This is a genomic window from Mesorhizobium sp. USDA 3734 (assembly GCF_056279665.1).
The window spans coordinates 3606236-3659547 of record NZ_JBWCCW010000001.1; the positions used below are offsets into that span (position 1 = coordinate 3606236).

General features: G+C 62.5%; 65 protein-coding genes, 2 tRNA genes and 1 pseudogene (2 of these 68 running past the window's edge). 31 read left to right on the top strand and 37 right to left on the bottom strand.

Annotation, left to right across the window (positions count from 1 at the left end):
• The 5 genes from ACZ89F_RS17665 to ACZ89F_RS17685 all read right to left on the bottom strand — a co-directional run.
• Window positions 1-107 carry the 5' portion of a YkgJ family cysteine cluster protein gene (locus tag ACZ89F_RS17665; RefSeq protein WP_476093173.1) on the bottom strand. 289 nt of this gene lie to the left of the window's left edge, so 107 of the gene's 396 nt are visible here — the first part of the coding sequence; its start codon is at window positions 105-107; the stop codon falls past the left edge of the window.
• Window positions 108-111: 4 nt separating this feature from the next.
• Window positions 112-279: a hypothetical protein gene (locus ACZ89F_RS17670; RefSeq protein ID WP_476093174.1), complete on the bottom strand. Its 168-nt coding sequence runs from the start codon at window positions 277-279 to the stop codon at window positions 112-114.
• Window position 280: 1 nt separating this feature from the next.
• Entirely contained in the window at window positions 281-688 is a 408-nt protein-coding gene (locus tag ACZ89F_RS17675; RefSeq protein ID WP_056593642.1) for a hypothetical protein, read from the bottom strand.
• Window positions 688-912 (bottom strand): hypothetical protein, encoded by a 225-nt coding sequence (locus tag ACZ89F_RS17680; protein ID WP_109663043.1) that lies wholly within the window; start codon window positions 910-912, stop codon window positions 688-690. Before ACZ89F_RS17680 ends, ACZ89F_RS17675 begins: the two co-directional genes overlap by 1 nt.
• Window positions 913-1259: 347 nt before the next feature.
• On the bottom strand, window positions 1260-1469 hold the full coding sequence (locus ACZ89F_RS17685; protein WP_010915421.1) for a cold-shock protein: 210 nt from the start codon (window positions 1467-1469) through the stop codon (window positions 1260-1262).
• Between the two features lie 14 nt (window positions 1470-1483).
• On the opposite strand from ACZ89F_RS17685, the gene ACZ89F_RS17690 reads away from it, so the two are divergent.
• Entirely contained in the window at window positions 1484-1816 is a 333-nt protein-coding gene (locus ACZ89F_RS17690; protein WP_476093175.1) for a hypothetical protein, read from the top strand.
• Window positions 1817-1896: 80 nt separating this feature from the next.
• Here the strand turns inward: ACZ89F_RS17690 and ACZ89F_RS17695 are convergent, their stop codons facing one another.
• The gene (locus ACZ89F_RS17695; protein ID WP_476093176.1) at window positions 1897-2550 is read right to left on the bottom strand and encodes a glutathione S-transferase family protein; all 654 of its coding nucleotides are present in this window, start codon (window positions 2548-2550) and stop codon (window positions 1897-1899) included.
• 90 nt (window positions 2551-2640) lie between these two features.
• Window positions 2641-4051: pseudogene (locus tag ACZ89F_RS17700) on the bottom strand (patatin-like phospholipase family protein).
• On the opposite strand from ACZ89F_RS17700, the gene ACZ89F_RS17705 reads away from it, so the two are divergent.
• A complete protein-coding gene (locus ACZ89F_RS17705) occupies window positions 3957-4184 on the top strand; it encodes a hypothetical protein (RefSeq protein ID WP_476097474.1) in 228 nt (75 codons plus the stop codon). The pseudogene ACZ89F_RS17700 and the gene ACZ89F_RS17705 sit on opposite strands and share 95 nt — an antisense overlap.
• A gap of 42 nt (window positions 4185-4226) precedes the next feature.
• Window positions 4227-4415, top strand: coding sequence for a CsbD family protein (locus tag ACZ89F_RS17710; RefSeq protein ID WP_476093177.1), 189 nt, complete (start codon window positions 4227-4229; stop codon window positions 4413-4415).
• Window positions 4416-4473: 58 nt separating this feature from the next.
• On the opposite strand, the gene ACZ89F_RS17715 is transcribed toward ACZ89F_RS17710, so the two are convergent.
• Window positions 4474-5607 carry a metallophosphoesterase gene (locus tag ACZ89F_RS17715; RefSeq protein ID WP_476093178.1) on the bottom strand — a complete coding sequence of 378 codons (1134 nt, stop codon included), beginning with the start codon at window positions 5605-5607 and terminating at the stop codon, window positions 4474-4476.
• 118 nt (window positions 5608-5725) lie between these two features.
• Here ACZ89F_RS17715 and ACZ89F_RS17720 point away from each other — a divergent pair, with 118 nt between their 5' ends.
• Entirely contained in the window at window positions 5726-6313 is a 588-nt protein-coding gene (locus ACZ89F_RS17720) for a hypothetical protein (RefSeq protein ID WP_476093179.1), read from the top strand.
• Between the two features lie 49 nt (window positions 6314-6362).
• On the opposite strand, the gene ACZ89F_RS17725 is transcribed toward ACZ89F_RS17720, so the two are convergent.
• A complete protein-coding gene (locus tag ACZ89F_RS17725; protein WP_476093180.1) occupies window positions 6363-7043 on the bottom strand; it encodes a TetR/AcrR family transcriptional regulator in 681 nt (226 codons plus the stop codon).
• A 95-nt stretch (window positions 7044-7138) separates the two neighbouring features.
• On the opposite strand from ACZ89F_RS17725, the gene ACZ89F_RS17730 reads away from it, so the two are divergent.
• The 3 genes from ACZ89F_RS17730 (at window position 7139) to ACZ89F_RS17740 (ending at window position 10783) form a co-directional block, all read left to right on the top strand.
• Window positions 7139-7921 carry an NIPSNAP family protein gene (locus tag ACZ89F_RS17730; protein WP_476093181.1) on the top strand — a complete coding sequence of 261 codons (783 nt, stop codon included), beginning with the start codon at window positions 7139-7141 and terminating at the stop codon, window positions 7919-7921.
• 467 nt (window positions 7922-8388) lie between these two features.
• Window positions 8389-9570: a nitric oxide-sensing protein NosP gene (gene nosP / locus ACZ89F_RS17735; protein ID WP_476093182.1), complete on the top strand. Its 1182-nt coding sequence runs from the start codon at window positions 8389-8391 to the stop codon at window positions 9568-9570.
• Window positions 9563-10783 (top strand): GGDEF domain-containing protein, encoded by a 1221-nt coding sequence (locus tag ACZ89F_RS17740; protein WP_476093183.1) that lies wholly within the window; start codon window positions 9563-9565, stop codon window positions 10781-10783. The genes nosP and ACZ89F_RS17740 overlap by 8 nt, the downstream gene beginning before the upstream one ends.
• Window positions 10784-10866: 83 nt before the next feature.
• Here ACZ89F_RS17740 and ACZ89F_RS17745 read toward each other — a convergent pair whose 3' ends face one another.
• Entirely contained in the window at window positions 10867-11679 is an 813-nt protein-coding gene (locus ACZ89F_RS17745) for an alpha/beta fold hydrolase (protein WP_476093184.1), read from the bottom strand.
• Between the two features lie 8 nt (window positions 11680-11687).
• On the bottom strand, window positions 11688-12626 hold the full coding sequence (gene choX / locus ACZ89F_RS17750) for a choline ABC transporter substrate-binding protein (protein ID WP_476093185.1): 939 nt from the start codon (window positions 12624-12626) through the stop codon (window positions 11688-11690).
• Window positions 12627-12709: 83 nt separating this feature from the next.
• Between choX and betI the strand changes: the two genes are divergently transcribed.
• From betI to ACZ89F_RS17775, 5 genes are all read left to right on the top strand, one after another.
• Entirely contained in the window at window positions 12710-13348 is a 639-nt protein-coding gene (gene betI / locus ACZ89F_RS17755) for a choline-binding transcriptional repressor BetI (RefSeq protein ID WP_476093186.1), read from the top strand.
• A 123-nt stretch (window positions 13349-13471) separates the two neighbouring features.
• Complete coding sequence (locus ACZ89F_RS17760) at window positions 13472-14230, top strand: SDR family NAD(P)-dependent oxidoreductase (RefSeq protein ID WP_476093187.1); 759 nt, start codon at window positions 13472-13474, stop codon at window positions 14228-14230.
• 256 nt (window positions 14231-14486) lie between these two features.
• Window positions 14487-15884, top strand: coding sequence for a class II fumarate hydratase (gene fumC / locus ACZ89F_RS17765; RefSeq protein ID WP_476093188.1), 1398 nt, complete (start codon window positions 14487-14489; stop codon window positions 15882-15884).
• A 238-nt stretch (window positions 15885-16122) separates the two neighbouring features.
• Window positions 16123-16542: a DoxX family protein gene (locus ACZ89F_RS17770; RefSeq protein ID WP_476093189.1), complete on the top strand. Its 420-nt coding sequence runs from the start codon at window positions 16123-16125 to the stop codon at window positions 16540-16542.
• Between the two features lie 149 nt (window positions 16543-16691).
• Window positions 16692-17096 carry a DoxX family protein gene (locus ACZ89F_RS17775; protein ID WP_476093190.1) on the top strand — a complete coding sequence of 135 codons (405 nt, stop codon included), beginning with the start codon at window positions 16692-16694 and terminating at the stop codon, window positions 17094-17096.
• A 307-nt stretch (window positions 17097-17403) separates the two neighbouring features.
• Here the strand turns inward: ACZ89F_RS17775 and ppx are convergent, their stop codons facing one another.
• Both ppx and ACZ89F_RS17785 read right to left on the bottom strand, forming a co-directional pair.
• The gene (gene ppx, locus ACZ89F_RS17780) at window positions 17404-18939 is read right to left on the bottom strand and encodes an exopolyphosphatase (protein ID WP_476093191.1); all 1536 of its coding nucleotides are present in this window, start codon (window positions 18937-18939) and stop codon (window positions 17404-17406) included.
• Window positions 18939-21140: an RNA degradosome polyphosphate kinase gene (locus ACZ89F_RS17785; RefSeq protein ID WP_476093192.1), complete on the bottom strand. Its 2202-nt coding sequence runs from the start codon at window positions 21138-21140 to the stop codon at window positions 18939-18941. Before ACZ89F_RS17785 ends, ppx begins: the two co-directional genes overlap by 1 nt.
• Before the next feature lie 145 nt (window positions 21141-21285).
• On the opposite strand from ACZ89F_RS17785, the gene ACZ89F_RS17790 reads away from it, so the two are divergent.
• Together ACZ89F_RS17790 and ACZ89F_RS17795 are read left to right on the top strand one after the other, a co-directional pair.
• Window positions 21286-21531, top strand: coding sequence for a zinc-finger domain-containing protein (locus tag ACZ89F_RS17790; RefSeq protein ID WP_109663012.1), 246 nt, complete (start codon window positions 21286-21288; stop codon window positions 21529-21531).
• A gap of 17 nt (window positions 21532-21548) precedes the next feature.
• Window positions 21549-22790 carry an FAD-dependent monooxygenase gene (locus tag ACZ89F_RS17795; protein ID WP_476093193.1) on the top strand — a complete coding sequence of 414 codons (1242 nt, stop codon included), beginning with the start codon at window positions 21549-21551 and terminating at the stop codon, window positions 22788-22790.
• 33 nt (window positions 22791-22823) lie between these two features.
• Here ACZ89F_RS17795 and ACZ89F_RS17800 read toward each other — a convergent pair whose 3' ends face one another.
• From ACZ89F_RS17800 to ACZ89F_RS17830, 7 genes are all read right to left on the bottom strand, one after another.
• Window positions 22824-23492: a TIGR02117 family protein gene (locus ACZ89F_RS17800; RefSeq protein ID WP_476093194.1), complete on the bottom strand. Its 669-nt coding sequence runs from the start codon at window positions 23490-23492 to the stop codon at window positions 22824-22826.
• 115 nt (window positions 23493-23607) lie between these two features.
• Window positions 23608-24357, bottom strand: a complete 750-nt coding sequence (locus ACZ89F_RS17805) for an amino acid ABC transporter ATP-binding protein (RefSeq protein WP_031260969.1) — start codon at window positions 24355-24357, stop codon at window positions 23608-23610.
• 78 nt (window positions 24358-24435) lie between these two features.
• Window positions 24436-25593 carry an amino acid ABC transporter permease gene (locus ACZ89F_RS17810; RefSeq protein WP_476093195.1) on the bottom strand — a complete coding sequence of 386 codons (1158 nt, stop codon included), beginning with the start codon at window positions 25591-25593 and terminating at the stop codon, window positions 24436-24438.
• Window positions 25594-25597: 4 nt separating this feature from the next.
• Window positions 25598-26785, bottom strand: a complete 1188-nt coding sequence (locus tag ACZ89F_RS17815; protein ID WP_476093196.1) for an amino acid ABC transporter permease — start codon at window positions 26783-26785, stop codon at window positions 25598-25600.
• A gap of 64 nt (window positions 26786-26849) precedes the next feature.
• Window positions 26850-27881 (bottom strand): amino acid ABC transporter substrate-binding protein, encoded by a 1032-nt coding sequence (locus tag ACZ89F_RS17820; protein ID WP_476093197.1) that lies wholly within the window; start codon window positions 27879-27881, stop codon window positions 26850-26852.
• Between the two features lie 441 nt (window positions 27882-28322).
• Window positions 28323-29162 (bottom strand): DUF2182 domain-containing protein, encoded by an 840-nt coding sequence (locus ACZ89F_RS17825; protein WP_476093198.1) that lies wholly within the window; start codon window positions 29160-29162, stop codon window positions 28323-28325.
• Between the two features lie 9 nt (window positions 29163-29171).
• A complete protein-coding gene (locus ACZ89F_RS17830) occupies window positions 29172-29807 on the bottom strand; it encodes a DUF1326 domain-containing protein (RefSeq protein ID WP_476093199.1) in 636 nt (211 codons plus the stop codon).
• Window positions 29808-30150: 343 nt separating this feature from the next.
• Between ACZ89F_RS17830 and ACZ89F_RS17835 the strand changes: the two genes are divergently transcribed.
• Window positions 30151-31335: a cystathionine beta-lyase gene (locus ACZ89F_RS17835; protein ID WP_476093200.1), complete on the top strand. Its 1185-nt coding sequence runs from the start codon at window positions 30151-30153 to the stop codon at window positions 31333-31335.
• Window positions 31336-31461: 126 nt separating this feature from the next.
• On the opposite strand, the gene ACZ89F_RS17840 is transcribed toward ACZ89F_RS17835, so the two are convergent.
• Complete coding sequence (locus ACZ89F_RS17840; RefSeq protein ID WP_476093201.1) at window positions 31462-31590, bottom strand: hypothetical protein; 129 nt, start codon at window positions 31588-31590, stop codon at window positions 31462-31464.
• On the opposite strand from ACZ89F_RS17840, the gene ACZ89F_RS17845 reads away from it, so the two are divergent.
• The 4 genes from ACZ89F_RS17845 (at window position 31589) to ACZ89F_RS17860 (ending at window position 34417) form a co-directional block, all read left to right on the top strand.
• Window positions 31589-32677: an HPP family protein gene (locus ACZ89F_RS17845; RefSeq protein ID WP_476093202.1), complete on the top strand. Its 1089-nt coding sequence runs from the start codon at window positions 31589-31591 to the stop codon at window positions 32675-32677. The genes ACZ89F_RS17840 and ACZ89F_RS17845 overlap by 2 nt on opposite strands.
• Window positions 32678-32781: 104 nt before the next feature.
• Window positions 32782-33456, top strand: a complete 675-nt coding sequence (locus tag ACZ89F_RS17850) for an RNA polymerase sigma factor (RefSeq protein WP_476093204.1) — start codon at window positions 32782-32784, stop codon at window positions 33454-33456.
• Window positions 33457-33572: 116 nt separating this feature from the next.
• Window positions 33573-34097, top strand: coding sequence for a DUF4142 domain-containing protein (locus tag ACZ89F_RS17855; RefSeq protein WP_476093205.1), 525 nt, complete (start codon window positions 33573-33575; stop codon window positions 34095-34097).
• Window positions 34098-34108: 11 nt separating this feature from the next.
• Window positions 34109-34417 (top strand): cupredoxin domain-containing protein, encoded by a 309-nt coding sequence (locus ACZ89F_RS17860; protein WP_476093206.1) that lies wholly within the window; start codon window positions 34109-34111, stop codon window positions 34415-34417.
• On the opposite strand, the gene ACZ89F_RS17865 is transcribed toward ACZ89F_RS17860, so the two are convergent.
• On the bottom strand, window positions 34363-35259 hold the full coding sequence (locus ACZ89F_RS17865) for a crotonase/enoyl-CoA hydratase family protein (protein WP_476093208.1): 897 nt from the start codon (window positions 35257-35259) through the stop codon (window positions 34363-34365). The two genes, ACZ89F_RS17860 and ACZ89F_RS17865, sit on opposite strands and share 55 nt — an antisense overlap.
• An 84-nt stretch (window positions 35260-35343) precedes the next feature.
• Here ACZ89F_RS17865 and ACZ89F_RS17870 point away from each other — a divergent pair, with 84 nt between their 5' ends.
• Window positions 35344-35931 carry a TetR/AcrR family transcriptional regulator gene (locus ACZ89F_RS17870; RefSeq protein ID WP_476097306.1) on the top strand — a complete coding sequence of 196 codons (588 nt, stop codon included), beginning with the start codon at window positions 35344-35346 and terminating at the stop codon, window positions 35929-35931.
• Here the strand turns inward: ACZ89F_RS17870 and ACZ89F_RS17875 are convergent.
• Together ACZ89F_RS17875 and ACZ89F_RS17880 are read right to left on the bottom strand one after the other, a co-directional pair.
• Window positions 35928-37154, bottom strand: a complete 1227-nt coding sequence (locus tag ACZ89F_RS17875; RefSeq protein WP_476097307.1) for an anion transporter — start codon at window positions 37152-37154, stop codon at window positions 35928-35930. The genes ACZ89F_RS17870 and ACZ89F_RS17875 overlap by 4 nt on opposite strands.
• Window positions 37155-37309: 155 nt before the next feature.
• Window positions 37310-38140: a glycosyltransferase family 4 protein gene (locus ACZ89F_RS17880; RefSeq protein WP_476093209.1), complete on the bottom strand. Its 831-nt coding sequence runs from the start codon at window positions 38138-38140 to the stop codon at window positions 37310-37312.
• 36 nt (window positions 38141-38176) lie between these two features.
• Between ACZ89F_RS17880 and ACZ89F_RS17885 the strand changes: the two genes are divergently transcribed.
• Window positions 38177-38410: a hypothetical protein gene (locus ACZ89F_RS17885; RefSeq protein WP_476093211.1), complete on the top strand. Its 234-nt coding sequence runs from the start codon at window positions 38177-38179 to the stop codon at window positions 38408-38410.
• A 467-nt stretch (window positions 38411-38877) separates the two neighbouring features.
• Window positions 38878-39627 carry a glycosyltransferase family 25 protein gene (locus tag ACZ89F_RS17890; RefSeq protein WP_476093212.1) on the top strand — a complete coding sequence of 250 codons (750 nt, stop codon included), beginning with the start codon at window positions 38878-38880 and terminating at the stop codon, window positions 39625-39627.
• A 130-nt stretch (window positions 39628-39757) separates the two neighbouring features.
• Here the strand turns inward: ACZ89F_RS17890 and ACZ89F_RS17895 are convergent, their stop codons facing one another.
• Window positions 39758-40546 carry a GGDEF domain-containing protein gene (locus ACZ89F_RS17895; RefSeq protein ID WP_476093213.1) on the bottom strand — a complete coding sequence of 263 codons (789 nt, stop codon included), beginning with the start codon at window positions 40544-40546 and terminating at the stop codon, window positions 39758-39760.
• Between the two features lie 383 nt (window positions 40547-40929).
• Window positions 40930-41151 carry a hypothetical protein gene (locus tag ACZ89F_RS17900; RefSeq protein ID WP_476093214.1) on the bottom strand — a complete coding sequence of 74 codons (222 nt, stop codon included), beginning with the start codon at window positions 41149-41151 and terminating at the stop codon, window positions 40930-40932.
• Window positions 41152-41416: 265 nt separating this feature from the next.
• Between ACZ89F_RS17900 and ACZ89F_RS17905 the strand changes: the two genes are divergently transcribed.
• Complete coding sequence (locus ACZ89F_RS17905; protein WP_476093215.1) at window positions 41417-41818, top strand: hypothetical protein; 402 nt, start codon at window positions 41417-41419, stop codon at window positions 41816-41818.
• A gap of 46 nt (window positions 41819-41864) precedes the next feature.
• On the opposite strand, the gene ACZ89F_RS17910 is transcribed toward ACZ89F_RS17905, so the two are convergent.
• Window positions 41865-41941, bottom strand: a tRNA-Arg gene (locus tag ACZ89F_RS17910).
• A 45-nt stretch (window positions 41942-41986) separates the two neighbouring features.
• Window positions 41987-42292 (bottom strand): ETC complex I subunit, encoded by a 306-nt coding sequence (locus tag ACZ89F_RS17915; protein ID WP_015318428.1) that lies wholly within the window; start codon window positions 42290-42292, stop codon window positions 41987-41989.
• A gap of 124 nt (window positions 42293-42416) precedes the next feature.
• Between ACZ89F_RS17915 and ACZ89F_RS17920 the strand changes: the two genes are divergently transcribed.
• Together ACZ89F_RS17920 and ACZ89F_RS17925 are read left to right on the top strand one after the other, a co-directional pair.
• Window positions 42417-42493: transfer RNA gene (locus tag ACZ89F_RS17920), tRNA-Pro, on the top strand.
• Between the two features lie 23 nt (window positions 42494-42516).
• Window positions 42517-42813 carry a hypothetical protein gene (locus ACZ89F_RS17925; protein ID WP_476093217.1) on the top strand — a complete coding sequence of 99 codons (297 nt, stop codon included), beginning with the start codon at window positions 42517-42519 and terminating at the stop codon, window positions 42811-42813.
• Between the two features lie 259 nt (window positions 42814-43072).
• Here ACZ89F_RS17925 and hdaA read toward each other — a convergent pair whose 3' ends face one another.
• The 3 genes from hdaA to ACZ89F_RS17940 are packed head-to-tail and all read right to left on the bottom strand — an operon-like array spanning window position 43073 to window position 45510.
• Window positions 43073-43777, bottom strand: coding sequence for a DnaA regulatory inactivator HdaA (hdaA, locus tag ACZ89F_RS17930; protein ID WP_476097308.1), 705 nt, complete (start codon window positions 43775-43777; stop codon window positions 43073-43075).
• A gap of 1 nt (window position 43778) precedes the next feature.
• Window positions 43779-44981: an AI-2E family transporter gene (locus ACZ89F_RS17935; protein ID WP_476093218.1), complete on the bottom strand. Its 1203-nt coding sequence runs from the start codon at window positions 44979-44981 to the stop codon at window positions 43779-43781.
• Window positions 44953-45510 carry a CDP-alcohol phosphatidyltransferase family protein gene (locus tag ACZ89F_RS17940; protein WP_476093220.1) on the bottom strand — a complete coding sequence of 186 codons (558 nt, stop codon included), beginning with the start codon at window positions 45508-45510 and terminating at the stop codon, window positions 44953-44955. The genes ACZ89F_RS17935 and ACZ89F_RS17940 overlap by 29 nt, the downstream gene beginning before the upstream one ends.
• A gap of 211 nt (window positions 45511-45721) precedes the next feature.
• Between ACZ89F_RS17940 and purM the strand changes: the two genes are divergently transcribed.
• Genes purM through ACZ89F_RS17970 form a run of 6 tightly spaced genes read left to right on the top strand, consistent with a single transcriptional unit; the run spans window position 45722 to window position 49035 of the window.
• The gene (gene purM / locus ACZ89F_RS17945; protein WP_476093222.1) at window positions 45722-46831 is read left to right on the top strand and encodes a phosphoribosylformylglycinamidine cyclo-ligase; all 1110 of its coding nucleotides are present in this window, start codon (window positions 45722-45724) and stop codon (window positions 46829-46831) included.
• On the top strand, window positions 46828-47541 hold the full coding sequence (gene purN / locus ACZ89F_RS17950) for a phosphoribosylglycinamide formyltransferase (protein ID WP_126068633.1): 714 nt from the start codon (window positions 46828-46830) through the stop codon (window positions 47539-47541). The genes purM and purN overlap by 4 nt, the downstream gene beginning before the upstream one ends.
• 55 nt (window positions 47542-47596) lie before the next feature.
• Window positions 47597-47866, top strand: coding sequence for a type II toxin-antitoxin system ParD family antitoxin (locus tag ACZ89F_RS17955; protein ID WP_476093224.1), 270 nt, complete (start codon window positions 47597-47599; stop codon window positions 47864-47866).
• Between the two features lie 6 nt (window positions 47867-47872).
• The gene (locus ACZ89F_RS17960; protein WP_476093225.1) at window positions 47873-48166 is read left to right on the top strand and encodes a type II toxin-antitoxin system RelE/ParE family toxin; all 294 of its coding nucleotides are present in this window, start codon (window positions 47873-47875) and stop codon (window positions 48164-48166) included.
• Between the two features lie 18 nt (window positions 48167-48184).
• Window positions 48185-48526, top strand: a complete 342-nt coding sequence (locus tag ACZ89F_RS17965) for a hypothetical protein (protein ID WP_476093226.1) — start codon at window positions 48185-48187, stop codon at window positions 48524-48526.
• A complete protein-coding gene (locus tag ACZ89F_RS17970) occupies window positions 48526-49035 on the top strand; it encodes a SixA phosphatase family protein (protein WP_476093227.1) in 510 nt (169 codons plus the stop codon). The genes ACZ89F_RS17965 and ACZ89F_RS17970 overlap by 1 nt, the downstream gene beginning before the upstream one ends.
• 51 nt (window positions 49036-49086) lie before the next feature.
• Here ACZ89F_RS17970 and ACZ89F_RS17975 read toward each other — a convergent pair whose 3' ends face one another.
• The 6 genes from ACZ89F_RS17975 to ACZ89F_RS18000 form a co-directional block, all read right to left on the bottom strand.
• Window positions 49087-49326, bottom strand: coding sequence for a DUF680 domain-containing protein (locus ACZ89F_RS17975; RefSeq protein ID WP_476093228.1), 240 nt, complete (start codon window positions 49324-49326; stop codon window positions 49087-49089).
• A 232-nt stretch (window positions 49327-49558) separates the two neighbouring features.
• Window positions 49559-49804, bottom strand: a complete 246-nt coding sequence (locus tag ACZ89F_RS17980) for a DUF680 domain-containing protein (RefSeq protein ID WP_476093230.1) — start codon at window positions 49802-49804, stop codon at window positions 49559-49561.
• A gap of 56 nt (window positions 49805-49860) precedes the next feature.
• Entirely contained in the window at window positions 49861-50067 is a 207-nt protein-coding gene (locus ACZ89F_RS17985) for a DUF680 domain-containing protein (RefSeq protein WP_476093232.1), read from the bottom strand.
• A gap of 42 nt (window positions 50068-50109) precedes the next feature.
• On the bottom strand, window positions 50110-50313 hold the full coding sequence (locus ACZ89F_RS17990; RefSeq protein ID WP_476093233.1) for a DUF680 domain-containing protein: 204 nt from the start codon (window positions 50311-50313) through the stop codon (window positions 50110-50112).
• Between the two features lie 393 nt (window positions 50314-50706).
• Complete coding sequence (dapB, locus tag ACZ89F_RS17995) at window positions 50707-51486, bottom strand: 4-hydroxy-tetrahydrodipicolinate reductase (protein WP_476093235.1); 780 nt, start codon at window positions 51484-51486, stop codon at window positions 50707-50709.
• A 15-nt stretch (window positions 51487-51501) separates the two neighbouring features.
• On the bottom strand, window positions 51502-53312 hold the 3' portion of the coding sequence (locus tag ACZ89F_RS18000; RefSeq protein WP_476093237.1) for an ATP-dependent helicase. 283 nt of this gene lie beyond the right edge of the window; 1811 of the gene's 2094 nt are visible here — the last part of the coding sequence; the start codon falls outside the window, past its right edge; the stop codon is at window positions 51502-51504.

A 53312-nucleotide genomic window follows, 5' to 3' on the forward strand; every position in this document is an offset into this window, starting at 1 on the left:
CAGTCGAAGGCAGGAGCGGTGCTGCGTTGCGACGCCAAAGGGCTTGCAGCGGGCACCACGGCAGACAGCCCCGGCGCGGCAGGATTGCGATCGGCGTCTTGCGGCAAGATGCTATTTCTTCTTGCCCGCCTTGCGCGACGACGCTTCGGCCGGCGACTTGAACAGATCGGTCGCGGTCTCGGCGGCCCCGTCGCCTTTCGGCGCGGCAACCGGCTTGGCCGGTTTTGCGGCGGCAGCCGGGGCTGCCGGCTGGTCCTTGGCGGAGAATTTTATGGCCATGTCAGTCCTCGTCGACGAAGCGCGATGATGGTGCGCGCGGATTGCGCAGGCGGCCGATCAGCGCCGAAACCGCCGTGATGTTCATTTCCTCGGGCGACCAGTTTCTGACTTCCGCGATGTGGTGGACTGCCAGCTCGCGATGCGTGCTGCCGCTGTAGGCGGCGTCCTGATGGGTCACGCGCTCATGGGTCTTGGCGTCTTCGCGGACATATTCGATCAGGTAGTTCGGGCATTCGGCGCGACCGCGCACACCGAGCCGCACCTGGGCATCGCCATGGGCGCGTTTGCAGCGCTCCAGCTTTTCCAGCACCCGGCGTACATATTCGACCGGCTTGTTGAGGCCTTCGACAACGTCGGCGATGGTCGAGTCGGCGGCGATCAATTTCGGAGGCACGCGCTTGGTAGCCATCAGCGTCTTCCGGCTCGCTTCGGCAAGGCGGCCAGCGCCGCGGCGGCGGCCAACTCGTCGGCCTCCTTCTCCAGGCGCTGTTCGCGCAGGCGCGCGGTCTTGGCTTCCCGCGCCTCGCTGACGGCATCGCGTTCGGAATTGATGCGGTTGAGCGACATCGACTGGGTTTGCGTCTTGCTGAACAAGGACACGGCCTGTTCGACTGTCTTCGAATGAGCGGTCAAAATCTTTCTCCTGTCAGGAGCCTGTGCCGATGGAGCGAAACCGGGTCTTCGGTCAGGACCACGCACAAAGCAATACGGCAGCGGATTCAAATTGCTGGAGCGTCCCTTAGCACGTCCAAGCCAGCGCGCAGCGCACTTTCGGCGGCAAGACGCGCAAAATGAAAAAAGGCCAGGCACCGCCTGACCTTCCGTAAGAGAACGCCGGGCATCCAGACGGATGCACAAGGCACGCTCCTCTCATGCGCATGATATGCCGTGGAAACTCAGGTCTCCGCGGCCATGCGCCCGAATTCGCCACTCACCGGTGCCAGTACATCCGTGGTCACCGGGAGAGCTGAATTCTTTTTTCAGGCCGCCTTCAACTGGTCGGCGGACATCTTGCCCGACTTGTTGTCGCGGACCATCTCGTAGCCGAGCTTCTGGCCCTCGACGATGTCGCGCATACCGGCGCGCTCTACGGCCGAGATGTGGACAAAAACGTCGGCCGAGCCGTCGTCAGGCTGAATAAAACCAAAACCTTTGGTGGCGTTGAACCATTTAACTGTGCCGGTGCTCATGACGAACCCTTTCCATGGCAAATATTCGTTCGACGCCATGCGGATGCACAACGTCGTTTGTCTCGATTTTTGATGTGGGAAGTTCGTCAAAGGCGCGCTCGAAAGCGCGGATAACAAAAGTCAGTCAAACAAATATCGACGAAATGCTTCTAGGCTTCTTTTGGCGCGCTGTCAAATCTGCATCCGCCACACCTGCGGAATTCTCCCAAAACACCTGTCCAAACATCTGGCATGACGGCAAACCGGACGCTAAACGGCACGCTGCCACCAACTCGAAAAAAAATTCGCGGCATCCGGGAACCATCCGCGCAAACGCGCATTTATTCCGTGTCATCAGCAATTCATGAGAGCAATCGAAAGAAAGGTTGATGGCAAAGACGCCCCCCGCACGATAAAAGGTGCGAGGGGCGTTTTCGTTTGGATCCACCTATTCGTCCGGGCTGGGTTCCGGCCACGTCTCCTTGGCCGCCTCGGCATACCAGTGCCGCATCGCCGGCGTTGCCAGCACGGCATCGACATAGGCTCGCGTATCCGGCGCAAGCGTGCCGCCATAGGTGTCGAAGCGGGTCACGACCGGTGCGTACATGGCGTCGGCCGCGGTGAAATGGCCGAACAGGAAGGGCCCGCCCTGGCCGTATTTTTCCCGGCACTCGCGCCACAGCGCCTCAATGCGCTCGCGTTGCGCCTCGCCTTCGGCATCGAGCGGCTTGTGGCCTTTTGGCCGACGCAAATTCATCGGCCAGCCGTAGCGAACTTCGCGGAAACCGGAATGCATCTCGGTCGCGGCCGAGCGCGCCAGTGCGCGGGCGTCGATATCGGCCGGCCAGAGTTTTTTGTCGGGAAACAGCTCAGCCAGATATTCAAGGATGGCAAGGGTTTCCCAGACGATCTTGCCATTGTGATTCAAGACGGGCACCTGGCCGGTCGGCGACACCTTCGCCAGATTGGCAAAGGTCTCTGGCGTGCGCAGCCTCACGAAACCCTCCGCGAACGGGATTTCCAGATGCCTCATCGCCACCCATGGCCGGAGCGACCATGAGGAAAAGCACTTGTTGCCGATGAAGAGTGTGAATTCAGCCAAGAAGGCCTCCCTGGAATTTTTCGCCACACTAGCCACAGCGCCTTGCGGCGGCAAAGCGTTTCGGCGGCGACGCGCTGATCCAGCCGCTGCTCAGTTTGCCTGCGCTGCGGCCATCTCTGTCGAAATACCGGCATGGGCGCGGATGGCGGCAACCGCCTTGCCGATAGCGGCATTGACGAGCAACGCCTGTTGGCCGGCGGCGATGGTGAGGTCGACCTGCTCGACCGGCAGCCTTAGCCGGGTCGGAATGACGTTGAGCTTGACCTGCATCGCCGGATCAAGGTCGGCGAAGGAGAGATGCTGGACCACCAGCTGGATGTCGCGGCAATTCCAGCCGCCAGCCGAACCGCGATAGGCGGCGACTGTCGAGGCCGGCAGCCCGCAGCGGTAGCGCACCAGTTCGTCTTGCCACTGTGAGACGGCAAGCGTCAGCGCGTCGACTTCGTCGCGCACCGACGAGGCCAGCGTGGTGCTGGTCACCGCGTCGAGCAGCTCACCAATCTTGGGCCCATGCAGGGATTTGCCCCACGACACATCGCTGTCGCTGCCGGCGTCGGCGATGATGAACAGCAACGTCCGCAGCCGGACCGCGGCGACCGGCGACAGCGGGCCGTAGGGCGTGCCGGCGGCGGAGCGCTCGATGGTAAAGCCGGTGACGCCGATATTGTCCGTCAGGCCACCGTCGAGCAGCTTCACATAGTCAAGCGGGTCGGCGTTCTGATAAGAATCGAGCGCGCTGGCATAGGCCCGGAGCCTGATCGAGGCGTTGCGGTCGGCCAATGCGCGCTCCAGCCAAGGCGGCCTGTGGTAGCCGCAATGCGGGCTGGTGGCTGAGACGACGATCGGCGCGAAGACGACAGGAACCGCGGCGGAAGCCGCAACGGCGTCGGCGAGCCGGACCTTCTCGAGGTCGCTGCACAGCGCCGCGAAGGTGTCGTAGCTGAACAGGAACGGTGTGCGGTTGTAGATGTCGGATGCGTTGATCCAGACAATGGGCCGGTCCGGCTTGCGGAAAGCCAGGAATGTCGCGCCATCGAAGATATGGTCGTTCAGCCATTTGGCAAAGCCGCTGCGGTCATTGACGCCGCCATTGTAGGCGCGCACGAGGTTGAGCGGCGACAGCGATTTCCTGAGATTGGCTTCCGCATCCTGGATCAGGAAGCGTTCGCGAAAATCCCGGTAGCCGTCCTTGCCCCTGTAGCCGAAATAGGCGGCGGTGACGGCGCCGCCGGAGGCGCCGGAAATCATCCTAACGTCGTCAACCAGTGTGCGCCGATGCGGCTGCTCGTCGATAACGATGTCGTCCAGCGCTCGCAACACGCCATAGGAAAAGGCAGCGGCCCCTTGTGCCGCCGCCGGAGAAGGCGAGGCCAACAACCGTCGAGCCATCGTCGCCGGGATCGGGAATGAAGGTCGGCGAAGGGGGACCCGCTTCAGATGTCAAAACGTTGATCGGCCCGACATCGTCGGCGACGCAGCCGGCCGCCAGCAGAGAGAGCACGACCGCAAAGGCAAGACGAAAACGCATCGAATATCCCGGCAGCCCTCAAATCCGGCCCGCCAGAACCTACCTGCATTGCTTTGCCTTAGGCAACGGGTCGCGCGACAGCGAATTGCGGGTATTCGGAACCTAACAGGTCCGGGCCCGTTCCTGTCGGCGGATGAATTCCCAGGAGATGCGAAAAATGGTGAACAAGGATCAGGTCGCGGGCGTGGCCAAGCAGATCAAGGGCTCGGTCAAGGAAGCCGCCGGCAAGGCGACGGGTAACAGGCAGACCCAGGCTGAAGGCACGGCAGACAAGATCGCCGGCAAGGTGCAGAAGGCCTATGGCGACGTGAAGGACAAGGTCAAGAAGGCGTTCTGATCCGACATCGCGGAGCACTCTTTAATTTTAGGGAAGGCGGTCGCGAGGGCCGCCTTTTTCATGTGCTCCAGCCCTTGCTGAAAGCATTGGTGAAGGCGCACTCGCCATGATCGCCGGTCGCCTCGCCCAGCACCACGTCCATGCCATCGCTGGTCACCCTGGCGAGCGCGAAACCGCCCATATAGGCGGCCTTCGGCTTGAACAGATTGAGCCCGTCACGGCGATAGATCAGCGGCGTTTCGTGCTGGTGGCCATGGAAAATGCCGACGACATTGTAGCCCTTGAGCGCCGCCAGCAGCGCCTGCCGGTCGGCCTCGCTCCACCAATGCGGCGCACCAGCGCCGTCATCGTCGTAGTGCCTTTTGGCGGCATCCCAGCGTTCTATCGAGAAGGTGTCCCAGCCATAGTGCTGGAACAGAATGACCGGACGACCGTCAGCCGCATAGGTCGCCAGATCCTGCTTCAGCCATGGCAGGCTGCTCTCGGCGCCATGGCCAGTGTCGCCGGCGAAACGATGCGTCTGGACCAGGTGCAGGCCGCCCCAGTCCCAGGAATAGCAGTCGGTGTCGATATCATAATCGGTGGCCGGCACTGGCGGCTTGAAGAACACGCCGGCGCGATGATTGACCTCGACATAGTCGCGCAGTTCGCGCCGGTACCAGTCGACATGGTGCGGCGGCCCGTTCTGGTCGAGATCATGGTTGCCGAGCCCGACATAGACCGGCATGTGCACGCGATCGGGGCCGACGCCTTGGCTGTAGCGCTGGCTGAACTGAAGCAGTTGGGTGCCCTCGTTCGGCTGGGTGATCTGGCCGCCGCCGTCGTCGGTCATGTCACCGCCGACGACGAGGCCGAGCGGCGTGCCGATGCGGCTGCCGGCCGAGCGCAGGCCGGTGGCGACGCCGTTGATCTCGACCGGCCAGTCCTTGTCGCCGAGACCGTTGAGCACTGCCACGTTGCGCAGCAGCGCGGCGTCTGTCTTGCCTTCCTGCAGGCAGTTGGGGCTCAAACCGCTCGCCATGCGGCAGGCATGGACATCGGCGACGAACAGGAAGGTGGCGTCGATGGACTGGACGCGCTGGCCGGTCTGGCTGAATGCCGGGCGCGACAAGGCGCCGGCCACGGCAAATCCCGCCATCTGCTTCAGCAGGCTGCGCCGGGAAATCGAGTGGATCGGCAAGCGAGTCATCATGCGCGAAATTCAGCACAGGCGGCCCCCTGCCGTCCAGTTGCCGTCGCCACGCATCGACACCGCCGCGCTGGTCTGGCAGTCTTTGACGTTCAACATGCGCGGGGGAGAGGAGGACGCGATGAGAGCCGCAACAATCGGCATGACCCTGCTCGCCACGGCGAGCGTCGCGCATGGCGCCGAATGCGTCGACGCGAAAGCCGCCAAGACCGGCTTCGTGCTGGAAAAACCGGGTATCCGCAGCGAGTTCCGGCCAGCGGCCGGCGGCATGGTTTCGGTTGCCAACACCTATGAGTCCGAGTCGCCGCAGACGCAGTTCCTGTTTGCCGGGCTGATCGAAGTTTTTCGCGACAGCGACACAGGCCATCTGGCCATGATCCCGCTTGGCGACCTGAAAAAGCTGTTCCCACTGAAATCGGGCGCAAAGAGCACGATGCAGTTCGTCGAGCTGTCGCCGAAGAAACAGCCGAAGGGCACAAAGACGCTGGAACTCGCGGTGAAGGGCAAGGAAATTTTCACACTGGGTGACTGCAAATACAAGGTGCTGGCGGTCAAGGAGACGATCAGGAACCAGGCCGGCGAGACGCTGGACACGTTCACCGCGCTCTACGCGCCGGACCTCGGAGCAGCGCTTGCGAGGCGTTACGACGAGGGTACAAAGTCCGAAAGCGTCATCAGCTATGAGACGATCAGGCCGCTGGCGCAGTAGCGCCGCAAAGTCAAAGCGGCCGCGTCGAGATCCCCTTGTCGCTCCGACATCAAAGGGTTCTTGGTCGCAGCAGCACCCTGCGGCGTCGCTTGGCTGCCAATCCGCTCTGCGAAGGCGATAGCGCGCTCCGCTCCAGTCCCGCCAGACAATCCCGCAGCACGCTCGCATCCTGCGCCGTCTTGGCCATCGACATCGCCCCGGAATAGGCGGCGACCGCCAGCGCGGCGAAGCGCTCGGGGTCCGTGCCCTCATCCCTGCCCGCCTGCTGGTCGGCTCGCAGCTTGTCGGAAATCGTCCGCCGCCACCCGGCAAAAATACTGGCAAGGGCAATGCGGAAATCCGGATCGGCGAGCGACAGTTCGTGCGCCAGATTGTTGAGCGGGCAGCCGCGCACGAAACCCTGCTGCTCCAGTTCCGCCGCCACGGCCTCGAACACCGCGCGCACGCCGTCGCGTGCAGTGCTCGCCGCCAGCACCGGCGCGATCCATGTCTGTTCGACCGCTGCGGCGACACGCTCGTCGATCACCGCCAGCGCCAGCGCCTTCTTGGTCGGGAAATGGTGATGCAGCGCGCCACCGCTGACACCCGCCGCCGCCATCAGGTCGCCGAAGCTGGAGGCATGATAGCCGCGCGCCTGGAACGCGACCTCGGCGACATCGAGCACCTTCTTGCGCATGCCTTCAGGGTCGTTGATGCGTTTTCTTGGGCGCGGTTTTGGCTGAACGGTCATCTCTGCTGACATTGCCGAACTTTAGCATATTGACAAAACAGGACAACCGGTCTGTTTTGCAAACAGGATGATCATCCTGTTTTAAGGAGAGACGCATGAACGTGCCCCTGAATGCCACGCTGAAACCCCCGATGCTCGCCTCGCCTGTCGTCGAGCTTCGGCAATACACACTGAAGCCCGGTCAGCGCGACACGCTCATCGACATCTTCGACGGCAGATTGATCGAAGGCCAGGAGGACGCCGGCATGACCATCATCGGCCAGTTCCGGGATCTCGACCGCCCCGACATGTTCGTCTGGATGCGCGGCTTCGACGGTATGGATGCGCGGAAAAATGCTCTCGCCGGTTTCTATGGCGGGCCGGTCTGGGCGGCGCACCGCGATGCGGCCAACGCAACAATGATCGATTCCAACGATGTGCTGCTGCTCAAGCCGGCTTGGCCGGGCGCCGGCTTCGATCTCGCGGGCGGGCAGCGGCAAAGCCTGGGCAGCGGCGAAAAGGCCCTTCGAAACAAGCCGCTGACTGGCATCGTTGTTATCCAGATTCATCATTTGCAGCCCGGCACGGAGGTTGATTTCGCCAGCCGCTTCGAGACTGAGACGGCGCCGCTGATGACGGCACAAGGCGCACGCCTGCTCGCCGCTTTCGTTACGGAGCATGCCGAAAACAGTTTTCCGCGCCTGCCGGTGCGGGCTGATGAAAACGTCGTCATGTCCGTCACCGGCTTCGACAGTGCCGAGGCGCATGCTCGCCACAAGGCCGCCCTCGCCGCCTCACCGGCATGGCAGGCCTTTTGGCAGGCCGCGCAAGCTGGCCTGACCAAACCAACGGAGACTTTGCGGCTGTCGCCCACATCGCAATCGCTGGTCGGGCGTTAAGGCTTTTGCGTGTCTTCTTCCTGGCGCTGCTTGCAATCGCCGCAACCCCGCCGCGCCAGCCCCGATCAGCGTGATTGCCAACCCCATCCGCCCGAGCACCACTCGCAACTCACGGTCGGCGAATTGGGCCTTCTTCACGGACAACTCAATACTGTATCTGATCAACTTGTTCGTCCGAATATCAAGTTAGCAACAAGCCAATGGATTTCATTGTCCTCGACGAACTCGGCTGCCTGCTATTCGCTTAATCAGGCCCAGCTCCTATTCCATTGCGACATCGTCGAGACCCGCAACGACACATGGCGATTCAAAAGCCGCAGGTTGCCGCCGTAATGGCCCGACCTTAACTCCGCATTAACGACCGGCAAATCGGGTCGTTCGAATCCGCAGGAGCTTTGATCCAGATCAAGCCCCGGGGACCCAACTTGCGCGAACAATAGATATTGTCCATGCGCGGAGGATACCAAATGGGTAATGAGGGAGCGGTAGTCAAAACGTCGGCGCACACTCGCCGCTGCCAGTCCTGCAGCGTGGATGCTCGCGCGGCCGTGCGTGAGTTCCATGCCGGCGTATCGCAGCCGGATATGGCTTTCGTTCTTTTCTTTTGCTCCAGTGAGTACGATCTCGACGCGCTTGCAGACGAAATGCAGCGGCAATTCGCCGACGTGCAGATCATTGGCTGCACCACTGCGGGTGAGATCGGTCCGGCGGGCTACCGGGACCACAGCATCACCGGCGCGAGCTTTGCGACCGGGTCGTTCGCAGCGGTGAGCGGGTTGATCGGGCAGCTACGGGAGTTCGATTTTGCTGCCGGTGAAGCGTTCGCGCAGACTCACCTGCAAAAGTTGGAACGTTTGGAGCCGCAGACAACGCCGGATAACACATTCGCACTTCTGTTGATCGATGGTCTTTCAATACGGGAAGAGCTGGTGACGCGCGTGTTGCAGAACGTGCTGGGCGACATTCCACTGGTGGGCGGTTCGGCCGGCGACGGTTTGAACTTCAACCAGACCCATGTCTACTTCGGGGGTCGCTTCCATCCGGACGCGGCTGTGATCGTGCTGGTCACGACCATCCTGCCGTTCCGGATTTTCAAGATACAGCATTTCGTTCCGACCGAGGAGCGGCTGGTCGTGACCGATGCCGACGCCACCCATCGCCTGGTGCGGGAGATCAACGGACTGCGGGCCGATGAGGAATACGCGCGGATTGGCCATATTGACCCGCACGACCTGCAGCCCACCCGGTTTGCGTCCTCGCCGATGGTGGTGCTGATCGATGGGGCCAACTATGTTCGCTCCATTCAGCGGGTAAACCAGGACGGCAGTCTGACGTTCTACTGCGCGATCGAGGAAGGGGTCGTGCTCCGCGTAGCGCGTAGCGTCGACCTTGTGGTGAACATGGCCGCGGCGTTCGCACATATTCAGAGCGAGATCGGTGTACCCGAGCTGCTGCTCGGCTGTGATTGCATCCTGCGCAAGCTCGAGATTTCCGAGAAAGGTCTTTCCGATCAGGTCAGCTCCATCTTCGAGCGAAACAACGGCATCGGCTTCAACACTTATGGCGAACAGTACCGAGGCATCCATGTCAACCAGACACTGACCGGGATAGCGATCGGACACCGCGCCTCGAAGAGCCCACATGGCTGAGCGCAAGCAATCCGGGCCCGGCTCAGGCAAGCAGGTGCTGCTGACGGAAATCGCCAGGCAGAACAAGGTCATCCGCGCGCTGATGAACCGCGCGGAGCGCGCGAGCGGCGACGCCAACGGTTCCGAGTTCGGTGCGTTCCAGACCACGATCATTCTTCAAGATCAGGTGCGACGCCGCACCGAAGAACTGGAAAGGGCCCTGCGCGACAACGAGAAGGCTGTACGGGCATTGCGTGAGTCCGAAGCAATGTTCCGCAGCGTGGTCAATCAGCCTCTGGTCGGAATAGCGATCATCAAGGACGGAAAATTCTCCTTTACGAATTCGAAGTTTGACGAAATCTTCGGCTATTCGGCAGAAGAGCTCCTCGGTCTCAGACCGGTCGACGTGGCGGCCCTCGTGGATGAGGCGATCGTGGCCGAACACGTCCGCCGACGGATCAGTGGGAAAGTGGAGGTCATCGACTACAAATTCCGCGGCCGGCGCAAGGACGGTGCCGAGGTCGACATCGAACTGCACGGCAGCGTCATGGATCTTGGCGGGAAGCCTGTTCTCGTCAGCGTGGTAATGGATGTCAGTGAGCGTATGCGGGCTGAACGCGAAATGCAGTCTCTCTACGATCTGCTGCGCGAGCAATCGATTCGCGACGGATTGACCGGACTTTACAACCGCCGCTATCTCGATGCGGCGCTGGAGCGCGAGCTGTCCCTCGCGCGCCGCAAAGGCCACCCCGTCAGCGTCGTGATGTGCGACTTCGATCACTTCAAGATCGTCAACGATCACTACGGGCATCCTGCCGGCGACGACGTGTTGCGCACCTCCGCGGCGATGATGAAGCGGCGTTCGCGCAGCAGCGACATCAGTTGCCGCTATGGCGGCGAAGAATTCGTGCTGGTGATGCCCGAGATGTCGGAAGAGCTCGCGTGCGAACGCGCCGAGCAGTTACGGGCGGAAATCGAAGCAACGCCGGTCCGGCACGGTAATATCACCATTCCAGTAACGGCGTCGTTCGGCGTCGCGAGCTTTCCGCAAGGCGGGAAAAGCGGCGTCGAGCTTCTCGCGGCAGTTGACGAGGCTCTCTACGCCGCGAAGCGCGGCGGGCGAAATCAGGTCAAGCGCTTTGCGGATTTACGACCGGAAGGCTGCAATCACTTGCAGGAAACCTCTAGTCTAGACCGATCGAAGCACCAGCTTGTGCGCGACAACGCCGCCTAGTCTAGATGTTTGCTCCCATGCTTCGATGGTTCATCATTGGACTACTTTGGCGGGATCGTTCGCCTAGCCACCAGTCCTCGCCCTTAAGCCTCAAATGCCTCGATGATGGCCTTTGCGACAAGGGCCGGATCTTCCCAATGCGGGTTGTGGCCACAGCTCTCGGCGCGGACGAAGACGGCTCCGGGAAGAGCGTGCAGCAATGCCTGCTGGTGCGCCTCGCCGAACAGCGGGTCGCACGCGCCGGCGATGATCAGCGTCCGGGCCTGCACGGCTCGCGCCGCATCAGTCAGATCGGCGCGGCGGATTTCCTCCAGGATCGCTCGCCAGCGCGGCGCCGGCATTGCCGAGGCGTCATTCGCCAGGCCAGCGAGAAAGGCTGGGGGCACGCCGGGCCGGCAGGCATGCCACCAGGCGTAGAACGGATCGGCCGGCGATATCGGGTCGCGCAGGGCCTGGACGCCGGCGACCAGCGGATGATCCCGCGCGAAGTCGGGCTTCAACGTGCCGGCCAGGACCACCAGCCCGCCGATGAGCTTCCTGTGGCGCCCAGCCAATGCGATAGCCACCATGGCGCCCAGCGAATGGCCGACGACGATCGGCCGGTCGAGCCGCAAAATCTGGATCAGCCCGGCAATATCGTCGGCGAAATCGGCGATGCCGCAGCCCTTCCCCGCCTGCGAGGCGCCATGGCCGCGCAGATCCGGCATGATCAGCCGGCGGCCGGCCAGGTATGGCGCCAGAAGCGAAAAGCTGCGGCTGGTGTCGGTGAAGCCGTGCACCAACAGCAGCGCCGGTTCGACGCCTGATATCTCGACATAGGCGATGTCGAGATCGCCGACGGCGACGAACTGCTTGCGGCCGGCCCAGGCGTTCTGGTCCGCGCAGGCATTCAGCACCGCCGCTCTCACAGGCCGAGCTTTTCCTTGACCGCGGCAAGGTCAGGCTGGCCGTCGAAGGTGGTGACGCCGGCGAGCCAGGCGTCGAGGCGGTTCTTGTTGAGCGTGATTGCCTTCAGCGCCCCGTCCTCCGGCTTCATGCCGTCATTGATCAGATATCCCATGCCGACATTCTCGAAATCGATGTCGAAGGCGAGATTCTTCAAGAACTGCGCGACGTTGGGACACTGATCGAGATAGCCTTTGCGCACCTGCGTCGTCACCGTCGCGGCGCCGAAGTTCGGGCCGAAGAACTTGTCGCCGCCGGTCAGGTACTTGAAGTCGTACATCGTGTTCATCGGATGCGGCGCCCAGCCCTGGAAGACGATGAACTGCTTTTCCTTGATCTCGTAGCCGACCTCGGAAAGCATGCCGGCTTCGCTGGACTCGACCACCTGCCAGCCGTCCAGGCCAAAGGCAGGATCGGCGATGGCGTCCATCATCAACTGGTTGGAGCCGGGCTCGATGCCGTACATTTTCTTGCCGAACTTGTCGGCGAATTTGTGCAGGTCGGCGATGTCCTTGACGCCGGCCTCCCAGACATAGGTCGGCACGGCGAATGTGTATTTGGCGCCTTCGAGATTGACGCGCACGTTCTCGACCGAGCCTTCCTTCTTGTAGGGCTCGTAATAGGTGACCATGGCCGGATCCCAGTAGCCCAGGAACAGGTCGAGATCCCTGTTCTTCATGCCCTCGTAGATGACGTTGATGCCAAGAACCTGGCTTTGCGGCTGATAGCCGAGCGCCTGCAGCAGGACATTGGCGACCCCCGTGGTGAAGGCAAGGTCGTTCCAGCCGGGTTCAGCCATGCGCACAGCCCTGCACTGCTCGGCCTCGGCCGCCTGGGCCGCATTCGAGGCCAATATCAGCGCGGCAAGACAGACGCCATTTGCAAGGATGCGGAACATTTCGGTTCTCCTCATTGTCATCGAATTGACCAATTGGTCTTTTTATTGTCCCATGGGTCAATTCTTGATGTGAGCGGGCGAAAATGTCAACGTGGATTCGCGATGCATGGACCGATCCCGTGAAACTCAAGCGTCTCAGTGAGATACGCCGCAAGGAATTGCGGCAGGCCGCCTTCGCGGTGCTGGAGCGCGAAGGCATTGCCGGCGCGACACTAGAAAAGGTGGCGGCCCAGGCCGGCGCCTCCAAGGGCATCGTGCTGCACTATTTCCGCAACAAGCAGGAATTGTTCGAGCACGCGATGCGCGAGGCCAATGCCGTCCTGTGCCATGCGGTGATCGCGCGGCTTCGTCGGGCGCATACCCCTATGGAACGCATGGATGCGGTGATCGAGGGCAATTTCGAGGAGCATCTGTTCCAGCCTCCCCTATGCCATGCCTGGCTGTCGCTCTGCGCCGAGGTGCCGCGCGACGATAAGATGGCCCGTATCCAGAGGGTGATCCATGCGCGCATGCGCTCGAACCTGTTGTCGGGCCTGCGCGGCCTCGCCTCGCCGACGGATGCCGACGACATCGCGCTCGGCGTCACCGCGCTGATCGACGGGCTTTGGCTGCGGCTTGGCCTGCAGCCGGGCAGCGTCTCGCGCGAACAGGCGGTCCGCCAGGTCAAGAACTATGTCGCGGGCCGGCTGGCCCTGCGGGAGCTTGCGACCGCCGGCGCGTAGACCGGCCTCGGCTGGCCTGCGCCGGCCGCGGTCGAAGTTCATACCGGGGGATAGGCCGACGGCTTGACCACGGCCGCCACTATACGGTGCTCTCGCCGAGGCAGAAATCCCTCGGAGCGTCGAATGAGACTTCACAACAAGCGCGCGCTGGTCACCGGTGGGTCGGACGGTATCGGCCTGGCGATCGCCGAGGCCTTTTCACGCGAGGGCGCGGACGTCCTGATCGTCGGCCGCGACACCAAAAAGCTCGACGCCGCCCGCAAGCAGCTCGGCGGCACTATCGAGACGCTGTCGACCGATCTTGCCACATCGGCCGGCATCGCAGTCGTCGTCGAGCATGTGAAGAAATCCAGTCGGCCGCTCGATATCCTGGTCAACAATGCCGGTGTGGCTTTCCTGGTACCGTTCGAGACCGTCAGCCAAGAGCAGTTCCAGCAATCCTTCGCGCTCAATGTGACGGCGGTGTTCTTCCTCACCCAGGGCCTGCTGCCGCATCTGGCAACCGGCGCATCGGTGATCAACATCTCGTCCTATTTCGCCAACAAGATGATCCCGAAGCGGCCGTCGAGCCTCTATTCCCTGTCGAAGGGCGCGTTGAACTCGCTGACCAAATCGCTGGCCTTCGAACTCGGCGCGCGCCGCATCCGCGTCAACGCCATCGCGCCCGGCACGGTCGACACCGCCATGCGGCGCAAGACCGTCGACAATTTGCCGGCCGAGGCAAAGACGGAGCTGAAGGCCTATGTCGAGCGCAGCTATCCGCTCGGCAGAATCGGCCGCCCCGGCGATCTGGCCGGTATCGCGGTCTATCTGGCCAGCGAAGAGGCCGCCTGGACCAGTGGCGGTATCTTCTCCGTCGACGGGGGATACACGGCCGGGTGAGTTGCCTTTCTCCCCCTTTGAGGGGGAGATGGCCGGCAGGCCAGAGGGGGTCGCCTTGCGTAAAGCGCCGGCCTGTTCCGGCGGCTAGGGGAGTTGCGCCCGGTCGAACTGACCCCCTCTGTCGCCTTCGGCGACATCTCCCCCTCGAGGGGGGAGATCACCTTCAACCGATTTGCATCCTTGCCGCCCGCATTCTCCGCTTGAAGCCGTTTGTGCAACGCGATACGCCGTTGCCGACTTCGACAAGGAGAGACCCGTGACCGCTGCAAAGACCAGAACCGAAACCGACACGTTCGGCCCGATCGAAGTCGCCGCCGACCGCTATTGGGGCGCGCAGGCGCAGCGTTCGCTTGGCAATTTCAAGATCGGCTGGGAAAAGCAGCCGGCGTCGATCGTGCGCGCGCTGGGCATCGTCAAGCGGGCGGCGGCCGAAGCCAATATGGACCTTCAGCGGCTTGATCCGGCGATCGGCAAGGCGATCATCGCGGCCGCGCAAGAGGTCATCGACGGCAAGCTCAACGACCATTTCCCGCTGGTGGTCTGGCAGACCGGCTCGGGCACGCAGTCCAACATGAACGCCAATGAGGTGATCTCCAACCGGGCGATCGAGATGATGGGCGGCGTCATGGGCTCCAAGAAGCCAGTGCATCCCAACGACCACGTCAATATGAGCCAGTCGTCGAACGACACCTATCCGACGGCCATGCACATCGCCTGCGCCGAGCGCATCGTGCACGACCTCTTGCCTGCGCTGAAACATCTGCACAAGGCACTTGAAGCCAAGACCAAGGCCTTCGCGCACATCATCAAGATCGGCCGCACGCACACGCAGGATGCCACCCCCCTCACGCTTGGCCAGGAATTTTCGGGCTACGCGGCGCAGGTCGCCTCGTCGATCAAGCGCATCGAGCTGACGCTGCCCGGCCTGCAGGAGCTGGCGCAGGGCGGCACCGCCGTCGGCACCGGCCTCAACGCGCCGGTTGGCTTCGCCGAACGGGTGGCGGATCGTATCGCCACTATTACCGGCATCGCCTTCGTTACCGCGCCGAACAAGTTCGAGGCGCTGGCAGCCCATGATTCCATGGTGTTTTCGCACGGCGCCATCAACGCGGCGGCCGCCGCACTGTTCAAGATCGCCAACGACATCCGCTTCCTCGGTTCCGGCCCGCGTTCGGGCCTCGGCGAACTGTCGCTGCCGGAAAACGAGCCGGGCTCGTCGATCATGCCGGGCAAGGTCAACCCGACCCAATGCGAGGCGATGACGCAGGTCTGCGTGCAGGTGTTCGGCAACAATGCGGCCCTCACCTTCGCCGGCAGCCAGGGCCATTTCGAGCTCAACGTCTACAACCCGCTGATGGCTTACAACTTCCTGCAGTCGGTGCAGTTGCTCTCCGACGCCTCGGTCTCCTTCACCGACAATTGCGTCGTCGGCATCGAAGCGCGGGAAGACAACATCAAGGCGGCACTCGACCGCTCGCTGATGCTGGTGACGGCGCTGGCGCCCACCATCGGCTACGACAATGCCGCCAAGATCGCCAAGACCGCGCACAAAAAAGGCACCACGCTGCGCGAGGAAGCGCTGGCCACCGGGCTGGTCAGCGAAGCCGATTATGACCGGCTGGTGCGGCCGGAGGACATGACGCATCCGGGGTGAGCAATTCCAGGAAAAGTGTCTTGCGGTTTTCCGTCCGGAATTGCGTCAACCAGAAACCCGACATTTCGCAACGGGAGAATTTCCTCACGTCGCGACCTGACCCGACGCGAATTTTGCGTCAGTCGCCCGATCACGGAAATGTAAGCGCTGTGAACAATGTGTTGCCGGATCGACGGCTTTGGTGAACAGTCGGCTTGGTCTATCTGAGTGGTCATTCAAACCCATTCGGAGAGCCACCATGTCCATCAACACTTCAGTCGCCGGTTCCGGCGCTTCCAATGCCTCGACCACCATCCTCCTCGGCCGCGTCCTGCTCGCCGTCATCTTCCTGCTTTCAGGTTTCGGCAAGCTCACTGCCATCGCCGGCACAGCCGGTTATTTCGGCAGCCTCGGCCTGCCCTTGCCGACCGTAACGGCCATTGTCGTCGGCCTGATCGAGCTTCTCGGCGGTCTCGCCATCCTCGTTGGCTTCCAGACCCGGGCCGTGGCCTGGGTGCTCGCGGTTTTCACGGTGGCTACCGGCTTGGTCGCCCACACTGGTTGGGCCGACCAGATGCAGATGATCCAATTTCTCAAGAACCTCGCCATCGCTGGCGGCTTCCTCCTGCTGGCCTCCTCGGGCGCTGGCGCCTATTCGATCGACGCCAAGCGCGGCTGAGCCAAGCCTGGCAATAGCTGAACAAAAAAGCGGCACGGAATTTTCCGCGCCGCTTTTTCGTTGTCCGTATATGCCGCCGATCTGCGGTCCGGAATTTCTGCTAGGATCGGGGACGAGGCCAACCGGCGGCCGACAACGGAGGTGAACGCATGCCCCGCAACGCGCTGCTCCTGCTTTCCCGGCTGCTGTTCGCCGCCCTGTTCGTGCCTTCGGGCTTCCAGGCACTTTCCGATATTGCCGGCACCACTGGCTATTTCGCCGGCCTCGGCCTGCCGCTGCCGACACTTGCCGCCTGGGGCACAGGACTGTTCGAACTGATCGCCGGGCTGCTCATCCTGGTCGGTTTCCAGACCCGGATCACAGCGCTGCTGCTTGCCGCCTTCTGCATCGCCGCCGGTTTCATCGGCCATTACGGCCAGGGTGGCGGCGACGCGATGCTCGCCTTCCTGCACCAGCAGATGCTGATGAAGGACATCGCCATATCAGGCGGCTTCCTGGCATTGGCCATGGCCGGCGCCGGCGCATGGTCGGTCGACGAACGTGGCGCGGTTTGATCTATGCTTAAACGCGCCTGAGTTGGTCGACCCCCACTCCGTCTCGGCTTCGCCGAGCCACCTCTCCCTCGATCGACGGGGTAGAGGAAGGGCGCGAGCCTATTGCCGCCAACGCTTTTCCAACGAGGCTCCCTTCCTTTCCCTCCGGAGGGGGGGAAAGGTGGCGCTGCGAAGCAGCGACGGATTGGGGGAAGCCGGTCCTTAAGCGCGAAGCCGCTGATAAATGAGCACGAGCGAGCTGGTCCGATATCGGGAAGCGCCCGATAAATCACGCTCTGGTAGGCCGTGTTCATTTCACCGAAACGTCCTATTTCACTGAGACGCTGGGACCGCCCTCGACGGCCAGCACCAGCCGGCGGTTGGTTATCTTGGCCAGCTGCGCCAGGCGCCCGGCAGGCCGTTCACCATAGAGATCGGCCAGCGATGCAGGCAGAACCAGCGCCAGCACGCCGTTGGCGCGCTGTTCCCATTTCAGCCTGGGCATGATGCCGGGCATCGACGCCGTCAGCAGATAGACGACGCGCATCATCGCTGCCAGCACGCGGGCGCGCTCCAGATAACGCGGCGAAGCCAGTGCCTTTATCTCGGGTGCGATGGCTTCGTTGAAGATGCCGTCGTGACGATAGGCGTTGGCCAGCGCCAGGAAGGCGCGGCCGGGATGGTCGACACCGAAGAAGGACGCATGCGCAATGATGTTGAGCGATTGCTTGCCGCGATATTCGGGGTGCGCACGCCAGCCGATGTCGGCCAGCAATGCGGCTGCATGGCGGTAGCGCGCCTCGTCCTCGGTCTCGTCAATGCCGAAGGCGGCAAAGGTTTTGGCGGTCCAGTCGACAAGTTCATGCGCATGGGTGACGGAGCGTGAGCGCAGGCGAGCGAGTTCCTCCGAGGCCGAAATCAAGGGATCGGCCTTCTGCTCGGCCGCGTCGAGCAGCGAATAGAGAAAGCCTTCGCGCACGCCGAGCGCCGACACGATGATCTTCGACGGCTGCATCGCCGTCATGATCTCCTGCAGCACGATGGCGCCATAAGGCAGCAGCGAACGGCGGTTCTTGGAAACGCCTTCGATCCCCTTGACCTTCTCGATCTCGGCTTTGGCCACCTGCTTGAGGAAGTTCGTCGCGCTTTCGGCTGATATCTCGTAATGGTGCATGACGCCGAGCGGATAGTTGGTCATTTCCATGTGCAGCCGGGCGAGATTTCGCCAGGTGCCGCCGACGGCGTAGAAGGGCCTGCCCTGCCCGCCCTTCAACAGCTTCGCCTTCGCCAGTTCGTCACGCGTGATCTTGGCCGCCTGGGTCAGCGAGTTCTTGGCCATATCCTGCAGGCGCAGGCCACCCAGCGGCAGCGTTATGCCGTCACCGATCGCTTCGCCGTTGACGTCGACCAGTTCGAGACTGCCGCCACCCAGATCGCCGGCGATGCCATCGGCCGGGTGAAAGCCGGAAATGACGCCGAGGGCCGAATAATAGGCTTCCTGACGGCCGCTGATCACACGGATCTCAGTCTTCAGCACATCCTCGGCGCGGTGGATGAAATCGGGACCGTTGACCGCCTCGCGGGCGGCGGCGGTCGCCAGCACATACATATGCTCGGCGCCGGCCTGGTCGGAAAGCGCGCGAAAGCGGCGGAACTCCTCCATCGAGCGAGTCACCGCCTCGGGGTCGAGTTTTCCGGTCGAAACGATGCCACGGCCGAGACCGGCCAGCATCTTTTCGTTGAACAGCATGGTCGGCGAGCGCGCCAGCCCCTCATAAACGACGAGACGGATCGAGTTCGATCCGATGTCGATGATGGATAGCGGTCGGCGGTCCTGCAGCCGGCCCTGGGAATCAGACAGCATCAGCTGGACGCTGCGGCGTTCTTCTTGCGACGCTTGAACTGCGCAATGCGCTTGGGCGCATGCGACTTCAGCGCGTCACCCCGTCCGGACAGGCTCGGATTGGTCATGAAATATTCCTGCGCGTTGAACGGTTCCTCGCCCTCCTCCAGCACCACGCGCCGGGAGGTTCCATCAGCCAATACGTCGAAACTTTGCTGATTGTCCATGATGTTGCCCAGCATGATCTGGCCAAGGATCTGTTCATGCACAGTTGGATTGGTGATCGGCACCATGGTCTCGACGCGGCGGTCGAGATTGCGCGGCATGAGATCGGCCGAAGAGATGTAGACGATGGCCTCGTCCGACGGCAGGCCGTGACCGTTGCCGAAGCAATAGATGCGGCTGTGCTCGAGAAAACGGCCGACAATCGATTTTACACGAATGTTTTCCGACAGGCCCGGGACCTGCGGCCGCAAGCAGCAGATGCCGCGCACGACAAGGTCGATCTCGACGCCGGCGCGGCCGGCATCATAGAGCGCGTCGATGATGATCGGATCGACGAGCGCATTCATCTTCATCCAGATGCGCGACGGCCTCCCTTCCACCGCATGGGCAATCTCGTCGGCAATGTGCTTCAGGATACGGCTTCTCAACGTGAACGGCGAGATCGCCAACCGCATTTCATCCGTCGGTTCGGCATAGCCGGTGATGAAATTGAAGAGCTGGGCGACGTCGCGGGCGATCGTCGGGTCGGTGGTGAAGAAGGACAGGTCGGTGTAGATGCGCGCGGTCACCGGATGGTAGTTTCCGGTGCCGAGATGCACGTAGTTGCGAAGCTTGCCGTCCTCGCGCCGCACCACCAGCGACATTTTCGCATGGGTTTTCAGCTCGAGGAAGCCGAACACCACCTGCACGCCGGCGCGCTCCAGGTCGCGCGCCCAGCGGATGTTGGCTTCCTCGTCGAAGCGTGCCTTGAGCTCGACCAGCGCCGTGACCGACTTGCCGGCCTCTGCCGCGTCGACCAGCGCGCGCACGATCGGGCTGTCATTGGAGGTGCGGTAAAGCGTCTGCTTGATTGCCACCACTTCCGGGTCGGCCATCGCCTGGCGCAGGAACTGCACCACCACATCGAAGGATTCGTAGGGGTGGTGGACAACGATGTCCTTCTCGCGGATGGCGGCAAAGCAGTCGCCGCCATGCTCGCGGATGCGCTCGGGAAAACGCGGATTGTAGGGCGTGAATTTCAGATCGTCGCGCGGGACGGCGACGATCTCGGAGATTTGGCTGAGCGCCAGCGGTCCGGTCAGGACACTGATGCGGCTCGACGACACGCCAAGCTCGCCGGCGACGAAGTCGCGCAATTCGGAAGGCATCAGCCTGTCGAATTCGATGCGGATCACCGAACCGCGCCGACGCCGCTTCAGCGCCGTTTCGAACAGGCGCACCAGATCCTCGGACTCCTCCTCGACCTCGATATCGCTGTCACGAATGATGCGGAACGTGCCAGAGCCCTTGACCTCGTAGCCGGGGAACAGCTTGCCAATGTACAGGCCGACAGCCTCTTCCAGCGGGATGAAGCGAACATGATGCTTGCGGTCCGGCAGACGGATGAAGCGCTTCAGCGCCACCGGCAGACGCAGCAGCGCGCTCATCTCTTCGCCATTCTTGCGATGGCGCAATTGCAGCGCCATCGAGAAGCCGAGATTGGGAATGAACGGGAACGGATGCGCCGGGTCGATCGACAGCGGAGTCAGCACCGGGAACACCTGCTCCTGGAAATGGTCTTCCAGCCAGACCTTCTCCTCCTTGGTGAGCGCATCGCGGGTGATGCTCTCGATGCCTTCCTTGTTGAGCAGCACGGTGAGCGCCGAAAGGCTCTTCTGCTGGTCTTCCTGCAGCCGCTCGACCTCACGCAGCAGTTGTTCGAGCTGCTGTTCGGGGGTGCGGCCGTCAGGGCTCTTCAGCGTGATGCCCTCGCGCACCTGGCCGGCGAGGCCGGCGACGCGCACCATGAAGAATTCGTCGAGATTGGCGGCCGAGATCGACAGGAAGCGGACGCGCTCCAGCAGCGGATGATTGAGGTTCAGCGATTCCTCGAGAACGCGCCTGTTGAATTGCAGCCAGGAAAACTCCCGGTTGACGAAGCGATCGGGGTTGCCGCCCTCCGGACGGGCCACCTCGACGTTCACGAATTCGCTCTGCACCGGCTTCAGTTCGTTCATGGTTCCTGCTCTTCCCACCCGCTCAAGCCGGTTAACCGGCTTAACTTATCCTCTGACAGGCTTTTGCGACAGTTTCATTTCATCGATCTTGCAAAGAGGCCTGTTATGATCCAGATGCAGAAGAGACTGCGTTAAGGAGACGACGATGGCAGGCGGTTCCATTCCCCATTTTCAGAACGATGCGGGCCATCCGGCAATCGACATCGGCGTCAAGGAATTCATGTGCACCGGCGCCAATCCGCCTTTCGACCACCCGCATGTGTTTCTCGACATGGGCGGCGACAATGAAAAAGTCTGCCCCTATTGCTCGACCCTCTACCGCTATTCGCCCAAGCTGAAGGCGACCGAAACACTGCCGGCCGGCTGCATCTATATCGACCAGGCCGCCTGATTCCTTCGGCAAGCCCGATGAACGACACGCGTTCCCGGCAAGTCGTCATCGCCGGGGCGGGCGTCGCCGGGCTGACCGCAGCCCTTGCATTCGCCGAACGCGGCTACTCGGTACGGGTGTTCGAACAGGCGCAGCGCCTGGAAGCAGTCGGCGCCGGCCTCCAGCTTTCTCCCAACGCGACACGCATCCTTCGCCAGCTTGGCGTACTCGACCGTCTGCTGCCGGTAGCAGTGCGGCCGGAAGCGGTGGTGCTGAAGGATGCCGCAACGCTGCGCGAACTGGCACGGGTGCCGCTGGGACAAGCCGCTGAAACGCGCTGGCAGGCGCCCTATCTCGTCGCTCACAGGGCCGATCTGCAGAGCGCGCTGACCGCGCGCGTTGCCGAGATGCCGGATATCCATCTCACCACCGGCGCCCGGATCAGCAGCGTTGCCACCGGCACGCATGGCATCACCGCGACGGCCGAGTTCGACGGCAAGACCATCGCGGCCGAGGGCTTCCTATTGGTCGGCGCCGATGGCGTCTGGTCGTCGGTGCGCGGGCTTGTCGATTCGGCCAAAAGGGCGACCTCGCCAAGAAGCCGGTTTTCCGGCGAACTGGCTTGGCGCGCAACCATTGCCGCGCAAAGTGCCGCGGGGCAGGCTTTCGCGGCGATCGGCGCTCCCGACTGCGTCACCACCTTCCTGCACCCCGGCTTCCATATGGTCGCCTACCCCGTCAGCAAGGGCGACGCCTTCAACCTCGTCGCCTTCACCAGAGGCGAGCGCATTGCCGAGGGCTGGTCCGGCCATGCCGATCCACGCATCCTCGCCAGCGCAACGCGCGGCACCGCGCCTGGTCTTGCAGAACTGGTGGAAATGGTTGGCGCGTGGCTGACTTGGCCGCTCCATACTGTCGAACAGAACCAGCCTTGGACAAGGCCAGACGGCATCGCGCTGATCGGCGACGCCGCGCATGCGATGACGCCGTTCGCGGCGCAAGGTGCGGCCATGGCGATCGAGGATGCGGCGCTGCTTGCCGATATCATCGCCGACTTCCCTGCCGATCCAGCACAAAGCCTTCAGATCTGGGAGAACCTGCGGCGGCCGCGCGTCGCAAGGGTCGCTCGTCGCGGCGCCGTCAACCGCCTCGCCTGGCATGCCACGGGCCCCGTGGCTATTGCGCGCAATCTGTTCCTGAAAATGCGCTCGTCGGAAAAACTCGCGGCGGATCTGGATTGGCTCTATGGCTGGCAGCCGCAGAAAGTCATTCGACGCTGAAACATGGGCCTGAATATCAGCCCTTGAGCACAGCTAGTTATACAGCCGCATCGACAGGCCAAGCGATACAGGCAGCGGGTTCCACCAGCCAGTGCGCAGGCCGGCGGTGCGCAAGGCGGCCGCCGTCCAGGTGTTGCAGCCGACCAGTGCGTTGAAGTGGCCGTTCGCCTCATAGAAGCCGTCGAACCTGGAATAGGCCGCGTCCGGAACAAGGATCGGGCCCTTCGGCCCTCGCTGAAAACTCGCATCGATGAAATCGAGCAGCGCCGCGAACCGATCCTCACCGAGGTCGAACCCCGCGACGTCCGGGCGCCCTTCGACGATGTCACCGGCGACATCGACATGCATGACCGAAGCATCGATGGTCAGCGCCTTCATCACCGGCACCGCCTTCAACTCGGACCATGTCGGCGTCTCCAGGTAGAAGGCGCGGCCGCCCCAGCCGAAGACGATGTAGCGGACCTCCGGACTGTCGGCCGGTATGCCGGCGTCGACCAGGAAGTGGAAGCGCTGGCGCACGGCATCATCGACCGGAATGGCGATGTCCGTGTGGATGGCATTCTTCAGCACCAGGACGTGGCGCGCCGTGGCCGGCGTGGCGGCAGCCGGCCGCCACAGCGGCCGCGGCACGAGAGCGCCCATCGTCGCGGCAAGCGCAACGACGATCAGCAGAAGGCCTAGACAACGTCCCAGTCTTTTCATGAATGGCGGCCCTGCAAACGCGACCCGGCGCGACACAACACGCCCGCCTCCCGCTCATCCATACGCAAAAGAGCCCGGCAGTGTTTCAGCCGGGCTCCCCGTGGTCGTCGAAGGCCTAGTGCAGGATCTGCGACAGGAACAGCTTCGTGCGCTCATGGCGCGGGTGGTCGAAGAACTCGGCCGGCGTGTTCTGCTCGACGATCTGGCCCTGGTCCATGAAGATGACGCGGTTGGCGACCTTGCGGGCAAAGCCCATCTCGTGGGTGACGCACAGCATGGTCATGCCTTCTTCGGCAAGGCCAACCATCGTCTCCAGCACTTCCTTGATCATTTCCGGATCGAGCGCCGAGGTCGGCTCGTCGAACAGCATGATGCGCGGGTTCATGCACAGCGAGCGGGCGATCGCCACGCGCTGCTGCTGGCCGCCGGACAGCTGGCCGGGATATTTGTGGGCCTGTTCCGGGATCTTGACGCGCTTGAGGAAATGCATGGCGATTTCCTCGGCCTGCTTCTTCGGTGTCTTGCGCACCCAGATCGGCGCCAGCGTGCAGTTCTCCAGGATGGTGAGATGCGGGAACAGGTTGAAGTGCTGGAACACCATGCCGACCTCGCGGCGCACCTCGTCGATCTTCTTGAGATCGTTGGTCAGTTCCTTGCCGTCGACGATGATCTTGCCCTTCTGATGCTCTTCCAGGCGGTTGATGCAGCGGATCATCGTCGATTTGCCGGAGCCCGAAGGGCCGCAGATGACGATGCGCTCGCCGCGCATCACTTTCAGATTGATGTCCTTGAGCACATGGAATTCGCCATACCATTTGTGCATGGCGATGATGTCGATGGCGACATCGGTGGTGGAAATCTGCATCTTGGCGGCGTTGACCTTGATCTCTTCCGCGCTGACGGCATTTTCGGTGGCCATGACAGGGTCCCCTTGTTCTTTTGTTTAGCGTTTGTGGCCGGTGTCGAGTCGGCGTTCGGTGAACATTGAATAGCGCGACATGCCGAAGCAGAACAGCCAGAAGACGAAGGCCGCGAAGATCAGGCCGGACCTGGCCGTCTGCGCCGTTGCCCAGTTCGGGTCGGAGAAGTTCTGCTTAACGATGCCGAGCAGGTCGAACATCGAGATGATGATGACCAGGCTGGTGTCCTTGAACATGCCGATGAAGGTGTTGACGATGCCCGGGATGACCAATTTCAGTGCCTGCGGCATGACGATGAAATACATCTTCTGCCAATAGCCGAGACCGAGCGAATCCGCACCTTCATACTGGCCCTTGGGGATCGCCTGCAGGCCGCCGCGCACCACTTCGGCCATATAGGCGGCGGAAAACAGCGACACACCGATCAGCGCGCGCAGGAACTTGTCGAAGCTGACGCCCTCCGGCAGGAACAGCGGCAGCATGACGCTGGCAAAGAACAACACGGTGATCAGCGGGATGCCGCGCACCGTCTCGATGAAGACGACGCACAGCGTCTTGATGATCGGCATCTTGGAACGGCGGCCGAGTGCCAGCACGATGCCAAGCGGCAGCGACACGGCAATACCGACGAAGGACAGGCTGAGCGTAACCAGCAGGCCGCCCCACAGCGAGGTCTCGACATGCGGCAGGCCGAACATGCCGCCGACCAGCAGGATGAAGGCGACGATCGGCAGCACAAAGAACAGCAGAACGGCATTCAGCCCTTTGCGCGGCACCTTCGGGATGAGCATCGGCACCAGCAGCGCCACGAACAGGATGGCGACCAGGATCGGCCGCCAGCGCTCCTCGATCGGATAGCGCCCGAGCATGAACTGGCCGAATTTGGCATTGACGAAAGCCCAGCAGGCGCCGGTCCAGCCATCCGGCTGGACGCCGCCTTGCGCCACGGTGGCGCATACGGTCCGGTCGGGTCCCGTCCACACAGCGTTGATGAACGCCCAGTTGATGATCTGCGGCAGGATCATCGCCACCAGCGCGATGCCGGCGATGGTCAAAATGGTGTCGCCGGCGGAAGCGATCAGGTTCTTGCGTACCCACGCACCGAGACCCGTGACGCCGGCCGGCGCCGGCTGCGCCAGCGCCATTTCGGTGCGCACCCAGGACATATCATGTTCTTGCATGTCCTTACCTCTCCACCAGCGCCATCTTGGCGTTGAACCAGTTCATCACAAGCGAGGTCAGAAGGCTGATGGCCAGATAGATCACCATCATGATCACCACGCCCTCGACAGCCTGGCCGGTCTGGTTCAGCACCGTACCGGCGGTCGCCGTCAGGTCCGGATAGCCGATGGCGATGGCGAGCGATGAGTTCTTGGTCAGATTGAGATACTGGCTGGTCAGCGGCGGAATGACGATGCGCATGGCCTGCGGCACGACGACGAGCCTCAGGATCGATCCGGGCCGCAACCCCAACGCACCGGCAGCTTCCGTCTGGCCTTTGCTGACGCCCCTGATGCCGGCGCGTACGATCTCGGCAATGAAGGCGGCGGTATAGCAGGACAGCGCCAGATACAGCGACAGGAACTCAGGCCTGACCTGGAAGCCGCCTGTCAGGTTGAAAGTCGATTGCTTCGGGTAGTCGAAACTCAAGGGGAATCCGCTCAGCACATAGGCGAGCAGCGGCAGCCCGACAATCAGCGCCAGGGCTGTCCACAACACCGGAAATTGCTGGCCGGTCGCCATCTGCCGTTGCCGCGCCTTGCGCGCCACGAACCACGCCATGGCGATGCCGACAAGCAGAGCGACGAAGATCAGCCAGGAGCCGTCGCCCCACACGGCGCGTGGAAAATAGAAGCCGCGCTGGTTGAGGAAGGAGCCGAACGGCAGGTTGATGCTGTCGCGTGGTGCCGGCAGCACGGCCAGCACGCCGGAATACCAGAAGAAGATGACCAGCAGCGGCGGGATGTTGCGGAACACCTCGACATAGACCGTGCAGATCTTCCTGATCAGCCAGTTCTGCGAGAGCCGGCCGATGCCGACAATGAAGCCTATGATTGTCGCGGTGATGATGCCGACGATGGCGACGATGACAGTATTGAGGAAGCCGACCAGGATGGCGCGGCCATAGGTCGAATCCGACGAATAGGCGATAGCGCTCTCGCTGATGTCGAAGCCGGCGCGGCCCTTGAGGAAGCCGAAGCCCGAAGCGATGTGCAGGCGCGTCAAGTTGGCAATGACGTTGTGGGCAATCCACCAGACGCCCACCACCAGCAGAACGACGACCAGCGCCTGGAAGAATATGCCCCGGACCTTCGGATCGTTGATAAAGGAGCCGCGGCTGGGCTCCTCGCGAAGAACTTCCTGCGATGCCATTCGACCCGTCCCCTGGAAAGAGAAACCGGAAGGCAGACAACCTGCCTTCCGGATCACATTTCGATCAGCGGATCGGCGGTGCGTACTGCAGGCCACCCTTGGTCCACAGCGCGTTGATGCCGCGCGCGATCTTCAGCGGGCTGCCCGAACCGACATTGCGTTCGAACATTTCGCCATAATTGCCGACGGCCTTGACGATGTTGACGACCCAGTCATTGGAGACGCCAAGATCGGTACCGATCTTGGTATCTGCTTCCTGGCCGAGCACGCGCTTGATCTCAGGGCTGGCCGAGTTCTTCATTTCATCGACATTGGCCTTGGTGATCCCGAGCTCTTCAGCCTGCAGCAGGGCGAAATAGGTCCACTTGACGATGTGGTACCACTGGTCGTCGCCCTGGCGAACGGCGGGTCCGAGCGGCTCCTTCGAGATGATCTCGGGCAGCACGACGTGATCGGCCGGCGATCCCAGCGTCAGGCGGATGCCATAGAGGCCCGACTGATCGGTGGTGTAGACGTCGCAGCGGCCTGCGTCATAGGCGGCGTTGACCTCTTCCAGCTTTTCGAAGACGACCGGATTGTACTCCATCTTGTTGGCCTTGAAGTAGTCGGCGAGGTTGAGCTCGGTGGTCGTGCCGCTCTGCACGCAGACGGCGGCGCCGGAAAGCTGTAGCGCCGAATTGACGCCCGGCAGCTTCTTGGCATTGATCATGAAACCCTGGCCGTCATAGTAGGTGACGCCGATGAAATTCAGGCCAAGTGCCGTGTCGCGGTTGATCGTCCAGGTGGTGTTGCGCGACAGGATGTCGATCTCGCCGGACTGCAGCGCGGTGAAACGCTCCTTGGCGCTGAGCGGTGTAAACTTGACCTTGGTGCCGTCACCAAAGACGGCGGCCGCGACAGCGCGGCAGAAATCCGCATCGATGCCTTGCCAGTCACCCTTGTCGTCCGGCGCCGAGAAACCGGCCAGGCCGGTCGAGACGCCACACTGGATGAAGCCCTTCGCCTTGACGGTGTCGAGCGTGGTTGCCGACGCGGCCGACGCCATCAACCCAAGCGTGGCGGCGGCGCCAAGAATGCCGATAGCAATTTGTTTCATGACCCACAGACCCTTTTCTCTGTTTTTCAGGGCAAACCCTGATCTTTTTCCCGTGTGAACGCAGCTCCCATTCCGGCCCATTCCCGGAACCCCGCATCGTAACCGACGCGCTGCCTCCCATTCACAAATGTCATCGAAGGCGATAATTCCCGTGAGGTCAAGGGAAATGACCGAAACCGAAAGAGTTTGAAAACCGATTGCCGCAAATGCCTGATTTACAGACAAACGCGCTCGCGATTTAGTCAGCAGCGCTAATAAAGTCGGCAAAGCTCATTCAATGCCAATACGGGGCCAATGCGGGCCGCGGCAGCTAAATCCATCCCAGGTATTACCACGGCGTTGTTGACCTCAGTGCGCCATGAATTGCCATCTCAGAAGACTGTCATCTGACGGGATACCGGACGGTTGCAGGCCAATACCGCCCGGCCACAATGAATGTTCTCAAAGGGCTCGGAAGACGAGCCAGGCGCCGATCGCAGCCATCAGCGCGCCGGAAACGCGCGGGATCAACTGCCCGGTCGGGACCGTTTTCTCCAGGAGAACAAGGATGGCGATGCCGGCGATCCACAGCACGTTCATGACGCCGCCGACGAACAGCAGAGCCATCAGCGCCCAGCAGCAACCCAGACAATAGGCGCCGTGATCGATGCCGAGCCGAAGCGCGCCGAGCGGAGCGGAGCGGAACCCGCCATGGCTGGCCAGGAACGCGATCGGCGCCTGACATTGGCGCAGGCAGACGCCCTTCATCGGCGTCCATTGATAGAGACCAGCGGCGATCAGGACGAGGCCACCGAGGATCGCACTGTCGGTCGCCATCGAGGGATCGAGCAAGGCGAGATGGGCGAGCAGCCATTGCGCGCCGGTCGCCACAATACTGAAGACCACCCAGACAGCGAGATAGCCCGCAAAAAACCATCCCGTCGAAGCGATGGGCCGGCCATCCGCCCGCGCCTTGCGGCCGACGCCGGCGTAGAGCAGCAACATCGGTGCGACCGAAGGCGTCATCATGCCGACCATCATCACCGCCCACATTGTGAAGATGAAAGCGAAATCGGCCGATGACCAGGACCGGAAACCGGGCGCCACGGTGGCGCCCATGTCCATGCCGCCCATATCCATGCTGCCCATGTCCATGCTGCCCGGCATGGGGGAACCGGGCATGACCATGTCGGCGGTGAGCCACAGCACATAGGTCCAGGCGAGCGCGGCAATCACGACGAGCGCGGCCGTCACGACCGCGCGGTCGCGCCGCAGCACCGCCTCGAGGGCTGTGTCGCCCATCGGATCAGGTCAATGCACGATGCCGCTCTGCGTGAGATGCAGATTGGCGAAATGGCTGTGCGTATCGGCCAGCTCGAACTTGATCGGGCCCGTCGCCTTGGTCCAGCCACGCCCGACCTCGGCGATCGCGTATTCGAAGCCGTGCGGCAGGTCGATGCGCGCCTGGTGTTCGGCGCCGGTGACCGGATTCTTGATCGGCTCGCCATGGCCATCGGTCACGCCCTTGACGTGCAGCCGCCCAGTTCGCGCGTCGACGTCGACCTTGAATTCGATCGGGGCAAAGATCGGATCGTGGAATTTCTCCAGCGTGGTCGAAAAGACCTGGAATATCGTTGCGCCTGGATCGGTGTCGAGACCGCCCAATATGCGAAGCAGCGCTGCACGCTGGGCTTCGGTCGCCCTCTCGTCGATAACCACCGCGGCTTCGCCCCTGCCCTGGTGTATCGCGCCCGGCCAGCTGAAAATCCCGACGAACCGCAATCCGTCGAGCTTGGTGTCGCCATGATGGCCGCTCTCGATTTCCATGCCAGCGACCGCCTGGCAGAATCCGTATGTCGGCATGGCGTTGAACTGGCACGGGCAGCCATAGGCGCAGTTGCAGTTGATGAATTCACGCGCCTTCATTGTCCATTTGACGTCCGGCATGGCATTCCTCCCTTGCCGCGCTCACGCTTCGTGAGCGCGATCCGGATCGTGGAGGACCAGAAGGTCAACCGGCGACAACCATCCGGCAGCATCTGATCGAAGCAATCCGGCGATTAATATTAGCAATAGACCATATACCTTTCACCGCCGCCCACAATAGGCCGATCGGCGGAGACCGGTGCAGCGCCGACACTGCGCCGCGGGGTCATGCCGTACTCCGCATCGCCGCCTTTTGCCGCGACGAATTGGCATATTCGAAGTCCATCGCCTGGCGGGCGCTGGCTGTTGCACGGTCCATGACGCCGCACTATGGCTAGCGGCTTATCAAACAAGGCGACGCAGAATGGCGAAAGACGGCAGCGAGCGCTCTGGCGGCGGGATGGGCATCAACACGCGGCTTGCCCATTCGGGCAACAATCCGCACGACTATTTCGGCTTCGTCAATCCGCCGGTGGTGCATGCCTCTACCGTGCTTTTTCGTGACGCGGCTTCGATGGCGGCACGCAGCCAGAAGTACACTTACGGCACGCGCGGCACACCGACGACCGATGCGCTAGCCCACGCCATAGACGCGCTGGAAGGCTCGGCCGGCACGATCGTGGTGCCGTCGGGCCTTGCAGCGGTGACCATACCGCTGCTCGCCTTCGTGTCGGCGGGCGACCATCTGCTGATTGTCGATACCGTCTATCACCCGACCCGCAACTTCGCCGACACGATGCTGAAGCGGCTCGGTGTCGAGGTCGAGTACTACGCCCCCGATCTCGGCGCCGGCATCGCCGCTTTGATCAAGCCCAATACCAAGGTGGTGTTCACGGAATCGCCAGCGTCCAACACGTTCGAGGTGCAGGACATCCCGGCCATCGTCAAGACTGCGCATGCCGCTGGCGCCATCGTCATGATGGACAATACCTGGGCGACGCCGCTGTATTTCCGTCCGCTCGACCACGGCGTCGACATCTCGATCCATGCGGCGACGAAGTACCCGGCCGGCCATTCCGACGTGCTGCTCGGCACGGTGTCGGCCAATGAAAGCTGCTGGAAGCATCTTTATGAAAGCTTCTGCACGCTTGGCTGCTGCGCCGGACCCGACGATGTCTACCAGGTGCTGCGCGGCCTGCGCAGCATGGGCGTGCGCCTCGAACACCATCAGCGCAGCACGCTTGCCATCGCCTCCTGGCTCGAGGGCCAGAAGGGCGTGGCGCGCGTGCTCCACCCTGCCCTTCCCAGCCATCCGGACCACGATCTGTGGAAGCGCGACTTCTCCGGCTCGAGCGGCATCTTTTCCATCGTGCTTGCCGGCGGCGGCCAGAAGCAGCAGCACGCCTTCCTCGACGCGCTGCAGATATTCGGTCTCGGCTATTCCTGGGGCGGCTATGAGAGCCTTGCCGTGCCGGTCTGGCTTGGCGACCGCGTTGTTGCAAAAGCGCCCTATGAGGGTCCGTTGATCCGCCTGCAGATCGGGCTCGAGGATGTCGCCGACCTGAAGGCCGATATTTCGCGCGGCCTGGCCGCCGCGGCCGCTGCCTGACGATCGGGGCACCCGCCACGCTGATTCAGCGGACCAGCGCAAGCACCTCGAAAGACTGGTGAACCGCCACTTCACCTGGGAGCCAAATCGGCACCACGGCGATTGTTGCGACAAGGTCACGGAATTCTATTCCCACAAACCGCGGCTTCGCGGATCAATTTGGCTTTCAAATTCCACGGGGTCGCGCCATTGCGGCGGTGCGATCATCGCGGTTTCTCCTTCCCCCTGGAATACCGGCAGAGTTTTCGACGTCATGGCCTTCCGCCTCTTTGTTCCCATTCTTGCCGGCGCGACGCTACGCGAGCGCCTCGTTGCCTGCATCGGCGCGACGATCGGCATTGCGCTCACCGGTGTGATCGCCAGCCTTGTGCTGGGTAACGGTCCGCACGTGCCGCTGCTGGTGGCGCCGATGGGGGCGTCGGCGGTTCTGCTGTTCGCGGTGCCGGCCAGCCCGCTGGCGCAGCCATGGTCGATCATCGGCGGCAACACGATATCGGCACTGGTCGGCGTGATCGTGGCGCATTTCATCCACGAAACCGCCCTTGCCACCGGCATCGCGGTGGCACTGGCCATCGCCGCCATGTCGTTCACCCGCTGCCTGCATCCGCCGGGCGGGGCCGCCGCCCTGACCGCGGTGCTGGGAGGACCTGCCGTCATCAGCGCCGGCTTCCTGTTTCCATTCGTGCCGGTGGCGCTGAACTCGATCCTGCTGGTGGCGCTCGGCTACGGCTTCCACAGACTGGCACGGCGCAATTATCCGCATGTGCCGGTTTCAGCGCCGGCGAACAGCCACGGCACCGTCGATCCGCCGGCACAGTCGCGCGTCGGCTTTCGGTCCGAAGACATCGATGCCGCGCTCGGAGCACTCGACGAGACGTTCGATATCGATCGCAACGATCTCGATCGACTGCTGCGGCAAGTCGAATTGCAGGCGATGGTGCGCGCGCACAAGACCCTTCTGTGCGAGGACATCATGTCGCGCGACGTGATCTCGGTCGACGCGCACACCTCGGCCGAGGCGGCGCGCCAATTGCTGCTTGACCACAACATCCGCACCTTGCCGGTCGTCAATGCCGAAGCAAGGCTGGCAGGCACGGTGGGATTGCGGGAGCTGACGCTGGCCTCCGGCACGGTTGGATCCGTGATATCGCCCGCGGCCACAGCCGCGGCCGGTTTCACCGCCATGGGCCTGCTGCCCGTGCTCACCGACGGCCGCAGCCATGCGGTGATCATCGTCGACGACGACAAGCGGATTCTCGGACTGATCACCCAGACCGATCTCCTGGCGGCCACCGCGCGCCTGCAGGCTGCTGACAGGCCCTCACCAGGCGCGGTAGGGTAGCTCCCGTCGGATCGGCGAAAAATGTTCGGGAACCTTTTGCCGGCAACAGCATCCAATCTCTCAATCGAGGTTCCAGTCTGGAGATCGGGTTGAGGAAACTGGCCATGCCCGCTGTGTTGACGGCCGTGCCTGCTGCTGCGTCAGACGACATGCAGCTCGTGCGGCGGGCGCTGGCCCGCGACGGCGATGCCTTCCGCACCATCATCAAGACTTACAATCAGCGGCTCTACCGGATCGCGCGCGGCGTCGTGCGCAATGACAGCGAGGCCGAGGACATCGTCCAGGAGGCCTATGTCAAGGCTTTCGCCCATCTCGATGCGTTTCGAGGCGACTCCTCGCTGGCCACATGGTTGTCACGCATCGTCATCAACGAGGCGCTCGGCCGCCTGCGCAAAAGGCGCAGAACGGTGGCACTGCCGGAAAATCCGCAAGCCGAGATCATCCGGTTCCCTCTCAACCACAGCGACGATCCGGAGCGGACGATGGCGCAACGGCAGATCCTCCAGCTGGTCGAGCGGGCCACCGACAGCCTTCCCGATGTCTACCGGACGGTGTTCGTGTCGCGGGTGATCGAGGGGCTGAGCATCGAAGAGACCGCCGATCTTCTCGGCGTGCGGCCACAAACGGTAAAGACAAGGCTGCACCGTGCCCGCGCCCTGTTGCGCAAGGCGCTGGACGACCAGATCGGGCCGGTGCTGCTCGATGCCTTCCCCTTCGCCGGCCGACGTTGCGAAAGGCTGACCAGCGCCGTCATGCGGCGGCTCGGGCTGGAAAGCTGACCCTCACCCGATTCAGTTGATTTTGGCGGGAACGTTTGCCGCCGGCCAGCATCCAATGATCGTCAACCGAGAAACACTGTCCGGCGCGGTTTCAGCGTCCGGACGAAGGAGATGCCATGTCTATCCGACACACTGCCGCGCTCGCCGCCCTGCTGCTGCTTGGCACTGCCCCGTTCGCACAAGCGGCCGACAAGCCGACCGACCCGCAGATCGCCCATATCGCCTACACGGCCGGGGTCATCGATGTTGAAGCGGCCAAACTGGCGATCGAGAAATCGAAGACCAGGGAGGTCGTGGATTTCGCCAAAGACATGGTGCGCGACCACGAGGCCGTGAACGTGCAGGCGCTAGACCTGGTGAAGAAACTCAAGGTCACGCCGGAAGACAACGCCACCAGCCAGGCGCTGAGCAAGGCGGCCGCCGAGGAGAGAGCAAAGCTGGCCAAGCTCGACGGTGCTGCCTTCGATAAGGCCTATGTCGACAACGAGGTCGCCTACCACAAGCAGGTCAACGGCGCGCTCGAAACCCTTTTGATCCCGTCGGCGCAGAATACCGAGCTGAAGAGCCTGCTGGAAACCGGCCTGAAGATATTCCAGGGCCATGAGCAGCATGCCGAACACGTCGCCGGCATGCTGAAATAGGGACCCGCATCATGCCGAAACGCCATCTGTGGGTTGCCTTGACGCTGGCCGTCGGCATCGTTCCGGCGCAAGCTGAAACCATCCAGGTCACCATCGACAGGCTGGCGTTCTCGCCAGCCACCGTCGAGGCGAAGGTCGGCGACACGATCGAGTGGGTGAACAAGGATGCGTTCGCCCACACGGCCACCGTGAAAGGTGGCTGGGAGGTGATGATCCCGCCGAAGAAATCCGCAAGCCTGACATTGAAGGCCGCGGGACCGGCCGATTACTTCTGTCGCTTCCACCCCAACATGAAAGGCCGTTTGGTGGTGGCGCCCTGATCCAGCGCCAACGAGGCTCGCCTGGCCTCGTCAGGGCGCGTGATATGCGTCCACGAGCCGTCATAGCCCGGCTCGCGGCGTGCGATCCAGGCATCGAGCCCTTCGCGCAGATCGGCGGTCGGGGCCATGCGGGCGAACTGCTCGGCCTCGACCAGCAGGCCTTCGGCTATGCTCTGGTTGAGGCCGCGCGTCACCGCCGTGAGGATGCTGGCGACCGCCAGTTCGGAGTGCCGCAGGATACGCCTGGCCAGGCCGATCGCGGCCGGCATCAGATCGCCATGCGGCACCACTTGGTTGACGAGGCCAAGCTCAAGAGCGCGCTGCGGCGGAAACCAGTCGCCGGTCAAAAGCAGTTCCAGCGCCCGCTTGCGCCCCGCGAGCCTGGGCAAACGCTGCGTTCCGCCAAAGGTCGGCGGCATCGCAAGGTTGATTTCCGGCTTGGCGAACAAAGCGCGTTCGCTGGCAATGGCGAGCGGCACGGCCTCGGTGATTTCGCAGCCGCCACCAAAGGCAATGCCGTTGACGGCGGCGATGATGGGTTTGCGGAAGGCCTCCAGCCTTGCCGTCAGCCGCTGCCCGCGCATGACGAAGTCACGCATCGCGACATCGACGCCAAGCGCCACACTGGCCGCGAATTCGGGGATGTCGCCACCGGCCGAAAACGCCCGCTCCCCTGCTCCGGTAAGAATGACCGCCCGGACGCTGTCATCGACCTCAATGTCATCGAGGATCGCAAGCAGGCAATCGATCAGGGCATAGTTCAGCGCGTTGAGTTTTTCGGGACGATTGAGGGTGAGGACGGCTACCCCGTCACGTGTCTCGCCCAGGACAAGATCGGTCATTCGGCTTCCTTTCCAGCATGCGTTGACCGGAAAGGATCAGGTTTTCGATTGCTTGTATATTCACTAGTCGGTATACTCAACGCCATGCCTGAAGCGTCCAGTCCCACCCGCAAACGCATCGTCGATGCCGCGACGAAGCTCTTCTATGCCGAAGGGATTGGCCGCGTCAGCGTCGATGCAATCGCCGAAAAAGCCGGGCTGACCAAGCGGACTCTGTACTATCACTTCAAGAGCAAGGACGATCTGATCGCTGCCTACCTCGATGGCCGCGACCAACCCAATCTGAAGCAGATGGCCGGCTGGTTCGATGCCGCTGAAGGTGGTGCTGACCGCAAGGTCGAAGCGATTTTCACCAATCTGGCGCGCGTCGCCCGCCATCCCAAATGGAAAGGATGCGGGTTTCTGCGCACGGCCGCGGAGCTTGCCTCGATGCCTGGACACCCGGCAGTCAAGGCCGGATCGCGGCACAAGACAAATTTCGAAAAATGGCTCGCCGCCGAACTGTCGGCCCGCGGCATCACGGCGCCGCATATGCTGGCACGCGAGATCGTGCTGCTCATGGACGGCGCCTTCTCGAGCATGCTGATCCACCACAACCCCGATTATATCGGGGCGGCAGGACACGCCGCCGCAACGCTTGTACGGGCGCGGACCTCAAGCAGCCAGGTCTAGAATCCAAACGCCAGCCATGCCGTGCCCACGCCAAGCGTTATCAGCGTCAGCGGCAAGCCGACCTTGAAGAAGGCGCCGAACGACAGCTGCGTGCCGGCGGCCCGCGCCTGTTCGGCGACGATCAGGTTGGCGACCGAACCCAGCAGCGTGAAATTGCCGGCCAGCGTCGAGCTCATGGCGACGACCAGCCAGGCGCGCTCGGGGTTTTCGAGGCCGGGTATGAAGGGCCGGAGCGCCAGCACCGCCGGGACATTGCTCATGATGTTGGAAAGCACCGCGGTGAAGCCCGACAGGCGCCAGACATCGTCCAGCCCGAGGTTCTTTGCCGAGGCAATCATGTCTGATGTGAGAAGCGTCTTTTCGGCGCCGGCGACCACCACGAACAGACCTGCGAACATGAACAGCAGCGGGCCGTCGATCTCGCGGTAGATGCGTTCCGGCTTGATGGCGCGGGTGAGCAGGAGGATGGCGCCGCCGATGAGTGCGGCCTTGGCGACGGGCACGCCGGCGAAGAAGGCGATTGCCAGTCCGATGCAGACCACCACCGCCTTCAGCACCTGCCCCTTGTGCATGCGGCCACGCGAGACCTCGGGCGTCAGTTGGACCGTGCGGGCGAATTCGGCCCGGTAGACGACGCGGATGATGACGACGACCGCAACGAGGCCGAACAGGGCGACCGGAGCGAGTGCCGCCGAAAAGGCCGGATAGGAAATGCCCGACAGCGCGCCAATGACCATGTTTTGCGGATTGCCGGTGATGGTGGCGACGCTGCCGCAATTCGACGCGGTGGCGGTGGCGATCAGATAGGGGATAGGGTTGCGCTTGATGACGCGGGTGACGTGGACGACGATCGGCGCCATGACAAGGCAGATGGCGTCATTGACCAGGAAGGCCGACAGCACGCCGGTCAGCAGCGTCACCATCACCAAAAGCATCAAGGGCGCGTGCGCGTGCTCGATGGCGATGGCGCCCAGGCCGCGAAAGGCGCCTGACACTTTCAGATGCGCCACCACGATCATCATGCCGAGCAGAAGCGTGATGGTGTCGAAATTGATCGCCCGGTAGGCATCCTCCATGCTGAGCGCGCCGATGGCGACCATCGCGGCCCCGCCGAGCAGCGCGATCCCCGCCCGGTCGAGGCGCAGGCCGGGGATGCGGCCAATGGCGACACCGGCATAGGTCAGGATCAGGATCAGCAGTGCCGCCGCGCCCATCAATGTCATCGTCAAGAAGTCCTGCTCAGTCCGTGGCGCGCCGCTGCCAGTCCGCCCCGATGGCTCGTTTGCGTGCCAGCTTTAGCGCGATGTCGGGATCGATGACAAACACGCCGGGCATGTTGTTGCGCGGGGATCGGCACGGCCCATGGGATGGTGTGCCGCTAACGCAGATAGAAATCCAGCCGCTGTCGAAGTGCCTGCGGCGAATACAGCTGCTCTACCGTCTGCCGTGCCTTGAGCCCTACTGCCGCCCTCAGCGCCGGATCGACTTTGAGATCGGCCAGGATCCGTGCCGCTTGTGGCGTCGTTTCGAACAGGAAACCGTTTTCGCCATGCCTGATATGGTCGGCATAGCCGCCCTGCGAATGGCAGACCACGGGCAAGCCGCAGGCCATCGCCTCGAATACCACGCGGCCGAACGTCTCCACCACATTCGAGCCGGTGCGATAGTAGAACGCGTCGAGCGTCAGCAGGAACTCTTCAGCCGCAAATTGGCCCTGCGGCAGGAGTTCCAATCGCGGATGCGGCGCGAGCGTGTCCTTGAGCGGCATCCCGCCCTGAATCCGCACCGCGGCGCCATCCGCCAGCAATGCCTCGTAGAGCGGCACATCGTCGGCGTGATGCTTGTCTGGCGCATCGCGGCTCAGCCGACCCACCGTGAACGGACCATCCGGCCTCGCCCGCCGTTGCGAGAAACGTTCGATGTCGATTGGCGACGGATGCACGACGCCATCGACCCGCAGCAAGCGTTTTTGAAAATCGGAAATCAGCACCAGTTCGGCGTCGGGCCAATTCAGCATGCGGGGCATGCGTGTCGTCAGCGCGATGACTTTCGGGTGAAAGGTATTGAAGACGTAGATCAGCCGGCGCGGTCGTGGGATCAGGTAAGGCCACACCTTGTTGCGCCAATGCGCGCCGAGAAAGACATAGGTGCCGCCATCAGGCACGTTCCGCGTTTGCGGCGATATGCGGCGAATTGGAGAGTGTCGCATCAGCTCACCGGAAACCCTGGAGGAGGTTGCCCACAGGTGAACCTTGGTATCGGCACTCAACAGTCGGTAAAGCTCCAGAGCCTCAAGGTCACTGCCGCCAAAAGGGTCCTGAAAACCATTGAACAGATGGAGCATGATCGCTGCGCTTTGCCCTGCCTGGCCGGTTGTTTGCCGCTAGTGAAAACGTGGCCGTTGCGTGCTGGCCACTCGGGCAATCGAGGGCGTTACCTGACCCAGGGCGGACGCCGGGCGATTGAGGACGTTACTTGACGCCGAGCTGCATAAAATATCGATCGTCTATTGCGCAAGTTGAGTCAATTACGGGGCGCTCAATGATTGCTAAGTGGCCAATCTGTTGCTCAAATACATCACAGGCGGCACAAGCCGCATCTCCTATGCGTTCCCGTCCGTCTCGTCCCTTGAAAAGGATCCACGGTCGAATTCCTTTCTGATATCGCCAGAACCTCCTCTTGATGGTGAACGACGAGATCGGCGAACAACCGCGTCTCGGTCCAGCAAACCCTGATTATCTCGATTTTATCCATTCAGACAGCTATCTCGACAGGAGCAACCGGGTGGTCCACCTGGGGAGCAAAAGACCGAATAGCAGGCTGCGAGCGCTGCGGTAGAGATTTATTTGGTTAAGCCCGGTCGTTCCGGCGTGGAGGATAGATCCGAGTCAAATTCCAAAGCAGTAACGATAATCGGTAGATAGCCGGGGGGCATCAATGAAATGTATGGTCATCAACCTTGATCGGTCTCCCGATCGCCTTGCCCATGTCACAGCTGAATTCGCGAAGATTGGTGTCTCGTTCAACCGGGTTGCTGCCGTAGACGCGTGGCGTCGACCGGAATTTGCCGAGACTTCACCAAATTTGACCCCCACGGAAGTGGCCTGCCTTATGAGCCACAAGATTTGCTGGGAAATCATCGCGGATGGTGATGACGCTTTTGGTGCGATCTTCGAAGATGATGTCCTTTTGTCCGAAGCGGCTGGCCCGATGCTCTCCGATGATGGATGGGTTCCGGCCGACGCCGACATCGTCAAGCTGGAGACATACCTAAGGAAGACCGTCATTGCGATGAAGCGCACTTCCGTGGGCCGTGCGTTTTCGGTGTCTAGACTATACAGGTTCCACATCGGAACGGCCGGCTACATCCTTTCGAAGCAAGCAGCGCGCGATCTGATCAGTCGAAGTCTGGATGCGCCCGCCGATCACGTTGTCTTCGATCCGTCGCTTCCTTCGTCGTCAAGCAAAACCATATACCAACTCTTGCCAGCGCTGTGCGTGCAAAATGATCTTGTGTGCGAGAAGCCCTTCCGTTTGAACAGCCTTCTTGACGAGGAGCGGCTGATGAAACCTGGGGCAAATTCTGCTCAAAAGAGGAGCTCGACCGAAAAGATCGTGGTCGAAACGAGGCGCATAGGTCGGCAGATTTTCGACGTCTGCCGTCTCAGGCGGGAGAAGACCATCTCTTTAGCGTGATCTCGGCAAAGCGAAAACGCTCTCTGCGCGACAGCCTGCACATCGGCGTGCTGTCCGAGTGCCCAGGATTCTTGTCCCCAACCGTGACAGGACGCGACGGTTTTCTAGGTTGCGATGGCCACCGTTATTGTCAATGCACCGTGGCAACGCTGGGCAGAGGCGCCGGTGCGGCCCCCGTCGGATCAAAGCTGACTTGATCGCGTCCGTTCGACTTGGCCGTGTAAAGCCTTCTGTCGGCGGCGGAGAAGATCTCCTCATAGGTGATCGGGCCGGTAAAGCTCGTGCCGCCGATGCTGACGGAAAGCGGGCACGGTCTGCCACCGGGCGAAAAGTCCATCTCCCTGATACGCCGGCGGATGCTTTCGGCAACCATCCGGGGTTGCGAGGGATCCACACCGGGAAGAAAGACGCCAAATTCCTCGCCGCCGATCCGGCCGACAATATCGCCGCCGCGCAGTTGCCCTTTGATCGCCTGCGCTATCAGCTTGAGCGCCTGGTCGCCACAGTCATGGCCGAGGCGGTCGTTGATCAACTTGAAGTGGTCGGCGTCGATGATCAGCAGCGCCCCCGAAAGGGTCTGCTCCTGCTTGCGGGTCTGCTCAAGATAGGCCTCGACCAGCATCGAAAAGGCTCCGCGGTTCAGCACCGCGGTCAGGCTATCGGTCGCGGCAATGACACTGAGGTCGCGCTGGGCGATGGCCAGCTGGCGAATCTTCCACATGAGGAAAAACAGAAACGAGCCGCCCAGCACCAAAGGCAGCATCAGGTCGGTCATCTCCGCCCGCCACACTGCCTCGGGTGACAGATAGGGGAAATTGAAGGAATCGACGAAGAATGCCACGGCAATGAAGAATGCCGTACCGGCTACCGTGACAGCGATCACCCTGCCCCAGCTCGTCGGTGACAGATCGAGCTTCATCGCGTTCAACTCCGTTAGCCATCGCTACTATGACGCACCAACGCAAACAAATTGATAAGACTTTCCCTCCAATTCGATACCGGGCGGCATAGAGCAATTCCAGGAAAAGTGTGAAACGGTTTTCCTGGGAAAAACGCATGGCGCTTTCCTCCGAGATTGCGTCAAAACAAGGAGATAGCGCTGAGTTCAGGCACCGGTGGTTAGTGGCTTTTGCGACAGGATCGCTACACCGGCAAGCCGCTGTTGGCCGCCCGCGACAGATGCTTGCGTGCGCGGACGCCGCAGGACGGCCGCCGAAAAAGCGGCCATCCTGATTCCCAGCTTGGAGGCTCGGACCAAGCTGCTGGGCAGAGCAAGAGGTGCTCGAAGCCAGACTGCCGCCGTCAGTTGAGCGTTGGTTCACCCAGCGCGTCGACGACAAAGGAGGCCGCGATCAGGTCGTCGGCATCAAGGCGCAGGGAGCCTTCGGCGCCTCCCATGATGGAAGCCACTTTCTGAAAGGTCTTCATTTCGTATTCGGTGATCCGGGCGTCCCGCATCCTGGCCTTGAGAACGGCGATGCGCCGATCCAGGGCCGAAGATATTCCTATTTCTCGGTTCGACATTGCAACACTCCTCCCCACCCGTGTTTACCTCGCACCTATCCGCTTTTTGTATGAGGCTTTGCGAATACAGGCGCCGAACGCGTCGTGCGTGGGAAAGGTTCCGAAAAGGCCGAGTCACGAAATAATACGATGCATCTGGCACCGAAGGAGCAGATGAGTCCTTGGTTGCCAGCAAACAGCACAATTCCTAGTTGTTTGGGATTTCTGCTTCGACTTGGCCGACGTCATGTGCAATGACTTCCCTCGCCTTGGGAGGGCTTGGGGGATGAATATCTTGAAATGGGCGGCGCTTGGCGCCGCCACGATGGTTGCCGGGTGCGCTACACCACCTGAAAAAATTCAGGCGAGCTATGTCTCGCCGATTCTTTACCAGAACCTGACATGCGAACAGCTTTCTCTGGAGGCCACAAACATATCGAGACGGGCCACGGAAGCAGCCGGTATTCAAAACAAGAAGGCCGGCCAGGATGCCGCGGTGGTTGCCGTTGGAATGATCGTCTTCTGGCCCGTGCTGTTCTTTGCCAACGGTGACGGCGCGTCGGCAGCGGAAGTCGCGCGGCTGAAGGGCGAGATGCAGGCAATCGAAGATGCATCCACGGTCAAAGGCTGCGGAATCGTTTTCCAGAAGGAGCCGCCCAAGCCCGCACCAAAAAAGAACTATCCGTAGGGCCCTCGAAAAGTAAGCCTAGGTGTCCAGAACGGACCTGAATTGTTGGCGATCCCGACAGGATTCGAACCTGTGACCATCGGCTTAGAAGGCCGGTGCTCTATCCAGCTGAGCTACGGGACCGCTGGCCGGCCGCTGGGCCGGTTGGATACTGGCGCTGGCCGCCGATCAATGCGTCCAGGGCGTCCTGCGGTCATAGCGGAAATTCTCCGCATAGGAAATCTGGCGGCGCTTGGTCTCTTTCGGTTCCTCTACGCGGAAGGCGAGCCCTTCCTTTTCGGCGTAGGCCACCGCCTCTTCCCTTGTGTCGAAGGTGAGCCTGATCTGGCTTCTCATGTCGCCCGACGTGGTGTAGCCCATCAACGGGTCGATCTTCTTGCGCATCTCAGGATCGAATTCCAGCACCCAGTGGCCGGTCTTGGCCTTGCCGGACTGCATCGCGGTTTTGGCTGGGCTGAAAATGCGCGCGGACATGGCCACCTCGTTATTGTGCAAGGCAGCATTGCCACCCTTCGCCCGTCATTACTGCGCAATGCGCACGGCGGCAAGGTTTTTGCACTTGCCATGCTCCACTGAAATGAATAGGCAACAGACCGTTCGGAGTGTAGCGCAGCCTGGTAGCGCATCTGGTTTGGGACCAGAGGGTCGGGAGTTCGAATCTCTCCACTCCGACCATCCTCTCCCGAAATGCAATATGGATGGTGATTGGCGCGGCCGTACGGTCACCTTGCTGGGCTTCCCAGCGTGGCGAGGCCGAAACCGGCGCCTGTCTGCTGTCCGGCAACGACCGCATCTATTTTGATGAGGACTACCAGGAGTTCGTCGAATTGTCGGCCAGCGACTTCATGTTCGTGCCGCCGTTCCTGCCGCATCTCGAAGCCAATATGAGCACGACGGAAGAACTGTGGTGGCTGGCCTGCCGCACCCCGGAAAACATCGTAGTCAATTTGCCCGACGTCGACGACGTCCAACTCGCCGGCTATCGCCGCGCCTGAGCGCCGGGAACACAATTGACGGCAAGCTCGCCGGGTGACAACCCCAACGCCATCTCCCGGCGAGCCTACACCTGATTTGGAACGCAATCAGGACCGGGGTCAGCCGGCAAGCTATCGCAGCAAGATGGATGCCAGCTGTTATTTCCCGAAATGGCACAATGACGGGAGTAGTTGTCCCTCGGGGCCAAGGATCGGAAGCTTGCGCTGGCTGTATGGCCAAGCAAGGTTTCGTCTCTCGCTAAGCGCAAAAGCCCTCCGTCTAGATCTCGAACTCACCCTGCCCCTCGTCCATGGCGTTGACGGTTTCGGCGGCGAGCGTGCGCGTGATCGGCGTCTTGCGCTCGAGCGCGGTGCGGTCGAGCCGCTCCACCACGCGCATGGCCGTCGCCAGCGAGCGCTCGATGCGGCGCACGAGATACTGCACGACATGCGGCTCGACCTCGACCTGTCTGTCGGCAAACAGCTTGGTGATGACGCCGGCGAGCAGGAGATCGTCGGGCTCATGGATCTCGACTGTCGCCGCCGCCTTCAGCCGCGAGGCTAGATCGGGCAGCCTGACGCCCCAGGCCGATGGGAAGCGGCGCGCCGTCAGGAGCAGTGTGGAGCCGGCACCCCGCACCGCATTGATCAGATGGAACAGGCCTTGTTCATCAACCGCTCCGGTATCGACATCGTCGATCAGCGCCGGCCGGGCGCCGAGATTGGCGATGCTGTCGCCAATGTGCCTGGCATCGACCGCCATAGCGTTGGCACGCCCGCGCCAGATGGAGGCCAGATGCGTCTTGCCGGAGCCGGCGGGACCGGCCAGCACGACCACCGGTGAAGGCCAGTCAGGCCAGCGGTCGACCAAGGCCACAGCCTGATTGTTGGTGCCGGAGACGACGAGGTCGTCGCGCGAATAGCCGGTGCCATGGCCGAGATCGAGCGGCAACTGGCGCGGCGGGTCGGTTGGCTGGGCGGTCACTTCAGCGACGCGGTTGCGTGCGGTGGCCGCCGCCGCGATCGGCCGGAAGCTGCGGTACAGGTGCCGCGCCATGGCCCTTGTAGAGCGGCGATTCGAGATAGCGGGCTATGGCAAACCGTACCAGCACGGCAACGGCAGCCGAAGCCGGCACCGCGATCAGCAAACCGACGAAGCCGAACAGCGCGCCGAAGGCAAACAGCGAAAACATCAGCCATACCGGGTGCAGGCCGACGCTCTTGCCGACCAGCCGTGGCTGCAGGATGTTGCCCTCGATGAACTGGCCGATGAAGAACACGACCGCGACGGCGACGATCATGGTCCAGTCCGGCCAGAACTGGACGAAGGCGACGCCGACGGCCAGCACCAGCCCGGTCAGCGAGCCGACATAGGGGATGAACGAGATCAGCCCGGCGAACAGGCCGATGAGGATGGCGAAATTCAAGCCGGTCAGCGTCAGCCCGGTGGCGTACATGGCACCCAGCACCAGGCACAGCGTGCCCTGGCCGCGCACGAAGCCGGCTGTTGCGGTGTTGATGTCGCGCGCGATGGCGCGCACGGTCGCGACGTTGTCGCGCGGCACCCAGCTGTCGATGACTGCCACCATGCGGTCCCAGTCGAGCAGCATGTAGAAGGCGACCACCGGCGTCACCACGAACAGGCTGACCACCGAGACCAGCGCCATGCCGGAACTCCACAGCGAGGTGAAGACGGTGGTGATCAGGCCGAAGCCGGAGGTCAGCAGCGAATTCAGGCCGTCGCGCAGGCCATTGGCGTTGACGCCGAATTTCTGCTCCAGCCATTTCGGGTCGAATGATGTGATCAGGCTCTGCAGCCGGGTCAGATATTCCGGCAATTTGCCGGCGAAATCGGCCATCTGCGTGGCCAGAACCGGAATGAGGATGACGAAGGCCAGCACCAGCACGACGAGAAAGGTGATGAGGATGACCACAGTCGCCATGAAACGGGACAGGCCGAGCCGCTGCAGCCGGTCGGCGACGGGATCGAGGAAATAGGCGAGCACCATGCCGGCGACGAAGGGCAACAGGATGGCGCTGAAGACATAGAGAAAAAGCGCCAGGATGGCCGCGCCGGCCAGCCAGAAGAAGATCTGGCGGCGGAAGGCTGCGGACGCGGCAATGTCGACGGCCGCAGCCTCTGTCGCCGCCGCTTCTGTCTCAGATGTCCGGAGTGGAGCCTTCGCCATAGCCGCTCATGTGCCTCAGCCAAGCCACGAGATAGGCTGCGGCCGAAGCCACGGTCAAGACCCCGGACATCAATATGAGGGCTGGCCTCAGCGGGTCGAGGTGAACGGCAAGGGCGAGTTCGCCCAGCACAACCGCGGCCAGCACGATCTGGATGGCGGTGTTGGCCTTCGACACGAACAGCGGTTTCATCTCGACCGGATGCGCCATGACGGTGGACAACACGACAGCGCAGACGATCAGCGCGTCGCGCGACACCATGGTGACGACCAGCCATAGCGGCAATTGCCCGATGAAGCCCATGACCACGAACACCGAAACCAGCAGCAGCTTGTCGGCCATCGGGTCGAGATAGGCGCCGAGCGTGGATTGCTGCTTGAAACGGCGGGCGATGAAGCCGTCGACGCCGTCGGAAATGCCAGCAACAAGGAACCCGGCAAAAGCCCAGTCCCAGCGCGCCTGCAGCATTGCCAGCACCACCGCCGGCACCAGAACAAGGCGCAGGATGGTAATCATGTTAGGGATGGTCAAGGCGATGTCCCGTCGCTTTGTTTTGTTGATAGATGATGGAGATGGCGGGTGGGTGCAAGGGACAGACTGCCAATCACCCTCTATCATGCGACCTGGCGGTTCGCATTTGCTGTCCACGGTTTTGTCATACCGAAACGCCGCCGGGCCGCCGTTATCCTTGCGGACTGAAACCGTTCATGCGAAGAGCCCGCAAACGAGCAGGAAAATTGCGATGAGCAAGCGCGACCCAAGCCAGCCCAAAACGGGCCAGCCCAAGACGAGCAAGCGGAAGAACGGGCTCACCTATGCCGAGGCCGGCGTCGATATCGACGCGGGCAATCTCATGGTCGAGAAGATCAAGCCGCTGGTGCGCGCGACACGCCGCCCGGGCGCCGATGGCGAAATCGGCGGGTTTGGCGGCCTGTTCGACCTCAAGGCCGCCGGCTTCACCGATCCGGTGCTGGTTGCGGCCAATGACGGCGTCGGCACCAAGCTGAAGATCGCCATCGATGCCGGCAAGCACGACACGATCGGCATCGATCTCGTCGCCATGTGCGTCAACGACATCGTCGTTCAAGGTGCCGAACCGCTGTTCTTCCTCGACTATTTCGCCACCGGCAAGCTCGATCCCGACCAGGGTGCCGCGATCGTCGGCGGCATTGCCGAAGGCTGCCGCCAGGCCGGCTGCGCGCTGATCGGCGGCGAGACGGCCGAGATGCCCGGCATGTATCACGGCAACGACTACGACCTTGCCGGCTTTGCCGTGGGTGCGGCAGAACGCGGCCAGCTCTTGCCCACCGACGACATCGTAGAGGGCGACGTGCTGCTGGGCCTGGCTTCTTCGGGCCTGCATTCGAACGGATATTCGCTGGTGCGCCGCATCGTCGCCGTCAGCGGCCTGGCGTGGGGCGATCCGGCGCCGTTCAACGACGAAGCGACGCTCGCCGAGGCGCTGCTCGAACCGACCCGCATCTACGTCAAGTCGATCCTCAAGGCCATCCGCAACACGCATGGCATCAAGGCGCTCGCCCACATCACCGGCGGCGGCTTCCCGGAAAACATTCCGCGCGTGCTGCCCAAGGATTTTTCGGCCGAGCTCGACCTCGAGGCGATCGACGTCCCTCCCGTGTTTTCGTGGCTGGCCAAGACCGGTGGCGTGGCGCCGGAAGAAATGATGCGCACTTTCAATTGCGGCATCGGCATGATTTTGGCGGTCGCCTCCGGCCAGGCGGCGCAGGTCGCCGCTGTGCTGCAGGAGGCCGGCGAGACGGTGACGCCGATCGGCCGCATCGTGCCGCGCCGAGATGCCGGCGTCATCTATCGGGGCTCGATCGGCCTATGAGCGCGCAGAGGAAACGCACCGTTGTCCTGATCTCCGGACGCGGCTCCAACATGACCGCGCTGATCGCCGCGGCCAGCGACCCGGCCTTCCCGGCCGAGATCGTCGGCGTCATTTCCGACAAGGCGGACGCCGCCGGCCTCGGCATCGCCAGGGCGCGCGGCATCGCCACACAGGTCATCTCGCGTGCCGACCATGGCAGCAAGCAGGCGCATGACGCCGCCATCGACGCAGCGCTCGCGGCATTCAATGCCGAGATCGTGGCATTGGCCGGCTACATGCGCATCCTCACCCCCGGCTTCGTCCAGAAGTGGCAGGGCCGCATGATCAACATCCACCCTGCCCTGCTGCCGGCTTTCAAGGGGCTCGACACGCATGCGCGCGCACTGGCCGCCGGCATGCGCATCCATGGCTGCACCGTGCATTTCGTCACTTCCGAGATGGATGACGGTCCGATCATCGCCCAGGCAGCCGTGCCGGTGATGGTCGGCGACAATGCGGATACATTGGCTGCCCGCGTGCTGAAGACCGAACACCGGCTCTATCCGCTGGCGCTGGGACTGGTCGCCGAGGGCAAGGCGCGCATGGAGGCCGGCCGCACCGTGCTTGCCCACTTTGCCGACGATGCCGACAACAGCACCTCGGTGGTGATGGCCCCCGACCCGCTGCGTGAGGAAGCCGACCTCGAGCATCTGGCGCGCATCACGCCGTGAGTCATTCTTGAAGATGGTAGCAAATATTGCTACCATCCTTGCAAGGAGCCAGTTGATGACGACCGTCGAGAAAGTGAGCGTTGCGCTTTCCCCTGAACTGCTGGAGATGGTCAAGGGTGCCGTTGCCAGCGGGCAATACGGGTCGGCGAGCGAGGTGATTCGTGAGGCGCTGCGTGAATGGCGGCTGCGCCAACCCTTGCGTGAGGCCGAAGTGGAGCGGCTGCGGAGGGCATGGACGGAAGGCGTGGAGAGTGGTCCATTCGAACCTTTCGACATCGAGGCCATCAAGCAGAAAGCCCGCAGTCGGCTCGGCGGCGCAAAGTAGCAGAGGATGGCCGGCGTCCCGATTGTCCGCAGCCCGGCGGCCGAGAACGACCTGATCGACGTCTGGTTTGCCATCGCGACGGACAGCCCGCTTGCGGCCGACCATTTTCTGGATTCTGTCGCCGAGCGCATCCTGCAATTGGCAATCTTTCCCGAATCTGGTCCGCGTCGGCCAGATATCGGCGCCGAGGTGCGGGCGTTGACCGTCGCCAACTACCTCGTTCTGTATCGCTTCGCCGACGAACGCGTCGAGATCGTTCGTATCGTGCATGGCGCGCGCGACGTCTCGACGCTATTTTGAAGGATCGCGTATAGGCTGATGGACGTTTTCGACAGTGCGATCCGTGCCAAAGGCGACCTTGCCGGGGTCTTCGAATATGACGAGGCCGGAGACCCGCAAAACGCCACCGCATATTTTTACCTCTGCGAAATGCAGAGTAAAACGGTCGGGCCAATCATAGGAATAATACACATTCGGTCTGGAGCCTGGCCAATCACTGAAGCGGACATCGCTGTTAGATGGGACCAGGGTGAGTGGCGTGTCGGCCTATTCATCTACGGCCAGTTGGCAGCAGCTTTCGACACCGAAGCCGGTACAAAGCACGGCGGCGGATATGGCAAAGACTTTCACACCGACATTCCCTGGTCGGAATCAAATTGATGAAACAGCTGTTTCTCCTGCGCCACGCCAAATCGAGCTGGGACGACCCTGATCTCGATGATTTCGACCGACCCCTGGCCGAACGCGGAGTGAAGGCAGTGCGCTTGATGGGGCGCGAACTTGCGGCGCGCGACTGGCTGCCGGACCTGGCGCTGGTGTCGTCGGCGCTGCGCGCCCGCGACACCTGGCGGCTGATGGCAGCGGAGTTGCCCGTGCATCCACGGGTCGCGTTTGCCGAAGCGCTCTACGATGCTTCAGCGGCGGATATTCTGAGCCAGCTTCAGCAAACCGACCCGGCGAGCAACAGCTTGCTGGTGGTCGGCCACAATCCGGGCCTGGAAGATCTTGCCAGACAGCTTGTCGCTCCAGGGTCAGAGGCCAAGGCGCGCAAGACGCTCGAGGAAAAGTTCCCGACGGCAGCCCTTGCGCGCTTCATCTTTGAGAGCGACTGGTCCAACCTGTCCTCCGCCCGGCTGACACATTGCCTGCGGCCGAAGGATCGAGGCTAGAAATCTGGTGTCGAGCAGGCGCGGCGGGTAGAACCCGCCGCGCCTGAGACATCAGTTGCCCCAGATGCCCTGGCCGGGTTCCGGCCAATCGGTGGTGATCTTCGTCCTGGTACCGGCAGCCTTGTGCTCGGCCATATCCGTGTTCTTGACCGCCCCGGTGACGGCATGATCGACGCCGGCAACCGGAGCAGCCGGCTGGTTGGCATTGGTGGAGCCGTAGTGGTCGCTGCCGGCAAAAGCGCTGCCGGTGGCAACGAGGATGGCGGCGGCGGCGAGAGAAATCCTGTTCATTTTCATGTCTCCTGGTTCTTTCCGTCAGGCGGCGTCTTGGGAGGACGGTTCCGCTAAGGACAAGACCCTGGGCAGTCCGGTTTTATTCCTGGACGTGGAATGTTTTTGCCAACTGCAAAGATCGGCGCCTTGAGCCGAGCCGCCGGCCGGTGCCTATTTATCCACGCAAAAAACAAGAGCGGCGGGCCAAGCCCACCGCTCTTTGTAGTCAAGTAATCAAGGCCTGCGTTGATTAGCGGCCCCAGATGCCCTGGCCAGACTGAGCCGGCACCTTGGCATTGGCGTCGCCCTGTGCCTTCTCGGACTTCACGATCGAGCCGGTGTGCGAAGTGTCGATGCTGAAATTCGACTGGCTCGAAGCCGACTGGTTAGCAACCGGCTGGTTGGCATTGTAGGAGCCGTAATTGTCGCTGCCGTGTGCAAAGGCGCTGCCCGTGGCAACGAGAATGGCGGCGGCGGTGAGTGCGATCTTGGTCATTTTATTTACTCCTGATTTTGAGATTGGATTGACTGCGACTGGTTCGTGAAACGCGATTAGCGGTTGCCGAACAGGTTGCGGTCGGAACCCTGCGTGACCGGCTTCTCGACGGTCGAATTCGACTTCTGAATCGAGCCGGTGAACGAGTTGTCGACGGTAGCAGCAGGCTGATTGGCGTTGGCCGAGCCGTAGTGGTCGCTGCCAGCAAAAGCAGTGCCCGTGGCAACGAGGATAGCGGCGGCGGTAAGAGCGATCTTGGTCATTTTATTTACTCCTGAATTTTGGGTTGATATCGGCAGTCGCGATTAGCGGCCGAAGAGATTGCGGTCAGCGCCCTGCGAAGCGGGGGCCTGGACGGTCTGCGTCGACTTCGAGATCGAAGCAGTGGCCGACTGGTCGACGGTGACGGCAGGCTGATTGGCGTTGGCCGAGCCGTAGTTGTCGCTGCCGGCAAAAGCAGTGCCCGTGGCAACGAGAATGGCGACGGCGGTAAGAGCGATCTTGGTCATTTTATTTACTCCAGTGTTTGTTCTGTCCGTCTAGTGGCGTGCCCTTGGGAGGAATTCGCGTCGCTCGGACCACCCCGAGATGGGTTTGCCTTGTCGCGGATTCCAATCACGAAGATGTTCCATAGGCCGTGTGAATCGACCCCTTGAAATTCAGCACAGGGCCTTGGCGGGTATAATTTTATTATTCAAAATCATACGGTTAGTAGGATACACCCATCGCCAGGCGCGACCGTTCAGCAAGCCGGCGTTCACCGTCTGCTATACAGTGCGTCAACAGAAATCGAACCGAACGGTTCGGTTTGAAGGGGTTTACACGGTCCGGTGTTCTTTTTTACGGTGCCGAAGTGGACGAGGTATGGATCCGGACATCCAACCGGGGCGACAAATCGGCCGCTATGGGCCGGTCAGTCCCAGCACGTCGCGCATGTCGTATTCGCCGGGCGGGCGGCCCGCCACCCAGAGTGCGGCGGCGATGGCGCTGCGGGCGAACATGACGCGGTCGCCGGCCGCATGCGACAAGGTCACGGTCTCGCCCTCGGCGCAGAAGCTGACGCTGTGCTCGCCGATGATGCTGCCGCCACGCATCACCGCAAAGCCGATCTCGCCGGCCGGACGCGCGCCGATGACGCCGTCGCGGACCCGCCTTGCGGCCGTGTCCAGTTCGATGCCGCGTCCGCCGGCGGCGGCTTGCCCCAGCATCAGCGCCGTCCCCGATGGCGCATCGATCTTGTGGCGATGGTGTGCCTCGACAATCTCGACATCCCAGTCGTCGGGATCGAGCGCTCTCGCCGCCCGCTCGACCAATCCGACCAGCATGTTGAGGCCAAGCGAAAAGCTGCCGGAGCGCACGATGGGAACCGTTTTCGCGGCATCGGCAATATCAGCCAATTCAGCAGCACTGAAGCCTGTCGAGCCAATGATGAGGGCCGGCCCGCCGCGCTCGGCGCAAACCCTGGCCAGGTCGGCCGATGCAGCCGGCGTGGTGAAATCGATCACGATTTCGGCCATGGCAAGCGCCTCGTCGCGGCTCACCAGACCTTCGCCGACGATCCCTGGCCGGTGGAAGCGCGCGGCGAGCGCCAGCCGCGCATCGCCCTGCACAGCGTCCGCCATCTGGCGGCCCATGCGGCCCAGCGCGCCCGAGAGGGCTATCCGTATCGGTGGTTGGGACATGGCGCTATCCCGTGGCTATTTCCACATGCCGCGCATGCGTGCGCCAATGTCGACGCGCACCTCCGGCCGGGCCACCCTGCCCTGCGCCGCCTGCGCGCTCGGCCATGATACCTGCTGGAACGCAGAGAGGATCGAAGCCGGGATGAAGCGGGTGCGCGAAGCATAGAGATGGCGGTCGCCGCGCGCCGCCTGGCCGTGCGGAAAGAAGCGCTGCGGCATGACCAGGTTGAGATTGTCCTTGGCGCGCGTCATCGCCACGTAGAGCAGCCGGCGCTCCTCCTCGATGTCCTCCTTGGTGCCGACACCGAGATCGGCCGGGATGCAGCCGTCGACCGTGTTGAGCACGAAGACATTCTTCCATTCCTGGCCCTTGGCCGAATGGATGGTCGACAGGATCAGATAGTCCTCGTCACGATGCGGCGGCCCGGCCTGGTCGCTGGTGGCGTCCGGCGGGTCAAGCGTCAGTTCGGTGAGGAAGCGTTCACGCGAGGCATAGCCCGAACCGATCTGCTCGAGCTGCAACAGGTCGGCCCGACGCGTCGTCGCATCCTCGTGGATGCGCTCCAGATGCGGCTCGTACCACAGCCTGATCTGCTCGAGATCGGCCGGCCATTTGGCGCCGGCCCGCAGGCCGGAATAGAGCGAGACGAAGCCGGGCCAGTCATCCGCCGCGCGTTGCGGCGGGCGCCAGCCGGCCAGGCCCATCGCTTCGTCGAGCGCCGTCGTCATGGTCTCGACGATCTGCGCGGCGGCCGAAGGGCCGATGCCCGGCATCAGTTGCAAGACGCGAAAACCGGCGACGCGGTCACGCGGGTTTTCCGCAAAGCGCAGCACCGCCAGCACATCCTTGACATGGGCGGCATCGAGAAACTTCAAGCCTCCGAACTTGACGAAGGGAATGTTGCGCCGCGTCAGCTCGATCTCCAGCGGCCCGCTGTGATGCGAGGCGCGAAACAGCACCGCCTGGGATTTCAGCACTGTCCCGGCCTCGCGCTCGGCGAGGATGGTGTCGCAGACGAAATTGGCCTGCTCGACCTCGTCGCGCACGGTCACCAGCCTTGGCTTGTCGCTGGATTTGCGCTCCGACCACAGGTTCTTGGTGAAGCGCTCCGAGGCCTCGCCGATCACGGCATTGGCGGCGGCAAGAATGGTTTCGGTCGAGCGATAATTGCGCTCGAGCATCACCACGTCGGCGACTTGCGCGAACTGGTTTGGAAAATCGAGGATGTTGCGTACTTCGGCTGCACGGAACGAATAGATCGACTGTGCATCGTCGCCCACCACCGTCAGCCCGGCGCCGTCGGGTTTCAGCGCCATGAGGATCGACGCCTGCAAGCGGTTGGTGTCCTGGTACTCATCGACTAGCACATGGTCGAAGCGCCCACCCAGATGCGCTGCTATTTCAGGCTCGGCCGCCATCTGCGCCCAGTAGAGCAGCAAATCGTCGTAATCGAGCACGTTCTGCGCCTGCTTTGCCTCGACATAACCGGCGAACAGCTGCTTCAGTTGCTCCGCCCAGCCGGCGCACCAGGGAAAGGCAGACCCCAACACCTCGTTAAGCGGCGCCTGCGCGTTGACGGCGCGCGAATAGATGGCAAGGCAAGTGCCCTTGGTGGGGAAACGCGCTTCCGTCTTCGAGAAGCCGAGCTCGTGGCGGACCAGATTCATCAGGTCGGCGGAATCCTCGCGGTCATGGATGGTGAAGGCCGGGTCGAGGCCGATCTCCAGCGCATAGTCGCGCAGCAGCCGCGCGCCGATGCCGTGAAAAGTACCGGCCCAGGTCAGCGCGTCGGTGATGACAGCGGCATCGCGGCCGAGCACCTCGC

Coding starts and splice junctions, on each gene's coding strand:
- ACZ89F_RS17670 (WP_476093174.1), bottom strand. CDS start 279: ATGGCCATAAAATTCTCCGCCAAGGACCAGCCGGCAGCCCCGGCTGCC.
- ACZ89F_RS17675 (WP_056593642.1), bottom strand. CDS start 688: ATGGCTACCAAGCGCGTGCCTCCGAAATTGATCGCCGCCGACTCGACC.
- ACZ89F_RS17685 (WP_010915421.1), bottom strand. CDS start 1,469: ATGAGCACCGGCACAGTTAAATGGTTCAACGCCACCAAAGGTTTTGGT.
- ACZ89F_RS17690 (WP_476093175.1), top strand. CDS start 1,484: ATGGCAAATATTCGTTCGACGCCATGCGGATGCACAACGTCGTTTGTC.
- ACZ89F_RS17705 (WP_476097474.1), top strand. CDS start 3,957: ATGAAGGTCGGCGAAGGGGGACCCGCTTCAGATGTCAAAACGTTGATC.
- ACZ89F_RS17710 (WP_476093177.1), top strand. CDS start 4,227: ATGCGAAAAATGGTGAACAAGGATCAGGTCGCGGGCGTGGCCAAGCAG.
- ACZ89F_RS17715 (WP_476093178.1), bottom strand. CDS start 5,607: ATGATGACTCGCTTGCCGATCCACTCGATTTCCCGGCGCAGCCTGCTG.
- ACZ89F_RS17720 (WP_476093179.1), top strand. CDS start 5,726: ATGAGAGCCGCAACAATCGGCATGACCCTGCTCGCCACGGCGAGCGTC.
- ACZ89F_RS17725 (WP_476093180.1), bottom strand. CDS start 7,043: ATGACCGTTCAGCCAAAACCGCGCCCAAGAAAACGCATCAACGACCCT.
- ACZ89F_RS17730 (WP_476093181.1), top strand. CDS start 7,139: ATGAACGTGCCCCTGAATGCCACGCTGAAACCCCCGATGCTCGCCTCG.
- nosP (WP_476093182.1), top strand. CDS start 8,389: ATGGGTAATGAGGGAGCGGTAGTCAAAACGTCGGCGCACACTCGCCGC.
- ACZ89F_RS17740 (WP_476093183.1), top strand. CDS start 9,563: ATGGCTGAGCGCAAGCAATCCGGGCCCGGCTCAGGCAAGCAGGTGCTG.
- choX (WP_476093185.1), bottom strand. CDS start 12,626: ATGTTCCGCATCCTTGCAAATGGCGTCTGTCTTGCCGCGCTGATATTG.
- betI (WP_476093186.1), top strand. CDS start 12,710: ATGTCAACGTGGATTCGCGATGCATGGACCGATCCCGTGAAACTCAAG.
- ACZ89F_RS17760 (WP_476093187.1), top strand. CDS start 13,472: ATGAGACTTCACAACAAGCGCGCGCTGGTCACCGGTGGGTCGGACGGT.
- ACZ89F_RS17770 (WP_476093189.1), top strand. CDS start 16,123: ATGTCCATCAACACTTCAGTCGCCGGTTCCGGCGCTTCCAATGCCTCG.
- ACZ89F_RS17775 (WP_476093190.1), top strand. CDS start 16,692: ATGCCCCGCAACGCGCTGCTCCTGCTTTCCCGGCTGCTGTTCGCCGCC.
- ppx (WP_476093191.1), bottom strand. CDS start 18,939: ATGCTGTCTGATTCCCAGGGCCGGCTGCAGGACCGCCGACCGCTATCC.
- ACZ89F_RS17785 (WP_476093192.1), bottom strand. CDS start 21,140: ATGAACGAACTGAAGCCGGTGCAGAGCGAATTCGTGAACGTCGAGGTG.
- ACZ89F_RS17790 (WP_109663012.1), top strand. CDS start 21,286: ATGGCAGGCGGTTCCATTCCCCATTTTCAGAACGATGCGGGCCATCCG.
- ACZ89F_RS17795 (WP_476093193.1), top strand. CDS start 21,549: ATGAACGACACGCGTTCCCGGCAAGTCGTCATCGCCGGGGCGGGCGTC.
- ACZ89F_RS17800 (WP_476093194.1), bottom strand. CDS start 23,492: ATGAAAAGACTGGGACGTTGTCTAGGCCTTCTGCTGATCGTCGTTGCG.
- ACZ89F_RS17805 (WP_031260969.1), bottom strand. CDS start 24,357: ATGCAGATTTCCACCACCGATGTCGCCATCGACATCATCGCCATGCAC.
- ACZ89F_RS17810 (WP_476093195.1), bottom strand. CDS start 25,593: ATGCAAGAACATGATATGTCCTGGGTGCGCACCGAAATGGCGCTGGCG.
- ACZ89F_RS17815 (WP_476093196.1), bottom strand. CDS start 26,785: ATGGCATCGCAGGAAGTTCTTCGCGAGGAGCCCAGCCGCGGCTCCTTT.
- ACZ89F_RS17820 (WP_476093197.1), bottom strand. CDS start 27,881: ATGAAACAAATTGCTATCGGCATTCTTGGCGCCGCCGCCACGCTTGGG.
- ACZ89F_RS17825 (WP_476093198.1), bottom strand. CDS start 29,162: ATGGGCGACACAGCCCTCGAGGCGGTGCTGCGGCGCGACCGCGCGGTC.
- ACZ89F_RS17830 (WP_476093199.1), bottom strand. CDS start 29,807: ATGCCGGACGTCAAATGGACAATGAAGGCGCGTGAATTCATCAACTGC.
- ACZ89F_RS17835 (WP_476093200.1), top strand. CDS start 30,151: ATGGCGAAAGACGGCAGCGAGCGCTCTGGCGGCGGGATGGGCATCAAC.
- ACZ89F_RS17845 (WP_476093202.1), top strand. CDS start 31,589: ATGGCCTTCCGCCTCTTTGTTCCCATTCTTGCCGGCGCGACGCTACGC.
- ACZ89F_RS17840 (WP_476093201.1), bottom strand. CDS start 31,590: ATGACGTCGAAAACTCTGCCGGTATTCCAGGGGGAAGGAGAAACCGCG.
- ACZ89F_RS17850 (WP_476093204.1), top strand. CDS start 32,782: ATGCCCGCTGTGTTGACGGCCGTGCCTGCTGCTGCGTCAGACGACATG.
- ACZ89F_RS17855 (WP_476093205.1), top strand. CDS start 33,573: ATGTCTATCCGACACACTGCCGCGCTCGCCGCCCTGCTGCTGCTTGGC.
- ACZ89F_RS17860 (WP_476093206.1), top strand. CDS start 34,109: ATGCCGAAACGCCATCTGTGGGTTGCCTTGACGCTGGCCGTCGGCATC.
- ACZ89F_RS17865 (WP_476093208.1), bottom strand. CDS start 35,259: ATGACCGATCTTGTCCTGGGCGAGACACGTGACGGGGTAGCCGTCCTC.
- ACZ89F_RS17870 (WP_476097306.1), top strand. CDS start 35,344: ATGCCTGAAGCGTCCAGTCCCACCCGCAAACGCATCGTCGATGCCGCG.
- ACZ89F_RS17875 (WP_476097307.1), bottom strand. CDS start 37,154: ATGACATTGATGGGCGCGGCGGCACTGCTGATCCTGATCCTGACCTAT.
- ACZ89F_RS17880 (WP_476093209.1), bottom strand. CDS start 38,140: ATGCGACACTCTCCAATTCGCCGCATATCGCCGCAAACGCGGAACGTG.
- ACZ89F_RS17890 (WP_476093212.1), top strand. CDS start 38,878: ATGGTCATCAACCTTGATCGGTCTCCCGATCGCCTTGCCCATGTCACA.
- ACZ89F_RS17895 (WP_476093213.1), bottom strand. CDS start 40,546: ATGAAGCTCGATCTGTCACCGACGAGCTGGGGCAGGGTGATCGCTGTC.
- ACZ89F_RS17900 (WP_476093214.1), bottom strand. CDS start 41,151: ATGTCGAACCGAGAAATAGGAATATCTTCGGCCCTGGATCGGCGCATC.
- ACZ89F_RS17905 (WP_476093215.1), top strand. CDS start 41,417: ATGAATATCTTGAAATGGGCGGCGCTTGGCGCCGCCACGATGGTTGCC.
- ACZ89F_RS17915 (WP_015318428.1), bottom strand. CDS start 42,292: ATGTCCGCGCGCATTTTCAGCCCAGCCAAAACCGCGATGCAGTCCGGC.
- ACZ89F_RS17925 (WP_476093217.1), top strand. CDS start 42,517: ATGGTGATTGGCGCGGCCGTACGGTCACCTTGCTGGGCTTCCCAGCGT.
- ACZ89F_RS17935 (WP_476093218.1), bottom strand. CDS start 44,981: ATGGCGAAGGCTCCACTCCGGACATCTGAGACAGAAGCGGCGGCGACA.
- purM (WP_476093222.1), top strand. CDS start 45,722: ATGAGCAAGCGCGACCCAAGCCAGCCCAAAACGGGCCAGCCCAAGACG.
- purN (WP_126068633.1), top strand. CDS start 46,828: ATGAGCGCGCAGAGGAAACGCACCGTTGTCCTGATCTCCGGACGCGGC.
- ACZ89F_RS17955 (WP_476093224.1), top strand. CDS start 47,597: ATGACGACCGTCGAGAAAGTGAGCGTTGCGCTTTCCCCTGAACTGCTG.
- ACZ89F_RS17960 (WP_476093225.1), top strand. CDS start 47,873: ATGGCCGGCGTCCCGATTGTCCGCAGCCCGGCGGCCGAGAACGACCTG.
- ACZ89F_RS17965 (WP_476093226.1), top strand. CDS start 48,185: ATGGACGTTTTCGACAGTGCGATCCGTGCCAAAGGCGACCTTGCCGGG.
- ACZ89F_RS17970 (WP_476093227.1), top strand. CDS start 48,526: ATGAAACAGCTGTTTCTCCTGCGCCACGCCAAATCGAGCTGGGACGAC.
- ACZ89F_RS17975 (WP_476093228.1), bottom strand. CDS start 49,326: ATGAACAGGATTTCTCTCGCCGCCGCCGCCATCCTCGTTGCCACCGGC.
- ACZ89F_RS17980 (WP_476093230.1), bottom strand. CDS start 49,804: ATGACCAAGATCGCACTCACCGCCGCCGCCATTCTCGTTGCCACGGGC.
- ACZ89F_RS17985 (WP_476093232.1), bottom strand. CDS start 50,067: ATGACCAAGATCGCTCTTACCGCCGCCGCTATCCTCGTTGCCACGGGC.
- ACZ89F_RS17990 (WP_476093233.1), bottom strand. CDS start 50,313: ATGACCAAGATCGCTCTTACCGCCGTCGCCATTCTCGTTGCCACGGGC.
- dapB (WP_476093235.1), bottom strand. CDS start 51,486: ATGTCCCAACCACCGATACGGATAGCCCTCTCGGGCGCGCTGGGCCGC.